Source organism: Oceanobacter sp. 4_MG-2023 (assembly GCF_030689165.1).
Lineage (GTDB): Bacteria > Pseudomonadota > Gammaproteobacteria > Pseudomonadales > Oceanobacteraceae > Oceanobacter.
Genome location: NZ_JAUYVV010000003.1, coordinates 115,344 through 173,014, shown reverse-complemented (window position 1 = coordinate 173,014; position 57,671 = coordinate 115,344). Strand labels below are relative to the sequence as shown.

Annotated in this window: 57 protein-coding genes (2 of these 57 cut by a window edge); 19 read left to right on the top strand and 38 right to left on the bottom strand. The window is 53.4% G+C overall.

The features are described from left to right. Window positions 1-594: the 5' portion of a LytTR family DNA-binding domain-containing protein gene (locus Q8W24_RS03930; RefSeq protein ID WP_305413595.1), read on the bottom strand. It extends 171 nt beyond the left edge of the window; 594 of the gene's 765 nt are visible here — the first part of the coding sequence; its start codon is at window positions 592-594; the stop codon falls past the left edge of the window. Further along, window positions 569-1,654, bottom strand: coding sequence for a sensor histidine kinase (locus tag Q8W24_RS03925; RefSeq protein WP_303431209.1), 1,086 nt, complete (start codon window positions 1,652-1,654; stop codon window positions 569-571). Before Q8W24_RS03925 ends, Q8W24_RS03930 begins: the two co-directional genes overlap by 26 nt. A 190-nt stretch (window positions 1,655-1,844) precedes the next feature. Between Q8W24_RS03925 and argH the strand changes: the two genes are divergently transcribed. Both argH and Q8W24_RS03915 read left to right on the top strand, forming a co-directional pair. After that, window positions 1,845-3,242, top strand: coding sequence for an argininosuccinate lyase (gene argH / locus Q8W24_RS03920; protein ID WP_305413597.1), 1,398 nt, complete (start codon window positions 1,845-1,847; stop codon window positions 3,240-3,242). 30 nt (window positions 3,243-3,272) lie between these two features. Continuing rightward, a complete protein-coding gene (locus Q8W24_RS03915) occupies window positions 3,273-4,106 on the top strand; it encodes a putative nucleotide-diphospho-sugar transferase (RefSeq protein ID WP_305413598.1) in 834 nt (277 codons plus the stop codon). A 99-nt stretch (window positions 4,107-4,205) separates the two neighbouring features. On the opposite strand, the gene Q8W24_RS03910 is transcribed toward Q8W24_RS03915, so the two are convergent. Further along, complete coding sequence (locus tag Q8W24_RS03910; RefSeq protein WP_305413599.1) at window positions 4,206-4,457, bottom strand: hypothetical protein; 252 nt, start codon at window positions 4,455-4,457, stop codon at window positions 4,206-4,208. A 271-nt stretch (window positions 4,458-4,728) separates the two neighbouring features. On the opposite strand from Q8W24_RS03910, the gene Q8W24_RS03905 reads away from it, so the two are divergent. Beyond that, a complete protein-coding gene (locus Q8W24_RS03905; RefSeq protein WP_305474472.1) occupies window positions 4,729-5,637 on the top strand; it encodes a histone deacetylase in 909 nt (302 codons plus the stop codon). Window positions 5,638-5,745: 108 nt separating this feature from the next. Here the strand turns inward: Q8W24_RS03905 and Q8W24_RS03900 are convergent, their stop codons facing one another. The 15 genes from Q8W24_RS03900 to Q8W24_RS03830 all read right to left on the bottom strand — a co-directional run bounded on the left by Q8W24_RS03900 (window position 5,746) and on the right by Q8W24_RS03830 (window position 19,344). After that, complete coding sequence (locus Q8W24_RS03900; protein ID WP_305413603.1) at window positions 5,746-6,330, bottom strand: outer membrane beta-barrel protein; 585 nt, start codon at window positions 6,328-6,330, stop codon at window positions 5,746-5,748. Window positions 6,331-6,480: 150 nt separating this feature from the next. Then, complete coding sequence (locus Q8W24_RS03895) at window positions 6,481-6,909, bottom strand: F0F1 ATP synthase subunit epsilon (RefSeq protein ID WP_303431216.1); 429 nt, start codon at window positions 6,907-6,909, stop codon at window positions 6,481-6,483. A 58-nt stretch (window positions 6,910-6,967) separates the two neighbouring features. Next, the gene (gene atpD / locus Q8W24_RS03890; RefSeq protein WP_303431218.1) at window positions 6,968-8,362 is read right to left on the bottom strand and encodes a F0F1 ATP synthase subunit beta; all 1,395 of its coding nucleotides are present in this window, start codon (window positions 8,360-8,362) and stop codon (window positions 6,968-6,970) included. Window positions 8,363-8,401: 39 nt separating this feature from the next. Then, window positions 8,402-9,262 (bottom strand): F0F1 ATP synthase subunit gamma, encoded by an 861-nt coding sequence (atpG, locus tag Q8W24_RS03885; RefSeq protein ID WP_303431219.1) that lies wholly within the window; start codon window positions 9,260-9,262, stop codon window positions 8,402-8,404. Between the two features lie 66 nt (window positions 9,263-9,328). Continuing rightward, a complete protein-coding gene (gene atpA, locus Q8W24_RS03880) occupies window positions 9,329-10,867 on the bottom strand; it encodes a F0F1 ATP synthase subunit alpha (RefSeq protein WP_303431220.1) in 1,539 nt (512 codons plus the stop codon). Between the two features lie 15 nt (window positions 10,868-10,882). Then, entirely contained in the window at window positions 10,883-11,419 is a 537-nt protein-coding gene (locus Q8W24_RS03875; protein ID WP_303431222.1) for a F0F1 ATP synthase subunit delta, read from the bottom strand. Between the two features lie 11 nt (window positions 11,420-11,430). Beyond that, complete coding sequence (locus Q8W24_RS03870; protein WP_303431223.1) at window positions 11,431-11,901, bottom strand: F0F1 ATP synthase subunit B; 471 nt, start codon at window positions 11,899-11,901, stop codon at window positions 11,431-11,433. A 67-nt stretch (window positions 11,902-11,968) separates the two neighbouring features. Next, window positions 11,969-12,196 (bottom strand): F0F1 ATP synthase subunit C, encoded by a 228-nt coding sequence (gene atpE, locus Q8W24_RS03865; protein ID WP_303431224.1) that lies wholly within the window; start codon window positions 12,194-12,196, stop codon window positions 11,969-11,971. 68 nt (window positions 12,197-12,264) lie between these two features. Further along, window positions 12,265-13,128 carry a F0F1 ATP synthase subunit A gene (gene atpB, locus Q8W24_RS03860; protein WP_303431226.1) on the bottom strand — a complete coding sequence of 288 codons (864 nt, stop codon included), beginning with the start codon at window positions 13,126-13,128 and terminating at the stop codon, window positions 12,265-12,267. A gap of 21 nt (window positions 13,129-13,149) precedes the next feature. Next, window positions 13,150-13,518, bottom strand: a complete 369-nt coding sequence (locus tag Q8W24_RS03855; RefSeq protein ID WP_303431227.1) for a F0F1 ATP synthase subunit I — start codon at window positions 13,516-13,518, stop codon at window positions 13,150-13,152. Between the two features lie 268 nt (window positions 13,519-13,786). Further along, complete coding sequence (locus tag Q8W24_RS03850) at window positions 13,787-14,692, bottom strand: ParB/RepB/Spo0J family partition protein (protein WP_305413604.1); 906 nt, start codon at window positions 14,690-14,692, stop codon at window positions 13,787-13,789. Window positions 14,693-14,730: 38 nt separating this feature from the next. Beyond that, window positions 14,731-15,501, bottom strand: coding sequence for a ParA family protein (locus tag Q8W24_RS03845; RefSeq protein ID WP_303431230.1), 771 nt, complete (start codon window positions 15,499-15,501; stop codon window positions 14,731-14,733). A gap of 21 nt (window positions 15,502-15,522) precedes the next feature. Further along, a complete protein-coding gene (rsmG, locus tag Q8W24_RS03840; protein ID WP_370693299.1) occupies window positions 15,523-16,203 on the bottom strand; it encodes a 16S rRNA (guanine(527)-N(7))-methyltransferase RsmG in 681 nt (226 codons plus the stop codon). Window positions 16,204-16,332: 129 nt separating this feature from the next. Beyond that, the gene (mnmG, locus tag Q8W24_RS03835; protein WP_305474471.1) at window positions 16,333-18,234 is read right to left on the bottom strand and encodes a tRNA uridine-5-carboxymethylaminomethyl(34) synthesis enzyme MnmG; all 1,902 of its coding nucleotides are present in this window, start codon (window positions 18,232-18,234) and stop codon (window positions 16,333-16,335) included. A gap of 507 nt (window positions 18,235-18,741) precedes the next feature. Next, window positions 18,742-19,344, bottom strand: coding sequence for a hypothetical protein (locus Q8W24_RS03830; RefSeq protein ID WP_303431232.1), 603 nt, complete (start codon window positions 19,342-19,344; stop codon window positions 18,742-18,744). 613 nt (window positions 19,345-19,957) lie between these two features. On the opposite strand from Q8W24_RS03830, the gene Q8W24_RS03825 reads away from it, so the two are divergent. Further along, entirely contained in the window at window positions 19,958-20,506 is a 549-nt protein-coding gene (locus Q8W24_RS03825; protein WP_303431233.1) for a TetR/AcrR family transcriptional regulator, read from the top strand. Between the two features lie 292 nt (window positions 20,507-20,798). Here the strand turns inward: Q8W24_RS03825 and Q8W24_RS16875 are convergent, their stop codons facing one another. The 6 genes from Q8W24_RS16875 to rpmH all read right to left on the bottom strand — a co-directional run bounded on the left by Q8W24_RS16875 (window position 20,799) and on the right by rpmH (window position 25,025). Continuing rightward, window positions 20,799-20,969, bottom strand: coding sequence for an AAA family ATPase (locus Q8W24_RS16875; RefSeq protein ID WP_368501347.1), 171 nt, complete (start codon window positions 20,967-20,969; stop codon window positions 20,799-20,801). 100 nt (window positions 20,970-21,069) lie between these two features. Next, the gene (gene mnmE, locus Q8W24_RS03820) at window positions 21,070-22,464 is read right to left on the bottom strand and encodes a tRNA uridine-5-carboxymethylaminomethyl(34) synthesis GTPase MnmE (RefSeq protein WP_303431234.1); all 1,395 of its coding nucleotides are present in this window, start codon (window positions 22,462-22,464) and stop codon (window positions 21,070-21,072) included. 93 nt (window positions 22,465-22,557) lie between these two features. Next, window positions 22,558-24,207 carry a membrane protein insertase YidC gene (yidC, locus tag Q8W24_RS03815; protein ID WP_305474470.1) on the bottom strand — a complete coding sequence of 550 codons (1,650 nt, stop codon included), beginning with the start codon at window positions 24,205-24,207 and terminating at the stop codon, window positions 22,558-22,560. A 2-nt stretch (window positions 24,208-24,209) separates the two neighbouring features. After that, entirely contained in the window at window positions 24,210-24,506 is a 297-nt protein-coding gene (gene yidD, locus Q8W24_RS03810; protein ID WP_303431236.1) for a membrane protein insertion efficiency factor YidD, read from the bottom strand. Then, complete coding sequence (gene rnpA, locus Q8W24_RS03805; RefSeq protein WP_303431237.1) at window positions 24,466-24,858, bottom strand: ribonuclease P protein component; 393 nt, start codon at window positions 24,856-24,858, stop codon at window positions 24,466-24,468. Before rnpA ends, yidD begins: the two co-directional genes overlap by 41 nt. A 32-nt stretch (window positions 24,859-24,890) precedes the next feature. Beyond that, on the bottom strand, window positions 24,891-25,025 hold the full coding sequence (gene rpmH / locus Q8W24_RS03800; RefSeq protein WP_303431238.1) for a 50S ribosomal protein L34: 135 nt from the start codon (window positions 25,023-25,025) through the stop codon (window positions 24,891-24,893). A 522-nt stretch (window positions 25,026-25,547) separates the two neighbouring features. On the opposite strand from rpmH, the gene dnaA reads away from it, so the two are divergent. The 5 genes from dnaA to fabV all read left to right on the top strand — a co-directional run bounded on the left by dnaA (window position 25,548) and on the right by fabV (window position 33,228). After that, window positions 25,548-27,053, top strand: a complete 1,506-nt coding sequence (gene dnaA / locus Q8W24_RS03795; protein ID WP_305413607.1) for a chromosomal replication initiator protein DnaA — start codon at window positions 25,548-25,550, stop codon at window positions 27,051-27,053. Between the two features lie 16 nt (window positions 27,054-27,069). Beyond that, a complete protein-coding gene (gene dnaN, locus Q8W24_RS03790) occupies window positions 27,070-28,170 on the top strand; it encodes a DNA polymerase III subunit beta (protein WP_303431241.1) in 1,101 nt (366 codons plus the stop codon). 6 nt (window positions 28,171-28,176) lie between these two features. Continuing rightward, window positions 28,177-29,268 carry a DNA replication/repair protein RecF gene (gene recF, locus Q8W24_RS03785; protein ID WP_303431242.1) on the top strand — a complete coding sequence of 364 codons (1,092 nt, stop codon included), beginning with the start codon at window positions 28,177-28,179 and terminating at the stop codon, window positions 29,266-29,268. A 55-nt stretch (window positions 29,269-29,323) separates the two neighbouring features. Beyond that, on the top strand, window positions 29,324-31,741 hold the full coding sequence (gene gyrB / locus Q8W24_RS03780) for a DNA topoisomerase (ATP-hydrolyzing) subunit B (RefSeq protein WP_305474469.1): 2,418 nt from the start codon (window positions 29,324-29,326) through the stop codon (window positions 31,739-31,741). A 296-nt stretch (window positions 31,742-32,037) separates the two neighbouring features. Beyond that, window positions 32,038-33,228: an enoyl-ACP reductase FabV gene (gene fabV / locus Q8W24_RS03775; RefSeq protein ID WP_303431245.1), complete on the top strand. Its 1,191-nt coding sequence runs from the start codon at window positions 32,038-32,040 to the stop codon at window positions 33,226-33,228. Between the two features lie 502 nt (window positions 33,229-33,730). Here the strand turns inward: fabV and Q8W24_RS03770 are convergent. The 5 genes from Q8W24_RS03770 to Q8W24_RS03750 form a co-directional block, all read right to left on the bottom strand. Then, the gene (locus Q8W24_RS03770; RefSeq protein WP_305474468.1) at window positions 33,731-34,555 is read right to left on the bottom strand and encodes a 1-acyl-sn-glycerol-3-phosphate acyltransferase; all 825 of its coding nucleotides are present in this window, start codon (window positions 34,553-34,555) and stop codon (window positions 33,731-33,733) included. 207 nt (window positions 34,556-34,762) lie between these two features. Then, the gene (gmhB, locus tag Q8W24_RS03765; RefSeq protein WP_305474466.1) at window positions 34,763-35,338 is read right to left on the bottom strand and encodes a D-glycero-beta-D-manno-heptose 1,7-bisphosphate 7-phosphatase; all 576 of its coding nucleotides are present in this window, start codon (window positions 35,336-35,338) and stop codon (window positions 34,763-34,765) included. 157 nt (window positions 35,339-35,495) lie between these two features. Next, window positions 35,496-37,574, bottom strand: a complete 2,079-nt coding sequence (gene glyS, locus Q8W24_RS03760) for a glycine--tRNA ligase subunit beta (RefSeq protein WP_305474465.1) — start codon at window positions 37,572-37,574, stop codon at window positions 35,496-35,498. After that, window positions 37,574-38,593 (bottom strand): glycine--tRNA ligase subunit alpha, encoded by a 1,020-nt coding sequence (glyQ, locus tag Q8W24_RS03755; protein WP_303431252.1) that lies wholly within the window; start codon window positions 38,591-38,593, stop codon window positions 37,574-37,576. The genes glyS and glyQ overlap by 1 nt, the downstream gene beginning before the upstream one ends. A gap of 208 nt (window positions 38,594-38,801) precedes the next feature. After that, entirely contained in the window at window positions 38,802-39,455 is a 654-nt protein-coding gene (locus Q8W24_RS03750; RefSeq protein WP_305474462.1) for a sensor histidine kinase KdpD, read from the bottom strand. A gap of 430 nt (window positions 39,456-39,885) precedes the next feature. Here Q8W24_RS03750 and Q8W24_RS03745 point away from each other — a divergent pair, with 430 nt between their 5' ends. Continuing rightward, window positions 39,886-40,767 carry a lysophospholipid acyltransferase family protein gene (locus Q8W24_RS03745; RefSeq protein ID WP_305474460.1) on the top strand — a complete coding sequence of 294 codons (882 nt, stop codon included), beginning with the start codon at window positions 39,886-39,888 and terminating at the stop codon, window positions 40,765-40,767. Between the two features lie 26 nt (window positions 40,768-40,793). Here the strand turns inward: Q8W24_RS03745 and Q8W24_RS03740 are convergent, their stop codons facing one another. The 5 genes from Q8W24_RS03740 to def are packed head-to-tail and all read right to left on the bottom strand — an operon-like array spanning window position 40,794 to window position 46,532. After that, window positions 40,794-42,242, bottom strand: a complete 1,449-nt coding sequence (locus tag Q8W24_RS03740; RefSeq protein WP_303431255.1) for a TrkH family potassium uptake protein — start codon at window positions 42,240-42,242, stop codon at window positions 40,794-40,796. Window positions 42,243-42,272: 30 nt separating this feature from the next. Continuing rightward, window positions 42,273-43,646 carry a Trk system potassium transporter TrkA gene (gene trkA, locus Q8W24_RS03735; protein ID WP_303431256.1) on the bottom strand — a complete coding sequence of 458 codons (1,374 nt, stop codon included), beginning with the start codon at window positions 43,644-43,646 and terminating at the stop codon, window positions 42,273-42,275. A gap of 2 nt (window positions 43,647-43,648) precedes the next feature. Next, the gene (gene rsmB, locus Q8W24_RS03730; RefSeq protein ID WP_305474458.1) at window positions 43,649-45,025 is read right to left on the bottom strand and encodes a 16S rRNA (cytosine(967)-C(5))-methyltransferase RsmB; all 1,377 of its coding nucleotides are present in this window, start codon (window positions 45,023-45,025) and stop codon (window positions 43,649-43,651) included. Then, on the bottom strand, window positions 45,022-46,011 hold the full coding sequence (fmt, locus tag Q8W24_RS03725) for a methionyl-tRNA formyltransferase (protein WP_305474457.1): 990 nt from the start codon (window positions 46,009-46,011) through the stop codon (window positions 45,022-45,024). The genes rsmB and fmt overlap by 4 nt, the downstream gene beginning before the upstream one ends. Next, on the bottom strand, window positions 46,011-46,532 hold the full coding sequence (def, locus tag Q8W24_RS03720; protein ID WP_303431259.1) for a peptide deformylase: 522 nt from the start codon (window positions 46,530-46,532) through the stop codon (window positions 46,011-46,013). Before def ends, fmt begins: the two co-directional genes overlap by 1 nt. A gap of 159 nt (window positions 46,533-46,691) precedes the next feature. On the opposite strand from def, the gene Q8W24_RS03715 reads away from it, so the two are divergent. From Q8W24_RS03715 to aroE, 8 genes are all read left to right on the top strand, one after another. Continuing rightward, window positions 46,692-47,750 carry a LysM peptidoglycan-binding domain-containing protein gene (locus Q8W24_RS03715; RefSeq protein ID WP_303431260.1) on the top strand — a complete coding sequence of 353 codons (1,059 nt, stop codon included), beginning with the start codon at window positions 46,692-46,694 and terminating at the stop codon, window positions 47,748-47,750. A 65-nt stretch (window positions 47,751-47,815) separates the two neighbouring features. Then, window positions 47,816-48,925, top strand: a complete 1,110-nt coding sequence (gene dprA, locus Q8W24_RS03710) for a DNA-processing protein DprA (protein ID WP_305474455.1) — start codon at window positions 47,816-47,818, stop codon at window positions 48,923-48,925. Window positions 48,926-48,974: 49 nt separating this feature from the next. Then, window positions 48,975-49,424 carry a hypothetical protein gene (locus tag Q8W24_RS03705; protein WP_305474454.1) on the top strand — a complete coding sequence of 150 codons (450 nt, stop codon included), beginning with the start codon at window positions 48,975-48,977 and terminating at the stop codon, window positions 49,422-49,424. A gap of 105 nt (window positions 49,425-49,529) precedes the next feature. Then, window positions 49,530-49,841 carry a transcriptional regulator gene (locus Q8W24_RS03700; RefSeq protein ID WP_305474453.1) on the top strand — a complete coding sequence of 104 codons (312 nt, stop codon included), beginning with the start codon at window positions 49,530-49,532 and terminating at the stop codon, window positions 49,839-49,841. Beyond that, entirely contained in the window at window positions 49,834-50,121 is a 288-nt protein-coding gene (locus Q8W24_RS03695) for a DNA-binding transcriptional regulator (RefSeq protein ID WP_305474451.1), read from the top strand. The genes Q8W24_RS03700 and Q8W24_RS03695 overlap by 8 nt, the downstream gene beginning before the upstream one ends. A 455-nt stretch (window positions 50,122-50,576) precedes the next feature. Next, window positions 50,577-51,134, top strand: a complete 558-nt coding sequence (locus Q8W24_RS03690) for an L-threonylcarbamoyladenylate synthase (protein WP_303431267.1) — start codon at window positions 50,577-50,579, stop codon at window positions 51,132-51,134. Window positions 51,135-51,163: 29 nt separating this feature from the next. Beyond that, window positions 51,164-52,114: an oxygen-dependent coproporphyrinogen oxidase gene (hemF, locus tag Q8W24_RS03685; RefSeq protein WP_305474450.1), complete on the top strand. Its 951-nt coding sequence runs from the start codon at window positions 51,164-51,166 to the stop codon at window positions 52,112-52,114. Window positions 52,115-52,159: 45 nt separating this feature from the next. Next, window positions 52,160-52,984, top strand: coding sequence for a shikimate dehydrogenase (gene aroE, locus Q8W24_RS03680; RefSeq protein WP_305451442.1), 825 nt, complete (start codon window positions 52,160-52,162; stop codon window positions 52,982-52,984). A 115-nt stretch (window positions 52,985-53,099) separates the two neighbouring features. Here aroE and Q8W24_RS03675 read toward each other — a convergent pair whose 3' ends face one another. The 3 genes from Q8W24_RS03675 to Q8W24_RS03665 all read right to left on the bottom strand — a co-directional run bounded on the left by Q8W24_RS03675 (window position 53,100) and on the right by Q8W24_RS03665 (window position 56,840). Beyond that, window positions 53,100-54,896, bottom strand: a complete 1,797-nt coding sequence (locus Q8W24_RS03675) for a choice-of-anchor I family protein (protein ID WP_305474448.1) — start codon at window positions 54,894-54,896, stop codon at window positions 53,100-53,102. A 311-nt stretch (window positions 54,897-55,207) separates the two neighbouring features. Then, window positions 55,208-55,930 (bottom strand): YebC/PmpR family DNA-binding transcriptional regulator, encoded by a 723-nt coding sequence (locus Q8W24_RS03670; RefSeq protein ID WP_303431273.1) that lies wholly within the window; start codon window positions 55,928-55,930, stop codon window positions 55,208-55,210. Window positions 55,931-56,132: 202 nt separating this feature from the next. Continuing rightward, window positions 56,133-56,840 carry a tRNA-uridine aminocarboxypropyltransferase gene (locus Q8W24_RS03665; protein WP_305474446.1) on the bottom strand — a complete coding sequence of 236 codons (708 nt, stop codon included), beginning with the start codon at window positions 56,838-56,840 and terminating at the stop codon, window positions 56,133-56,135. 401 nt (window positions 56,841-57,241) lie between these two features. Between Q8W24_RS03665 and Q8W24_RS03660 the strand changes: the two genes are divergently transcribed. Then, window positions 57,242-57,520 carry a hypothetical protein gene (locus Q8W24_RS03660; protein ID WP_303431276.1) on the top strand — a complete coding sequence of 93 codons (279 nt, stop codon included), beginning with the start codon at window positions 57,242-57,244 and terminating at the stop codon, window positions 57,518-57,520. 84 nt (window positions 57,521-57,604) lie between these two features. Here Q8W24_RS03660 and Q8W24_RS03655 read toward each other — a convergent pair whose 3' ends face one another. Beyond that, on the bottom strand, window positions 57,605-57,671 hold the end of the coding sequence (locus tag Q8W24_RS03655; protein WP_305474444.1) for a very short patch repair endonuclease. It continues 389 nt past the right edge of the window; 67 of the gene's 456 nt are visible here — the last part of the coding sequence; the start codon falls outside the window, past its right edge; its stop codon occupies window positions 57,605-57,607.

The following is a 57,671-nucleotide window of genomic DNA, read 5'->3' as shown; positions in this document are numbered from 1 at the left end:
GCCAAATTCTTCTTCGAGCTGACGCAGGCTGTCATCGATCAATGTTTCGCCTTGTTCCTGAATGGCATTGACGTATTTCTGATCAGCCAGAAAGTAGCATATGTCTTCCAGCGGGATACGTTGCAAGCCCATATGAGTGCGGGCAGTCAGGTGCGTGCGTATTTTAGCGGTACCTTCGTCGTGCTCCGGTTTTTCTTCTGACAGATCCCGGCTTGCCAGTTCCCGGGCCTCCAGCCGCTCCCTGACCCGCTCCAATGCCCGCTGCAAATCCGCCGGACGTACCGGCTTGAGCAAGTAATCGATGGCGCTGACACCGAAGGCATCCAGAGCATGTTCATCAAATGCCGTACAAAAAACCACCAGCGGAGGCGTGTCATATTGCTGCAATGCCTGGGCGGTTTCCAGCCCGCTGCGGCCAGGCATCTGGATATCCAGCAGCAATACATCGGCACGGTGGTGCTCCAGCCATTGCAAGGTGGCATCCCCGCTCTCCAGTTCGACCACCAGTTCAAAATCCAGGTGCTCTTTTAACAGGCGTGCCAACCGGCCACGAGCCAGCGGCTCATCATCAACCAGCGCCAGGCGATAACTCATGGGTACGCTCTCCAGAATACAGTGGAATCATGATCCGCGCCTGGTACTCATCCGCCAGCTCCAGTGTCTGTAGCCGGGCAGAATCACCAAACAGGGTGTCCAGTCGGGCACGGATATTACGTTGGGCAATGCCATTACCCGGCTTGCTGCTGCCGGGAACCCGGGCATTCGCGACCATCAGCTCCCAGCCTCCCGTCACCGGGGTCAGCGAAATACGAATCCAGCCGCCACCAACCAGGGGCTGAATGCCGTGGTAAACCGCATTTTCAAGCAATGGCTGGAGAATCAGGGTTGGCATAATAATCTCCGGCAAAGGGTCGGGGAGTTGCCACTCGATCGTCAGCCGTGCCCCCAGCCGAGTATGTTCGATATCCAGATAACGCTGGCCAAATTCTATTTCCTGCTCCAACGTCGATGGCGTGTCGTCGGCTTTCAGAACCACCCGGAACAATTGCGCCAGATCCAGCAGCATGTTTTCGGCTTTTTCCGGATCAATCACAATCAGCGCAGCGACGGTATTCAGTGTATTAAAAAAGAAATGCGGCCGAATATTGGCCTGTAACGCTGACAGCCGCGCCTTGAGCTCTGCCTGCGCCTGAATCCGCCACTGGCTCTGCACATAAAAGTAGCGTAATGCCAATGCAGTCACCAGGGCACTGACCAGCGCATTCCGGGCCAGCCAGAGCCAGTCGATGCTTCTCACACTGGTTGGCCACAACCAGTCCGCCATCAACCCCACGCCCAGTGTCACCAGCTGCACCAATAACAGCGCCAGCACCGAAACCAGCATGACGTTCACCTGCACCAGCACAAATCGCAGCTGACACAACACCGCCACCGACAGCAAGGCCACCCACTGCACAAACAGCGAGACCAGGCCAAAACGTTCCCAGGAAAACGCCGCCAGCGACGATTCCATCAAGGTCAGAATCGCTACCAGGCCTTCACTGACCGCCAGCAAAAACAGGATTGCCCGGGTGTTACACAAATCGGGCAGGAAAAACGCATCCAGTAAACTGCGATCATGCTGATGGCTGACAGCGGATACGGTATCTGACATAGCTGATCCTCTGACCGTAAGGTAAAAACAGTACTAGTCTCGCTTTAGTCTCGGACGACAACAAGTATCTGCTCCACATTCCGGTTAAACCGTTGCCACGCCACAGGTATACTCTGCGGCTGGAAATTTTCTGTTGTGGCTGGCCAACGCCAATAGAGCCACAACATTTGCGTTTATTGAGGGGGAGTACATGACTGATCAATCCACCAATGCCTCGTGGGGCGGCCGTTTTTCTGAGCCAACCGATGCATTTGTTGCCCGTTACACTGCGTCAGTGGACTTTGACCAGCGCATGTACCGCCACGACATCCAGGGCTCGGTTGCCCACGCCCGCATGCTGGCCCACGTCGGAGTGCTGAGTAACGACGAGCGCGACGATATCATTCGTGGCCTGGAAGAAGTACGTATCGAGATTGAGCGCGGTGATTTCGACTGGTCGATCGCACTGGAAGACGTGCACATGAACATCGAGGCCGCACTGACTGCCAAGATCGGTATCACCGGCAAAAAACTGCACACCGGCCGCTCCCGTAACGATCAGGTTGCCACCGATATCCGCCTGTACTTGCGTGATGAAATCGATCTGATCAGTGCCGAACTGACCCGCCTGCAACAAGGCCTGATTGAACTGGCCAAGCGGGAAGCCGACACCATCATGCCGGGCTTCACCCACCTGCAAACCGCACAGCCAGTCACCTTTGGTCATCACCTGCTGGCCTGGAATGCGATGCTGGAACGGGACTACGCCCGCCTGCAGGATTGCCGCAAGCGGGTTAACCAGTTGCCTTTGGGTGCTGCGGCGCTGGCCGGTACGACTTACCCGATTGACCGCTTCTATACTGCCGAATTGCTCGGCTTTGACGCTCCCACTGAAAACAGTCTGGATTCTGTCTCCGATCGCGACTTCGCCATCGAATTCACCAGTGCCGCAGCGCTGATCATGATGCATATGTCACGCTTCTCGGAAGAGCTGGTGCTGTGGGCATCGGCGCAATTCCGCTTTATTGATTTGCCAGACCGCTTTTGCACCGGCTCATCCATCATGCCGCAGAAAAAGAACCCCGACGTTCCTGAACTGGTACGGGGCAAAACCGGCCGGGTCTATGGTCATCTGGTCAGCCTGCTGACACTGATGAAGTCCCAGCCACTGGCCTACAACAAGGACAATCAGGAAGACAAGGAACCCCTGTTCGATACTGTCGATACCTTGCGCGACAGCCTGCGAGCCTTTGCAGATATGGCTCCTCACCTGCAAGCACGTCGGGATGATATGCGGGATGCTGCCAAGCGGGGTTTCTCGACCGCCACCGATCTCGCCGATTACGTGGTACGCAAGGGTATTCCCTTCCGTGACGCCCACGAAATTGTTGGTAAAGCGGTGGCTTATGGCCTGGAGCAAGACAAGGACCTCAGTGACATGACGCTGGAAGAACTGCAGCAGTTTTCCGATGAAATTACTGCCGATGTCTTTGATGTACTGACCCTGGAAGGCTCTGTTGCCGCTCGCGATCATATTGGCGGTACTGCACCAGATCAGGTACGGGCAGCTGCGGTGCGGGCGCAGAATATGTTAGCATCCAGACCTTAGGCGTACTGTTAGCAGGGAAGCGATATATTAATGAATGGATTTGTCTATGCAGCAACGGGCGATATTGGCTACACACAGCTAGCCATTCGCTCGGCTCGCAGTCTCAAGGCACAATGCCCCGATTACCCGATCGACTTGTTCACAGATCAACCATGCGATGACGATGTTTTCGATCAGGTTCATGTGTATGAAGACTCCTGGTTTCGCGCCAAAATTGACGCGTTGCAGGATTCCCGCTTTGAAAAAACGGTTTATATCGATGCCGATACTTTTGTAATCGACGATATATCTGATGTGTTCTTTATCCTTGACCGTTTTGATATCGCGGCGGTACACGATCAGGCGCGAACCAGTCACCATGGCCAGAGAATACATAAACTACCATTTCCTGAATCGTTTCCAGCCTTGAATAGTGGCGTTGTCGGAGTACGAAAAACGGAAGAAACAACGGCCTTTCTCAATACCTGGAAGCGGTTAATGCAAGAGACTGGCAGCAATGCTGACCAGCCACTTTTTCGGGAGCTGATTTGGCTCTCTAACCTCCATGTACATATATTACCTACCGAATACAATGTCATGCACTTGCACTGGTTACGTATCACTAACCGGGCGCGAGGATTTCCGAAAATTATTCATAGCCCCAGCCTGCATCACTTTATTGATAAAGATGGCGAGGCCTGTCCGTCCTTGCTGAGCCTGCTGGGTTACAGAACCATGCGCAACCTGATTAAAACCTTTCGGGCCAAAGGTACTCACAATCTCGAAAAAGTCCCACAGGAATTTTTTCTCGGCAATCCATCAGACTACTCTTTGATCAACAAGATAAAGTACTTTGTCTTGTCCGATTATTTTTCAAAAAAATAGCATCGACGGTGACCAAGCAGCATCGCGGCACCTTTGTGTAGTCCCAGTCCCAGCGTAAGTCATGTTTTCTACCGGTACCCGGGTAGGCACCGGCGCATCTCAGACTTGTTGCTGCCGCTTTTTGAACCAGCCTTCCTGCCCGGCAATCGTGACCAGACGGAACACCAGCACGGCATGCATAACGCCGATCAACCCTGCCGGGGCATAGTCGTTGACGCTGAACATCTCCCATACCAGGGCCGGTAACACCAGAATCGGAAACCAGGCGATATAGCGGTAAAAGAATTTCTCAAAGCTGGAGATCGCTTGATTCTCTGTGGCTGTTTTCTTGTTTTTATTATCTTTTTTCACATCAACCTCGGAAAAATAGACGTTGCATCGCTGACTAAACAGTATGCTGGCAGACTGACAAAAGCCTGCTCTGGCGCTGCGTTGCACGTTCAGGAGCAAATCCTGACAGGCTTCTAATGGACCATACAAGCTATCAAATTGCCACTCGCCCTTGGTCGTAGCTCTGTTTAAAGGTCACGCATTGCCGGACAATATGCTAGTTTCTGATGCAGTACGGCGGCATAGTCCCACCGTTGGTTCAGCTACCCTACAGACTCTCTGCCGGTTCATCATGAAATTGCCTATTGTTTATCACACCAACTATTCTTGCCCGTTCCCGGACAACCATCGTTTTGTCATGTCCAAGTTTGTGCGCCTGCACGACCATCTGTTACAGCAGGGTTATATCCACGATAATCTCTATCGGCCTGCCGCGGCTTCCATCGCGGACCTCGCCATTACCCACAGTCCGGTTTACCTGCAGGCTCTGGTTGACGATGCCATTGAGATGAAAGCCTGGCGGCGCCTGGGCTTACCCTGGAGCCAGGGTTTGATAGACCGGACCCTGACCGCACCCAATGGCACCTTGCTGGCCGCCCGGCTGGCACTCCAGCATGGCATGGCCACCCATCTCGCTGGCGGCACCCACCATGCTCATTATGATTTTGGCTCTGGTTTTTGCCTGGTCAACGATCTCGCCTATACCGCCCTGGCTCTGCTGCAACGGCGAGAAGTCCAGCGTTTGCTGATTTTTGATCTGGATGTGCATCAGGGGGATGGCACTGCGGCTCTGCTGGAGCATGAGCCACGGGCATTTACTTGCTCGATTCACTGCGAGAAGAATTTTCCTTTCCGTAAACACCGCAGTGATCTTGATATTGGCCTTGGGCAATACCTCGATGATGCTGCCTATCTTACAGTTGTCAGGGATACCTTCGAACGCCTGATTCATGAACATCAGCCAGAGCTGGTGATTTACGATGCCGGAGTTGATGTCTGGGAAGGAGATGGGCTCGGCCACCTGAATATAACCCTGGAGGGTATTCAGCAACGGGACCGCTGGGTGCTGGCATACTGCCAACAGCGCGGCATACCGGTTGTGACGGTCATTGGAGGTGGCTATGACAAGGATCACCAGCGCCTGGCAGAACGCCATGCCAGTGTGGTGAAAACCGCTTCCATACTGTTTGCTGAACAATAAGCAAACCGGCAGGTGTGTACAGGTGTGATATTGATTGAACGCATAACAGATTAACAGATACAAAAACAGGCGCCATGGCGCCTGTTGCACATCATCTTCTGTCGTCAATCAGAACAGTATATGCGCCGCAAGATCGAAACCGCCCTGGGTAGATTGGGTTTCGTAGATGTGGTGGCCATCCTCCGCATCCTGCCAGCCAATCGACTTGAAGCCGTAACCCAGGTCAACATCCAGATGTTCATGGAACTGCCAGATTACGCCTGCGCCAAAATTGAATGCAACGCCGGACAAGTCCTCACCATCGGCATAGTACTCTCCTGAATCATCGTAGGTGTACAACCCAAAGCCAATCAGCAGATAGGGTCTGACGGCTTCGTAACGCCAAACAAACGAATAATCCACATCAAGGCCAGAGTATGATTCATCATCATAAAAATCGTTGTCATATTCTACATCAATGGTCGCCAAAGAGACTTCCAGGCGGTTGTCGTTATCAAACTGATAACCCAACCCGATCGATTGTTGCGAATACTCATAATCATAGGTAACAGAGTAACGACCTGATGTGTATTCCTCTTCTCCACTGCCGATAAAACCGGCTATTCCCACACCGGCATAAAACTGGCCAGCCATCACAGAGGATGAGGCAGCGACCATCAAGGGCAACAAGGCCCTGGAAAATACTTTGGACATAAGGACGCTCTCCTGAGCTTTGGGAACACGATATCGTATAAAATCGCACGAACAGGAGACAGAAAAATATTAACGGCCATCTGACATCCTGTCGGCAGAAAATAAAAAGCCCCCGAAGATTCGAGGGCTGCCGTCAAAAACAGGCGAAGCTTAGCGCTTGCCCAGTTTTTCACGGATTTGCTGAATGGTGCGCAGCTGGGCTGCGGCTTCAGCAAGCTGGGACAGAGCGCGGGAATAATCAAAGTCGGAACCTTGATTTGCCAGTGCTTGTTCAGCGTGTTTCTTGGCTTCCAGAGCGGCGGCTTCGTCAATATCGTGCGCACGAACTGCCGTATCAGCCAACACAGTCACCCGGTTTGGTTGAACTTCCAGATAACCACCAGAGACGTAAACAACCTCTTCGCTACCGCCTTGTCTGACGATACGAACCGGACCTGGTTTCAACGGGGTCAGCAAGGGCGCGTGGCCTGGTTCAATACCAAGCTCACCCATCAGGCCCGCAGCAATAACGCGCTCGACCAGACCGGAGAAGAGATTCTCTTCGGCACTGACAATATCGCAATGTACAGTGATCGCCATAAGGTATTCCTCAGGTTGAGGAGGTAAAGCCGGATGATTCCGGCCTTACCAGCCCGAATTACATGTTTTTGGCTTTTTCGACAGCTTCGTCGATCGTACCAACCATGTAGAAGGCTTGCTCTGGCAGGTCGTCGTAATCACCATTCAGGATACCCTGGAAACCACGGATGGTTTCTTTCAGTGATACATACTTGCCTGGCGCACCAGTAAACACTTCTGCCACATGGAATGGCTGGGACAGGAAGCGTTCGATTTTACGTGCACGAGCAACCAGCTGCTTGTCTTCGTCGGACAGTTCGTCCATACCCAGAATCGCAATGATGTCCTTCAGCTCTTTGTAGCGCTGCAGTACACCCTGAACACCACGAGCGATGTCGTAGTGTTCGTTACCGATAACCAGTGGATCCAGCTGACGGGAAGTAGAGTCCAGTGGATCGATCGCAGGGTAAATACCCTTGGATGCGATATCACGGCTCAGTACCACGGTGGAGTCCAAGTGGGCAAAGGTGGTTGCTGGCGATGGGTCAGTCAAGTCATCCGCAGGTACGTATACCGCCTGGATAGAAGTAATGGAACCGTTCTTGGTGGAGGTAATACGCTCCTGCAGAACACCCATTTCTTCAGCCAGAGTCGGCTGGTAACCTACTGCGGAAGGCATACGGCCCAGCAGTGCAGATACTTCGGTTCCCGCCAGGGTATAACGATAGATGTTGTCAACAAACAACAGTACGTCTTTACCTTCGTCACGGAATTTCTCTGCCATGGTCAGACCTGTCAGAGCCACACGCAGACGGTTGCCTGGGGGTTCGTTCATCTGGCCATAAACCATTGCTACTTTGGAAGCCGCTTTGTCATCCAGGTTTACAACCCCGGATTCCGCCATTTCGTAGTAGAAATCGTTACCTTCACGAGTCCGCTCACCAACACCTGCGAATACAGACAAACCGGAGTGAGCCTTTGCAATGTTGTTGATCAGTTCCATCATGTTTACGGTTTTACCAACACCGGCACCACCGAACAGTCCAACTTTACCACCCTTGGCGAACGGACAAACAAGGTCAATTACCTTGATGCCGGTTTCCAGCAGGTCAGTGGAGTTGGCTTGTTCGTCGAAGCCAGGTGCAGCACGGTGAATCGAATAACGTTCTTTCTCACCGATCTCGCCGCATTCATCAATAGGACGGCCAAGGACGTCCATGATGCGTCCCAATGTCTCAATACCAACGGGTACAGAGATTGGAGCGCCAGAGTTTGTTACCTGAAGGCCACGCTTGAGACCTTCTGTGGAGCCCATCGCAATAGTACGCACTACGCCATCACCCAGCTGTTGCTGAACTTCCAGAGTAGTTTCAGTACCATCAACGGTCAGGGCGTCGTAGACTTTGGGTACGCTGTCGCGTGGGAATTCCACGTCGATAACGGCACCGATAATCTGTACGATACGTCCGCTCATATTCGGTTCCTCTTAACCTTAAAACCTTCGTTCCCCGGCTTATACAGCCGCGGCGCCGCTAACGATTTCCGAAATTTCCTGGGTGATCGCTGCCTGACGAGCCTTGTTGTACAACAAATTCAGCTCGTTAATCATGTCGCCGGCGTTATCGGTGGCGTTCTTCATTGCCAACATACGCGCGGCCTGTTCACAGGCGTTGTTCTCAACCACACTCTGATACACTTGGGATTCGATGAAACGAACCAGCAAGCTGTCGATGATTTCCTCGGCAGCAGGTTCGTAGATATAATCCCATGAGTGATCCCGAGCGAATTCTTCATCTGCCTTCAGCGGCAATATTTGTTCCGCAACAGGTTGTTGGGTCATGGTGTTTACAAAACGATTGTGGACGATAAACAGACGATCAATCTTGCCTTCGTCAAATGCGTCCAGCATCACTTTTACCGAGCCGATCAGGCTGGCCAGTTCCGGCGCGTCACCCAAATGGGATTTTGCAGCCACAACATTGCCACCAAAACTGGAGAAAAACAGCGATGCCTTGGCACCGATAGAGCAGAAATCAACATCCACTCCTTCTCCTCTCCAGTTTTTTGTTTCCCGAGCAAGCAGCTTGAACAGATTATTGTTCAAACCACCACACAGGCCACGGTCGGAAGACACAACGATATAACCAACCCGTTTGACATCACGATCTTGCAGATAACGATGGCGGTATTCAGAAGTCGCGTTGGCCAGATGGCCAATTACGTTACGGATTTTTTCCGCGTAAGGGCGGCTTTTTTCCATACGCAGCTGAGCGCGACGCATTTTACTAACAGCCACTTTTTCCATGGCTGAAGTAATTTTCTGCGTGCTTTTTACACTCGTAATCTGCTCTTTAATTTCTTTACCGACTGCCATAACCAAGCTGCCTCACGTTGAAGGTTGAATCCTGCTGGCAACCATTACTGGTCGCCAGCGCCGGACTTACCAAGTCTGGGAGTTCTTGAAAGTTTCAATACACTCTTTCAGACTGGCCGCGATTTCGTTATTGAAGTCGCCCTTCACGTTGATCTTCGCCATCAGTTCAGCAAATTCGCTGTTGGCGTAGCTCAGCAGAGCAGCTTCAAAAGACTTGATCTTGGATACTTCAACGTCTTCCAGGAAGCCTTCGGTAGCAGCGTAAATCGACAATCCCATTTCTGCAGTGGACATCGGTGCATACTGACCTTGCTTCATCAGCTCGGTAACGGCTTTACCATGTTCCAGCTGTTTGCGAGTCGCTTCATCCAGGTCAGATGCGAACTGGGCGAATGCCGCCAATTCACGATACTGAGCCAAAGCCAGACGAATACCACCGCCCAGTTTCTTGATGATTTTGGTCTGCGCTGCACCACCAACACGAGAAACCGAAATACCGGCGTTCATCGCTGGACGTACGCCAGAGTTGAACAGGTTGGTTTCCAGGAAGATCTGACCATCGGTGATCGAAATCACGTTGGTTGGTACGAATGCCGAGACGTCACCGCCCTGGGTTTCAATGATTGGCAGAGCCGTCAGAGAACCGGTTTTGCCTTCAACACCGCTTACGCTTTTCACGTAATCAGGGTTAACGCGACAAGCACGTTCCAGCAAACGGGAGTGCAAATAGAAAACGTCACCAGGATATGCTTCACGACCCGGAGGACGCTTCAGCAACAATGAGATCTGACGGTAAGCCCAGGCTTGTTTGGTCAGGTCATCGTATACAATCAGGGCGTCTTCACCACGATCGAGGAAGTATTCTCCCATCGCACAGCCGGAATAGGGCGCCAGGAACTGCATTGCTGCAGGATCGGCAGCACCAGCAGCAACGATGATGGTATGTTCCATCGCGCCGTGCTCTTCCAGTTTACGAACGACGTTCGCAATGGAAGATTGCTTCTGGCCAATTGCAACGTAAACACATTTAACGCCGCTGCCTTTCTGGTTGATGATGGCATCGATCGCCATCGCTGACTTACCAGTCTGACGGTCACCAATGATCAGCTCACGCTGGCCACGGCCAACCGGCACCATGGAGTCAACCGCCTTGTAGCCTGTTGGCAGCGGCTGATCAACACCCTGACGAGCAATTACGCCAGGCGCAACACGTTCAACAGGTGCCGATGTGCTGGTCTCAATAGGACCTTTTCCGTCAATTGGGTGTCCCAGTGTGTTCACAACGCGACCCAGCATGGCTTCGCCGGTTGGAACTTCCAGGATACGGCCGGTACATTTCGCTTTCTGGCCTTCAGCCAGCGATTTGTATTCGCCCAGAATAACCGCGCCTACAGAGTCGCGTTCCAGGTTCATGGCCAGGCCGTATACACCGCCTTCAAATTCAATCATCTCACCGTACATTACGTCGGCAAGACCATGGATACGAACGATACCGTCGGATACGGATACAACGGTGCCCTCGTTCTGGGCTTGTGAAGTCACATCGAGACTTTCGATGCGCTTTTTGATGACTTCACTGATCTCGGATGGATTCAGTTGCTGCATGCATCGTCCCTCAAACTAGGATTTCATCGCTTCGGCCAACTTTGACAGCTTGCCTGTGAGTGAGCCGTCAATAACCAGGTCGCCTGCACGAATAATAGCGCCGCCGATGAGGGTCTCATCAACTTCGCTGGTCATGCGGACATCACGTTGCAGTTTGGCTTTAAGTGCCTGAGCGAGCTTGTTCGACTGTGCTTCGGTCAGTGCGTACGCAGAGGTCACTACGACATCTACTGCGTTTTGCAGCTGGGCCTTCAGCTCTTCATAAAGAGCTGTAATTTCAGTCAACAGCGTCAGGCGCTTGTTTTCTGCCAGAACGTTTACCAGGTTTTTGGCTGCGTCATTAAGCTTTTCGCCACATACGTCAATCAAGGCTTGTGCTTGCTGTGCCGCAGTCAGAGAAGGATGTACCAGCACTTTCGCCATCTCGGCGTCGGATGCATATAAAGACAGCAGGGCCAGATCTTCTGACCATGCGTCCAGGGTTTTCTTCTCTTTTGCTTCAGCAAACACGGCCTTGGCGTATGGCCGAGCGAGAGTGGTTAATTCAGCCATGGCAACCTCGCTTAGAGTTCTTCAGTCAGTTGATTAAGCAGATCAGCATGAGCTGACGCATCGACTGACTTGCTCAGGATCTTGGTAGCGCCGGCAACAGCCAGCTCAGATACCTGTTTGCGCAGAACTTCTTTGGCACGGTTAACCTCTTGCTCAACTTCTGCTTGAGCAGCGGCTACCAGACGGTCACCCTCAGCGCGAGCGGTTTCTTTCGCTTCGTCGATGATTTGGTTGGCACGTTTGTTAGCCTGTTCGATGATTTCAGCCGCTTTTTCTTTGCTTTCACGCAGCTCGGAAATGGCTTTTTCCTGCGCCAGTTCCAGGTCACGTTCTGCACGGTTTGCTGCGTCCAGACCATCGGCAATTTTCTTTACACGTTCCTGCATTGCACTGGTCAAAGGCGGCCAGACAAATTTCATGCAGAACCAGACGAAAATCGCGAAGGCAATCAATTGACCGAGCATGGTCAGATTCATGTTCACGACGATTTACCTCTTACGAATTCGTTGGACAGGTTTCTTTCAAGACGATCAGGGATCGCTTGGATGATTAACCTGCTACAACGAAGATCAGGTACATCGCGATACCAACACCAATCATTGGAACAGCGTCCAGCAAACCAGCCATCAGGAAGGTTTTGGTCTGTAACTGAGGGCCCAGCTCAGGCTGACGGGCAGTACCTTCGATCAATTTACCACCCAGCAGGGCGAAACCGATACCAGTGCCGAGGGCACCCATACCAATCATGATTGAAGCAGCAATGTATACGAGTTCCATTAAAGACTCCTAAAGTTTAGTTACGTAGTTTGTTAAGGGTTAAATTTAAAATTGTCGGTCGATTCGCACTAGTGATCTTCGTGTGCCTGACTCAGGTAAACAATCGTCAGAACCATGAAGATAAATGCCTGTAGCGGAATCACCAGGATATGGAAGATTGCCCATGGCACGTTCAATACCCACTGCATATAGAACGGTAACAAGGCGATCAGAATAAACACAACCTCACCAGCGTACATGTTACCGAACAGTCGCAATGCCAAAGACAGTGGTTTGGTCAGTAAGCCCAGTACTTCCAGGAACAGGTTGAACGGGATCGCAATCGGGTGGTTAAAAGGTTTCAGGGTCAGTTCTCTGGTGAAGCCACCAATGCCCTTGACCTTGATGCTGTAGTAAATAATCAGCAGGAATACACCCAGCGACAGCCCCAGCGTTCCATTCGGGTCTGCGGTCGGTACGATCTTGAAGAATTCCAGCCCCATGGCATGAGCAATGCCGGGCACCAGATCAACTGGCAGCCATTTGAGGGAGTTCATCAGGAAGACCCAGACAAAAATCGTCAATGCCAACGGCGCAATCAATGGGTTTTTCCCATGAAATGTTTCCTTAACGGTGCCATCAACAAACTCAACCACTGCCTCGACAGAGTTCTGGAGCTTGCCAGGTACATCCGATGTAGCGTTTTTCGCCACTTTCCGGAACACCCATGCGAACAGGATACCCATAGCCAGAGACCAGCCGAGGGAATCCACATGGATCGCCATGAAACCCATATCCTGAGCTTCCTGGCCGGTGTGCGCCATGGTCCAGGTATCGTGGGTCAGTACAGTTTCAGAACCATTCTTGTCGTGACGCACATACCCTTCGGGCAGTTTGCCAAATGTCAGATTGGTCAAATGATGAGCAATATACTCTTGGGAGTTTCCAGCCATCGTTCACTCTCAGTCCATAGTTTATAAATTGGCGACATGTGCTGAAGCGAGGTGCCCCAACTGCACTGTCATGAATCCTGCAAACAGTGCCAATGCATTCAGATGCTCAACCCGCTGGAAGATGACGATAAAACACAGCGCTGTCAGCAAAAACTTCCAGGATTCTCCCTGGTAGAGCGATTGTACAATCCTGCTGGCCGATCTGGCCCCGGTATAGCGGAATGCGCGCCAGACAAAGTAAGCGTTAGGCAGGGCACAGGCTAACCCGCCCAATAACGCCGACACGGCGGCTACATCACTATGTAACCAGGCAATCAAGGCAGAAATCAGCGTCAGGATCAGTTGTAAGATGACGATCCGATGCACAGGTGGACGCGGTACAGTAGACAACCTGATCTCACTAGTCGTTGAATTTCTGCTTTGGCCAGTGCGAAAGCGCGGTGATTATATGGGCAAGGTATCCGGCCTTCAACCAATTACCGGATCTATCTGTAATAAATTGGTCGTAGTGCTTTGGATGGTCTATGCACTATTGATACGTATCAATTCGGGCCATATGTCAAGCAAAACCCCTTGCTTGCACGGCTTTGTCTGGTCATTTGATCGCGTTGTTATTGTCCTTTCGCAGCAGAAATCATTTCCTTCAGATGTGACAGGCTTACTGCATATGGCTCAAAATGCCATCCAGCTCATCCAGGCTGGTGTAGTTGATCACCAGTTTTCCTTTCCCTTTGGCATTATGGCGAATGGACACACTGGCACCGAGGCGCTCTCCCAGCAGCCGCTCCAAGCGCTCGACATCGGGATCTGCAGGTGCAGGAACTGCGGCACTGGCTGATTGTTTTTGCTCATGGGCACGCACCAACGCTTCGGTTTGTCGTACCGTCAGACCTTTGGCGACCACCTGGTCTGCTGCCTGGCTCTGCGCCTGATCACTCAGTCCCAGCAAGGCTCTGGCGTGGCCCATTTCCAGGTCGCCGTTTTCCAACAGGATTTTTACATCGGCGTTCAGGTTCATCAGCCGCAGCAAATTGGCCACGGTGGTACGGTTTTTTCCAACGGCCTGGGCAACTTCCTGCTGTGTCAGTTCAAATTCCTGCTGCAACCGGTGTAGTGCAATGGCTTCTTCCATCGGGTTGAGGTCTTCCCGCTGAATGTTTTCGATCAGCGCCATGGCAATGGCTGCGTCATCCGGCACATTCCGCACCAGCGCCGGAATTTGCGCCAGCCCGGCCATACGGCTGGCACGCCAGCGACGTTCTCCGGCGATGATTTCATAACGATCTTCCGAGCCCGTTAACAAACGTACCATGATTGGCTGCATCAGTCCTTGTGCCCGAATCGAGTCGGCCAGTTCTTCCAGGGCCTCTGGCTGAATATCCCGACGCGGCTGATACTGGCCTGGCTGAATCACATCCAGCGGCAAATAACTGAGGTCTTTATCGGCTGTGTCCCGCACCGGGCCGGCTGTTACCGACTCAGGGGTATCGTCATCCTGACCGGCATGCGACGCCGCCAACAGCGCATCAAGGCCACGCCCCAGGCCACGTTTACGTTTTATCATACCTTGATTCCGATCATGTCCGTTTTGAACATCTCTATTCAGGCCGTTACCACCCGGTGACGGCGATTCATTTCTCCGGCCAGGGCCAGGTAGGCCATGGCACCACGGGAATTACGGTCGTACAACAATGCCGGAATGCCGTAGCTGGGTGCTTCCGCCAGACGTACATTACGGGGGATGACGGTATCGTAAACCCGGTCACCGAAGTGGCTGATCAGTTGTGAGGAGACATCTTCGGTCAGGCTGTTGCGTGGGTCGTACATGGTACGCAGCAAGCCTTCGATATACAGTTGTGGATTGTAGGCATCCTTGATCGAGTCGACGGTCTCCATCAGCGCACTCAGCCCTTCAAGGGCATAGTATTCACACTGCATCGGGATCAGTACCGCATCCGACGCAACCATTGCGTTAACGGTCAACATGCTGAGTGAGGGCGGGCAATCGATCAGGATATAATCGTAATTTGCCTGCACACTGGCCAATGCCTTGCGCAGCCGCTGCTCCCGACCGATAACATTGATCAACTCAACTTCCGCTGCGGTCAGGTCGCCATTGGAAGGAATCAGGTCATAGCCAGCCTCACCGGCGGGCACGATGGCTTCTTCTACCGTGCAGCGTTGCACCAGCACTTCGTACAACGAGGTTTCCAGTGCGTATTTGTCAATACCGCTACCGGTGGTGGCATTACCCTGGGGGTCAAGATCAATCAGTAACACCCGGCGTTTGGTTGCCGCCAGTGAGGCAGCCAGGTTCACTGCCGTCGTCGTCTTGCCTACGCCACCTTTCTGATTGGTAATCGCCAGAATCATTGTCTTCGCTCTACAGGGATATTATTGATCAGTCGGTACATGGTCGTCGCCCGGCGCAGCGACCAATCGCAGCAGATGACGCTGACCTTCGACACCTGGCACTTCAATAATGGCAGCAGATGCCAACGTCACATCGGCAGGCAGAGCTTCAAGCTCTTCCTGGGGGTACTGGCCTTTCATGGCCAGATAGCAACCTTGCGGTGCCAGTAAATGACGGCACCAGATCACCATATCAGACAGCGAGGCAAATGCTCGACTGGCAATCATATCGAATGGCACCTCGGGATGATATGCCTCAACCCGGTCATTCACGATAGTGACATTTTCCAGCCCTAGACTGGTACGAGCCTGGAACATAAAGCGCGTCTTTTTGCCGTTGCTATCGAGCAAGGTAAAGTGCCGTTGCGGATTCAGTATCGCCAGCACCATGCCTGGCAGTCCAGGGCCGGTACCCACATCCAGAATATGTGTTGCATCGCCAAGATGTGGCTGCACAGCAAGACTGTCGAGCAAGTGCAGGTCAACCATGGCCGACGGCTCACGAATGGCGGTGAGGTTATACGCCTTGTTCCATTTGTGCAGCAGTTCCAGATAGCTCATCAACAGATCGCTGTGCTGATCACTCAGTTCGACATTCATCTGGGCAGCACCACGCACCAAGCGGGGGCGCAGTCCAGTTGGGAGAGAAGTTGCCATACTCATATATAAATGCCTTGAATCCTGCCAGGGGCGCGGATACTAGCACAAAGTCATCCGCGAATCGGAGCCAGCGACGTCAAAAGACCGAATGCACGGCAAGACTCCGGTACTTGTTGTTATTAAAGGCCAGTGTCAGGCCTCCATGCGGTGCGCCATATTGCGTTTTTTCAGGTGAATCATGATCTGGCTGATCGCCGCTGGTGTCACCCCGGAAAGCCGTGAAGCAGCACCCAGGGTTTCCGGCTTGAGTTCAAACAGTTTCTGTTTCACTTCATTGGACAAGCCACCGATGGCATCGTAATTGAGGTCATCTGGCAGCAGCGTATTTTCATAACGCCGCAGTTGCTCGATATCTTCCAGCTGACGGGCTATATAGCCGTCGTACTTGGCCTGGATTTCCACTTGCTCGGCCACGCGCGGATCTTCACTGGATGGCTCGCCCTTGAGTCGGGCAATCATCGAATAGGTCAGGGCAGGGCGCTTGAGCAATTCGTGCAGATTGTATTCATGCGTAATCGCTGTTTCACCCAGTCCGGCCAAGGTTGCCGCTTCGGTGGAGCCGGGCTGTATCCAGGTGGTTTTCAAACGCTGTGCTTCGCGCTCAATCTGCTCTCGTTTTTCGCAAAAGGCCGCCCAGCGCTGATCACCAACAATACCAAGGTCACGACCAATTTCTGTCAGGCGCAGATCTGCGTTGTCTTCTCGCAGTATCAGGCGATACTCCGCCCGGCTGGTGAACATCCGGTACGGCTCTTTGGTGCCCATGGTGATCAGATCATCCACCAGCACGCCCATATAGGACTGATCACGACGTGGTACCCAGACGTCTTTTTCCAACGCCCGCAGCGCGGCATTCAAGCCTGCCAGCAAGCCCTGGGCACCGGCTTCTTCGTAACCTGTGGTGCCATTGATCTGACCGGCAAAAAACAGATTGTTGATACAGCGGGTCTCAAGGCTGTGTTTCAGTTGCTGCGGATCAAAATAATCGTATTCGATGGCATAACCCGGGCGCGTCACATGGGCCTGCTCAAAACCAGGGATGGAATGAATCAGATCCAGCTGAACATCAAACGGCAAACTGGTGGAAATACCGTTCGGGTACAGCTCATTGCTGTTTAACCCTTCTGGCTCAACAAAGACCTGATGGCTGCTTTTGTCTGCAAAGCGGGTGATCTTGTCTTCAATCGATGGGCAATAACGCGGGCCTATCCCTTCAATCACACCGGCGTACATGGGTGATCGATCAAGGTTGGCACGAATAATATCGTGGGTCCGTTCGTTGGTATGGGTAATGTAACAACTGACCTGCTCCGGATGCTCAGACAGCGACCCCATAAAGGACATCACCGGCAACGGCGTATCCCCCGGTTGTTCCTGCATCACGGAAAAATCCACACTGCGGCGGTCAATACGCGCCGGGGTGCCGGTTTTTAGCCGCCCGACAGCAAAAGGCATTTCCCGCAACCGTCGAGACAAAGCAGTAGAAGGCGGATCACCCGCACGGCCACCGCTGTGGTTTTCCATACCGATATGAATCAGGCCACCGAGGAAGGTACCTGTCGTCAACACCACGGACGTGGCATAAATCTTCATATTGGTGTGTGTCACCACGCCGCAAACGGTGCTGCCAACCCCATCACCATCCAGCATCAAATCATCACAAGAAGCCTGGAAAATATCCAGATTGGGCTGGTTTTCAACAATATGGCGAACAGCTGAACGATACAGAGCCCGATCAGCCTGGGCACGGGTAGCCCGTACCGCTGGCCCTTTGCGGCCGTTCAGGGTGCGAAATTGAATACCGCCGCGATCGGTTGCCCGTGCCATGGCGCCATCCAGTGCATCAATTTCTTTCACCAGATGACTTTTGCCAATACCGCCAATGGCTGGATTGCAGGACATCACTCCGACGGTGTCCGTGCTATGGGTCAGCAGCAGGGTCTTGCTACCGGTACGGGCCGACGCCAACGCAGCCTCTGTACCAGCATGACCACCACCTACCACAATCACGTCATATCGAACGGGGTATTCCACAGCCACCTCACCAAATCACAGGAATTACAAAAACGGGCGCGGATTATAGCAACTCCCTCAGCCCCCAGATAGAGTCTGTACAATATATAACCAGAACAACTATCCACAACCTTAAACACCCCGAATCGGGCTGTTTACAATGTTATCCACAGCCACCTCAAAACATAAATTTATCTTTTAAAATCAATATACTAGGCTGTTTATAAGAATCTTATAAACGCTAAAAAGCTAAAATAAGGCAAAAACCGGATAACAGTTATCCAGGGATAACCACCCCTTACACCATGGCTTTACCACATTTTCTAACAGGATTATCCACAAGCTGAGAACCTCAAACTCTCAAACTGATACTACCCACAGGGTGTCAACCAAACAGGCAGCCGCTCGCCGCCCACGGTCAATGAGATACAACACAAGGCAGGCTGACATTAATCAGCCAGAAAGAAAGGAGTGGCGATCACAACAACCGCCAACAACAAGAAATAACGACCAAGGGAAAAACGGGACCTAGCGGCTGTATTCCAGACGCAGCAATTCACTGTCAGAAGTGAAATAGAATTCCAGCATTCCCTCAGAGGTAATGGCTGCGTAGCCATCTACCGGGGTTGATACGGTAAAGAAATTGCAGCCAGAACGGCTGTAAATATGTGCTTTCAGCAGGGGATAGTCGGTATTCAGCAAAAAGAGTTCGCCATCAAAGCTGCAGCTGTCTGCACCCTGACCAACAAACTTGGCCCTGCCATCCACCTCGGTTATATAGAGGCTGGTCGTACCCGCTTGCCAAACACCCAGGGTATTCCACAAAGAAGAAGAGTTCTTCCAGCTGCCGTCGGCTTTCAGTGTTATGGCACCCGCATTCAGGCCGGTTGCATAAGTGCCCACAATCAGGCCGGTGCCATCGCTCTCATCAATCAGCAAGGCATCCACACCAACATTACTGGCTGTACCACTGGACATCATCTCGCCCTGCGCTTCATCGTTACCGGTGATCCAGCGGGATTCCAGACTCATGGAGACACTGCGCTCGGATGTGTCGTACTCAGCTGTACCGGTAAAACCACGGCTGTCATCAAAACCGTAGATATTGCCTTCGTATATCAAGAGCCGCACAGCGCCGCTTTGATCAAACTGACCGTCCCAAAAACCATTCAGCGCGATGGCACGATTATAAGAAGATTCATAGGCCTGATTATTACTTCCAGAAACACATCCGGAGCAACTCAATGCAGTCGTTATTATTGTTGTTATCGTGAAAACGCGCATGGCGATCCCTGGTAGATAAGCGGTTAGTTATCACAAGGAACAGCAACTTCCATCAGGAAAACTGTCCTGCAGCTAGCCTTTTCATCAAATATTCATAAAAATGTCAACAAAGATAGTGTTTTGCGTCACATTTAATGCCAAAAATGTGAACTTTTGCTAAATATGTCCTTTATCACCGGCTAATCACTGGTCTTCCCAAGAATGCCGGACATCCACCCCCCTATATCTGAAGGGGTCATATAAGCAACCGCCATGACTGCAGCATCTAACCGTTGCCAGGCTACCGGCAAGCTCGGGAACACAACCGGCTCAGAGGGTTGCCCAGGGCACAAAAGAGGCCATCAATACCGTTTTTTAGGCACCATTGCTCAAAAAACCGGCATATTTCTGATCCAGGCCATTCTATTGATTCCTAACACCCGATAGAATTTATCCAAGAGACATACAGGGAGAACGTGCCGTGAGCGATACCAGAGATCATCTCAAATCCATTGCGACTGATCAGATCTGCAAAAACAACCTGGCTGCAGCCAGTTTTCGAGAAATGGGCAAGGTAGCAGGGATCAAATCCAGCTCCGTGCATTATCACTTCAAAAGCCGGGACGCACTGTTACTGGAATTGGCTACCGACTACCAACAGGCTTTTTTTACGGAACTGCAACAGCGTACCGACGGCATCAGTAGCCCGCGGCAGCGACTGCAACATCTGTGCGACTTGTACATGGATCACTTCAGCAGCAATGGCCAGTGCCTTGCCCAGGCTTACAGCGCCGGTATGAACGAACTGACCGAAGACAGTCTGACGGCAATCCAGGCTTTTTATGATGCCTTGTACGAGTGGGTACTTGACTGCCTCAGCTCCGCCCGCTTCTTGCCGGTCTCTCGCGAAGCGCTGGCACGGGTCGTTGTATCTTCCTTGCAAGGTGCAATGGTTGCCGATCGTGTCCGGCCAGACACCCCTCATCTGGAGTCCGTCCGCGAATGGCTCGGGACATTGACCAGCCTTTGATAGACAAGGCTTTAAAAGTAAGCAACTGCTTACTTTTAAAGCTCTGGAATTCGCATAATATGCCCAACAATGAACTATCCAGCTTCTCAAAAATATTCCAAAAAATCTTCATACAAATAAACGCACTGATTCATTGATGATCTCTGTATCAGGCAATCCATCCGCCAGTAAACAACTCTGCTGCCAGGCGCCCTTGTTATCAGAAAGAAAGCACGGTATCGGCAACTGTTGCTGTTTCGCAATCAACAACAGTTTTTTGACAACGATAGTAAGAATGAGTCGCCATAAATATTTACATGCCCTTCGCGGCCAGTAACGCCAAAATATCGATCAGTTGCACAATGGCTGTTGGATGTAGCGCTGACTCGGGTTCATCAACAAAAACGACGGAAAAACGATTGCCTAACAGAGTATCCAGGATGGCTATTTTTTTGATGCCTTCGCTGTGCTGTGAATGGAGTATCTGGAGTTACCCTGCTTATCCCGATTAATCTCTGTACGTATTATATTACCGGAGTCAATGACGTTGGCTCCTGTTTTTGACCAGAACAAGACTCGCACCATCACTTGCCGATACAAAAAGATCCAAAAATCTTGCCCAGCAAGTCATCGGCACTGAATTCACCGGTAATCTCCCCCAGCGCTTTCTGAGCATCGCGCAGGTCTTCGGCGAGGAGTTCCCCTGCTGCAAGCCCGGATAGCTGTTGTTGCCCCTGTTGCAGTGCGATACGGGCGCGTTCAAGGGCATCCAGATGGCGGCGTCGAGCCAAGAACCCGCCTTCGCCACCGGCATCAAACCCCATCACCTGTTTCAGATGCTGGCGCAAAGCGTCGATACCCAATTGCTGACGGGCTGAAATCCGTAACACCGGAAAGGGGCCCTGGTTGTCCAGACCTGCAGTTTCGTTGGCAAGGTCGATCTTGTTGCGAATCACGGTCAGTCGACCGCTGCGAATCAGGGCGTCGGTTTCGGTGGCCAGACCCTGTTCGTCATAGAGTGCGTGCAGCAGTTGTTCCGGGCTGTGCTGGTCGCTTGTGGCGTCCATCATCAGCAGGATACGGTCGGCCTGGCGAATTTCGTCCCAGGCCCGCTGGATGCCGATACGTTCCACTTCGTCAGGGGCATCCCGCAGCCCTGCGGTATCCACTACGTGCAGAGGCATACCATCAATCTGGATATGTTCCTTCAGAACGTCGCGGGTGGTACCGGCAATGTCGGTCACGATCGCTCGCTCATGACCCGCCAGGGCGTTAAGCAGAGAGGACTTGCCAGCATTGGGACGTCCGGCAATCACGACGGTCATGCCTTCGCGCAGAATGGAGCCTCGGGTCGCTTCGGCCAGTACCTGTTCCAGCGCGGCCATAACCGTGACCAGTTTGGCGGCGACCTTGCCGTCGGAGAGAAAGTCGATTTCTTCTTCTGGAAAGTCCATCGCCGCTTCCACGTAGATACGCAGTTCGATCAGCTGATCGAGCAACTGTTGTATGCGGCGGGAAAACTCTCCTTGCAATGAACGCAGGGCACAACGGGCCGCTTGTTCGGAGGCGGAATCAATCAGGTCGGCAATGGCTTCTGCCTGGGCCAGGTCCAGCTTGTCGTTCAGAAAAGCCCGTTCGGAAAACTCCCCCGGACGGGCCAGACGACAGCCCTGTGACACCAGTTCATTCAGCAACAAATCCAGCACCACCGGGCCGCCATGACCTTGGAATTCCACCACATCTTCGCCAGTAAACGAGTGGGGGCCGGGGAAAAAGAGGGTAATCCCTTCATCCAGAACGTCTCCGGAGGCAGCTTTCAGCGCACCATAATGGGCATGCCGGGGCCGGGGCTGATAACCAATCACCCGCTCTGCAATGGTTTGCGCTGCCGCGCCGGAAACTCGCACAATGCCAACGCCTCCACGGCCGGGAGCAGTGGCAATGGCGGCAATAGTGTCCTGATGAATGGTGTTACTCATGACAGCCTCACAGAGAGAAAGGGGATCGTTGCAGGTCGTCTTGCAGATACAAAAACGGGAGCCAATGGCTCCCGTGATCGCTGAAAACCAGCTTCAGCTGTTTTCTATCTGCTTGGTGATCACGTACTGCTGAGCAATCGACAGCAGGTTGTTTACCACCCAGTACAGTACCAGACCAGCCGGGAACCAGAGGAAGAATACGGTCATCATCACTGGCATAAACTGCATCACCCGCGCCTGCATTGGATCTGGAGGGGTCGGGTTAAGACGCATCTGTACAAACATCGAAGCACCCATCAACAGCGGCAGAATGAAGTAAGGGTCCATCACCGACATGTCGGTAATCCAGAGTGCAAACGGTGCCTGACGCAGCTCAACCGATTCCATCAGTACCCAGTACAGAGAGATAAATACCGGCATCTGGATCAGCATTGGCAAGCAGCCACCAAGCGGATTGATCTTCTCTTTTTTGTACAGCGCCATCATTTCCTGGCCCAGTTTTTCACGGTTGTCGCCGTACTGTTCCTTGATCTGCTGCATTTTCGGGCCAACCTTGCGCATGTTGGCCATGGAGCGATAGCTCACTGCAGACGGGTAGAAAAACAGGATTTTCACACACAGGGTCAGCAGGATGATGGCCACACCCCAGTTGCCAACAATACTGTGGAAAAAGGTCAGCAAGAAGAACAACGGTTGGGCAATCCACCACAACCAGCCGTAATCGACGGTCAGTTCCAGGTGCGGTGCAATCTGTTCCAGCGAGTCCTGATCCTTGGGTCCAACATAGAGACTGGCACCGGTTTCACCGACAGTACCCGGTGCGACCACCATGGCCTGATCATAAAAACCGAAGATGTAGTTACCCTTGACGAAGCGACCATTGTAGGTGTGGGTCGCATCTTGTGACGGTACCCAGGCAGAGAGGAAATAATGCTGCAACATCGCAGCCCAGCCGCCTTCTTGCGGGTTTTTGTATACTTCGTCTTCAAGGTCATCGAAGGTGATTTTTTCGTAGCGATTCTCTTTCGTCGTCAAGGCAGCACCCAGATAGGCCTGCATGCCCATACCGCTACCAGCAGAAGGATCCGGAGAGGCATCCCGTTTCAGCTGGGCGTAAAACACCCCTTCCCATGGCTCGGATGAGTTGTTGTGAATCCGGTATTGCATGTCGATCAGGTAATTTCCCCGGTGAAAGGTAAATACTTTTTCGACTATACCCTTGTCTGTCTCGGTTGACAGCACAACCACCAGTTCATCGTCACCTTCGGTCAGCGTGTAGTCATTCTTTTCTGCACTGAAGAGCGCGCCACCATTGGTATCGATACCATCACGACCAATCAGGCCGCTTTGTGCCACGTAGGTACGGCGCTGGTTGTTTTCCAGCAATACAAACGGGATGTCCTTGGTTTCGATAGACGCCGGAAACTCCGGTAGCAACACTTCCGTCACTTCACCGCCGCGAGGGTTGATGGTTACTTGCAACACATCGGTCCTGATGCGGATCAGCTCACCGGATGGTGTCGGGGCACTCCCTGTGGAGCTGATCTGAGGTGCTTCCAGCTGCGGATGTTCCGCATCGGCTGTTACATCAGCAACGCTGGGTACATCCGGGATTGCTGGTGTTTCTGCCTGGATCGGCGCATCGATACGGGTTTTTTGCCCGTAATCGTCGTTCCAGGTAATGAAGATAAAATAGCTCGAAATGGCCAGGCCAAGGTATATAACCGTACGGCGGATATCCATGTTCAGGGTTTCCGTTGACAACAGTTGGAAGAATGTTTGGGTAAATCAGGTACCAGATCAACGCCGTGATCCCCCCAAGGGTGGCATCTGACCAAACGACGGATGGCGAGATAACCGCCACGCAAGGCACCGTATCGTGTTACCGCTTCAGCAGCATAAGACGAGCAGGTAGGGTAAAAACGACAGCGGGAGGGCAATAACGGACTGATGGCGTAGCGATAGCCGGCAATCAGCAACAGCAGTATTCGAGCTGCAAAACTAACGTCGCCGTCTTTTTTGATTGTTGCCGGACTTGCCATGGTTTGGTCGCTTTAATCGGAACCAGAGGGAGTCAATCATCTCACGTATCTGACGGTTGTCCAGTTCGGTAATTCCTGACCTCGCCAATACGACATAATCGTATGAACCCAGTTCGGGCTGGTGATGACGGAATGATTCCCGAATCAACCGTTTGACACGATTTCGATCGACAGCATGTCGAATTTGCTTCTTGGCTAACACAAACCCCAGACGCGGACGCTGTTGTTGGTTGCCAGAAGCAAGGACCAGCAATTGGGGAGTACTCCCGCGCCGTTCAGTATCATCAAAAACTCGTTTGAACTCAGCTGGTTTCAGCAATCGTGCATCACGGCCAAAGGTCAAATCGATCATCAGTAAACTGCGGTCGGGAGCTATCTGCCCGATCAGGCGCTCAGATTCTGACGGCCTTTGGCACGACGGCGAGTCAGGATCTGACGACCGCTTTTGGTAGCCATACGTGCACGGAAGCCGTGGTTGCGCTTGCGCTTCAGGACGCTTGGTTGAAATGTACGTTTCATATTCGGATACCCGGTTAATGTTTAGGGGTCAGTTTTTAAAGGGCGGCAATTGTATGAGAAAGCCGGATAAATGGCAATGACTGTTTCCTGACCAATTTTGATGACCGAATCGGTCAGCATAATTCCCCACAGTTCCAATATTATTATTTTGTATGAATTAGTGTTTGAAAAGAGAGGGAGGACTGATGAAGTTATTATTATTACGCCACGGTTTTTCTGTGGATAACCGGTCTAAGCTTTTGATTCCAATGAATTTATAGAGTTAATAACCAGGTCTTGTTCCAGTGATGAAGGTGGTATTAAGCTGACCGTAACCCGTGTGTGAAAGAGCAAGATATACCGTCGCTGTCTGATCGCCATCATTTGCTGTGGAGTAAATGGGTGATTACGGTCAGGTTTTCCACAGGTTGTTGGTTGGCAGTTTCGATGGTACTGAATTCACCCGCTGCGAGTCAGACTATTCTGTGGATAACTTCTGCCACTTTGGATACACTAGCGGCCTTGACCAAAACGTAAATTGAGGTGGGTGTGGCTGTTTTTTGGGATGAATGTTTACGGCATCTGGAGCATGAATTGCCGACCCAGCAGTACAACACCTGGATTCGACCTCTGATGGCGTCTGAGCAAAATCAGCGGTTGGTATTAAGTGCGCCAAACCGCTTTGTTCGGGATTGGGTCAAAGACAAATACCTGCAACGAATCCAGGAAATTCTTTCCGAGTTGAATGGCGGACGGCTGACTCACGTGGATCTGACCGTGGGTGAATCGCAGCCGATGTTTCGTGCGCCACCGCCTGCGCCGCGCCAGGCTGAACCACAGCCACCGGTGGCGCGTAATCCGGCCTCCAGCTTTGCTGCCACTCGGGCACGAGCAGAAGATGATGAGCCAATGGTGGATGAATTCCAGCCGCCAGCGGTTACTGCCAAACCTCCGGTACAAATGCCTGTCAATACATCCGCGGCTTCCACTTCTCGCCGGGAAGTACAGGTAGAAGGAGGGGTAAAGCACCGTTCCTTCCTGAACCCGACATTTACCTTCCAGACTTTTGTTGAAGGCAAATCGAACCAGCTCGCCCACGCTGCAGCCCAGCAGGTTGCCGAAAACGCTGGCGGGTCGTACAACCCACTCTTTATATATGGTGGTGTTGGCCTGGGTAAAACCCACTTGATGCATGCGGTCGGCAATTATCTACAGTCAAAAAACCAGAACGCCAAGGTACTTTATGTACACTCCGAGCGTTTTGTGCAGGATATGGTCAAGGCCCTGCAGCTGAATGCCATTAACGAATTCAAGCGTTTCTATCGCGGTCTGGATGCCTTGCTGATTGATGACATCCAGTTTTTCGCCGGTAAAGAGCGCTCTCAGGAAGAGTTTTTCCATACCTTCAACGCCTTGTTGGAAGGTGGTCAGCAAATGATTCTGACTTGTGACCGTTACCCAAAAGAAATTCATGGCCTTGAAGAGCGGTTGAAGAGTCGTTTTGGCTGGGGACTGACGGTCGGTGTTGAACCTCCCGAGCTTGAAACCCGGGTCGCCATCTTGATGAAAAAAGCAGAGCAAAGTGGGGTGCACTTACCTGATGATGCTGCTTTTTTTGTTGCCCAGCGCATTCGCTCCAATGTCCGGGAGCTGGAAGGTGCCCTGAAGCGAGTGATTGCCAGTGCGCAATTCACCGGCAGTGAAATCAACCTGCCGTTTATCAAGGAATCGCTGAAAGACCTGCTTGCTCTGCAAGAACGGCAAGTCAGTATTGATAATATCCAGCGGACCGTCGCCGAGTATTACAAAATCAAGATCTCTGATTTATCATCTAAGCGCCGAACACGATCGATCGCCCGCCCACGACAAGTGGCGATGGCGTTAAGCAAAGAGCTCACTAATCATAGTCTTCCCGAGATTGGCGAAGCCTTTGGTGGCAGAGATCATACGACGGTGTTGCACGCTTGTAGAAAAGTGAAAGAACTGCAACAAACCAACGCTGACGTTCTTGAAGATTACAAGAACCTGCTGCGTTCACTGACAACCTAGACCTGAGTGGAGAAACATGAAATTCGTAATCTCTAGGGAAGCTTTGCTACGCCCCCTGCAACTGGTGGCGGGTGTTGTTGAAAAACGACAGACGTTACCGGTGCTCTCCAATGTATTGTTGGAAGTGCGTGGTCAGCAGTTATCCCTGACAGGGACCGATCTCGAGGTCGAACTGGTTGGCCGGGTAACGCTTGACGAAGCCGGTGTTGAAGGTGCTGTTACTGTGCCCGGCAAAAAACTGATGGATATTTGCCGCTCCTTGCAGGACGGTGCCCAGATAGAAATTGCCCTTGATGACCAGCGCGTGAATATCCGCTCTGGTCGTTCACGTTTTACCTTGTCCTCCTTGCCTGCCAGCGAATTTCCTAACGTTGAATCGGTGGGTGAAGAAAAAAGCTTTACCATGAGCCAACAGGTGTTACGCCGGGCGCTGGATCGCACCAGCTTTGCCATGGCGCAACAGGACGTACGGTATTATCTTAACGGCATGCTGTTTGAAGTCAGCACTGACTCACTGCGTACCGTTGCAACCGACGGCCACCGCCTGGCGACCTGCCGTGTTGATATATCCGGGCCGGATGAAGCCAGCCAGATTATCTTGCCACGCAAAGGCGTGCTGGAATTGGCAAAACTGCTGACAGACGCCGAGATGAGCGTGACCTTGTCTTTGAGTGGTAATCACTTACGCACCCAAACCGAGAATTTCACTTTTATCTCCAAGCTGGTTGATGGCAAGTTTCCGGATTACACCCGGGTAATTCCAAAAAACGGTACCAACGTCATGCTGGCCGATCGCCAGGAATTACGCCAGGTATTTGCCCGGACGGCGATTCTTTCCAACGAAAAGTATCGTGGTGTGCGTTTGGTGCTGGCTCCGGATTTATTGCAAGTGTTTGCCAATAACCCTGAACAAGAAGAAGCCGAAGAATCTGTAGCCGTTCATTACAGTGGCGACTCCCTTGAAATGGGCTTTAACGTTGCCTACCTGCTGGACGTTATGTCTGTTATCAGTAATGAAAACGTCAAACTGACGCTGTCCGACGCAAATAGCAGTGCACTTCTGGAAGAACCGGAAGGTGGCGACTCGCTTTACGTTGTGATGCCGATGCGCTTGTAGGTATTTATGCCGATTCGGCGTTTGTCCGTTCGCGGTGTCCGTAATCTGGCACCGCTGACGATTCAGCCTCATTCCCGTGTTAACTTTATTTATGGTGATAACGGCAGCGGTAAAAGCAGCTTGCTGGAATCCATCGCCTTGCTGTCTTCCGGCAAATCTTTCCGTTCCAATCAGATTAAACAGCTGATCCTGCACGATGCGGATCGGCTTGAGCTGGAATGCGAGATGGGCGAGCCTGATGAAGAAAAAACACAGAACCTGTACAGCCTCCGTTTACGTAATGGTGACGTACTGTTTCGCCTCGATGGATCGGTACTGACATCCCAGGCGCAGGTCGCCAGTTGCTTGCCGGTTCAAGTGATTGAGCCCAATACCTTCCGGTTACTGGTTGGATCTCCAGAAGACCGCCGCCAGTTTCTTGATTGGGGAGTGTTCCATGTGGAACCTGGCTTTATCGAAGAATGGCGGATCTTCCGTAAGGTACTAAAACAACGCAACAGCGTGCTGAAACAAAAAGAAACCAGCTGGCTGGATGTTTGGGATGATGGCTTTATGGAAGCCAGCGAAAAGATTCACCAGTATCGCCTGGCTTATCTGAAAGATTTTGTGCCTCGCTTTGAGACTACGCTGGCAGCACTCGATGAAAGCATCAAGGTAGGATTACATTATTATCCCGGCTGGGAAAAGGACAGCCAGCTCAAGGATATTCTGGCCCGACAGCAAGAGCGGGATTTACAGCTGGGCTATACTCAGTCTGGCCCACATCGGGCAGAGCTGCGTATTCGAGTGAATAAATTACCGGCAGCGGATGTACTGTCGCGAGGCCAGCAAAAAACAGTGGTGGCAGCACTGAAGCTTACCCAGGGAATTCTGTATAAGCAAAGCTGTGGTAATGCGCCTATTTACCTGGTCGATGACCTGGCCTCAGAGCTGGATTCCCGGCACCGTTTGGCTTTATGCCAGGTGCTGGAAGATTTAAAATGTCAGGTATTTATTACAAGTATAGAAAAGCAGCAACTGATGGACAGCTGGACCCCCTCCGACTTCAAGGTGTTTCATGTGGAACACGGCAAAATCGAAGAAGAAAGCCTTTCCTGATCACTTGATCCAACAAGCAGTTGTTGATGCTATTTCCGCCCAAGAGGAACACTGAATGAGTGAGCAGAGTTACGATTCGTCCAGTATTAAAGTACTGAAAGGCCTAGATGCCGTTCGCAAGCGCCCAGGCATGTATATCGGTGATACGGACGATGGCACCGGCCTGCATCATATGGTGTTTGAGGTGGTTGATAACTCCATTGATGAAGCCTTGGCGGGTTATTGTGACAGCGTTAATGTCGTTATTCACACGGACAATTCGGTATCGGTGTCGGATAACGGCCGAGGTATCCCCACCGAGATTCACGAAGAAGAAGGTGTCTCTGCTGCGGAAGTGATTCTGACGGTACTGCATGCTGGCGGCAAGTTTGATGACAATAGCTATAAGGTTTCAGGTGGATTACACGGCGTGGGTGTTTCCGTCGTCAATGCGTTATCTGAAAGCCTGAAAATGACCATTCGCCGTGGTGGCAAACTGTTCGAACAGGAATACAGCCACGGTGTGCCAGATTACCCATTGCGGGAAGTGGGTGTCAGTGACACCACCGGCACCATGGTGACTTTTTTACCATCAAAAGAAACCTTCACCAAAACCGAATTCTCCTATGAGTACCTGGCCAAACGCCTGCGGGAATTATCCTTCCTGAACTCCGGTGTTCGCATTTATTTAAAAGATGAGCGAGTCGCCGATAAAGAAGACGTTTTTGAGTTTGAAGGTGGGTTAGCCTCCTTCGTAAAATATCTCAATGACGGCAAAACCGCCCTGAACGACGTTTTCCATTTTAATGCTGAGCGTGAAGACGGTATTGCTGTGGAAGTGGCGATGCAGTGGAACGACTCCTTCCAGGAAAATATCTTCTGCTACACCAACAACATTCCACAACGGGATGGTGGCAGTCACCTGGCCGGTTTCCGTGCGGCCCTGACGCGTACCCTGAATACCTATATTGAAAAAGAAGGTCTGGCGAAAAAAGCCAAAGTGGCCACCACTGGTGACGATGCCCGCGAAGGCCTGACCGCGATTATTTCGGTCAAGGTACCTGATCCAAAATTCAGCTCCCAGACCAAAGACAAGCTGGTATCTTCTGAAGTGAAACCTGCGGTGGAGCAGGAGATGGGACGCCTGTTCAGTGAATATCTGATGGAAAACCCGTCGCAGGCAAAAGACCTGGTTGGCAAAATGATCGATGCCGCCCGTGCTCGTGACGCCGCTCGTCGTGCTCGTGAAATGACCCGACGTAAAGGCGCATTGGATATTGCCGGTCTGCCTGGCAAGCTGGCGGATTGCCAGGAAAAAGATCCAGCCTTGTCAGAAGTCTACCTGGTGGAAGGGGACTCGGCCGGCGGCTCCGCCAAGCAAGGCCGGGATCGTCGTACCCAGGCAATTTTGCCGTTGAAAGGTAAAATCCTCAACGTTGAAAAAGCCCGCTTTGACAAAATGCTGTCGTCAGCAGAAGTCGGCACCCTGATTACTGCATTGGGCTGTGGCATTGGCCGGGAAGAATTTAACCCCGACAAATTGCGTTATCACAGCATTATTATCATGACCGATGCGGACGTGGATGGGGCGCACATCCGGACGCTGTTGCTGACCTTCTTCTTCCGCCAAATGCCAGAAATCATTGAACGTGGTCATGTGTATATTGCCCAGCCGCCGTTGTACAAAATCAAACGTGGCAAGCAAGAACAGTACATCAAGGATGAAGAAGCGATGGAGGAGTACCTGACTCATATCGCTTTGGAAAAAGCCGCACTTCACCCGTCAGCGGATGCGCCAGCCATAACGGACACGGCTTTTGCTGAACTGGTTGCCGACTATCGGGCAGCACAAGAGATCGTACAGCGCTTGTCTGGCCTGATTCCTCAAGCCGTATTGCACCAGCTACTGACGCTGCCTGTTGTGGAAGCCTCTGCTCTGGGTGATGAAGCCTTTGTAAAAAACTGGGCTGTGCAGCTGGACGCAGTACTGCCGGATGCTGGCCGCAGTGGCAACCATTTCCACGTGGAACATATCCAGGATACTGAGCGTAACGAGTTTAATGTACTGGTTAAGGTCATTACTCATGGTGTGCCACGTGATTATATTCTCGATCGTGAATTTTTTACCGGTTCCGGTTATCGCAGATTGTCGATGATCAGCCAACGCCTGAGCGATACATTGGAAAGTGATGCCTATATTCAACGAGGGGAGCGTGTTTATCCTATCGTTGATTTCTGGGATGCAATTCAATGGCTGCTGAATGAAGCCAAAAAAGGCTTCAATATCCAGCGCTATAAAGGTCTGGGAGAGATGAACCCGGATCAATTGTGGGAGACCACCATGGACCCGAATACCCGTCGTATGCTGCGGGTTGGTATCGAGGATGCCATTTCCGCCGACAAGATGTTCACAACCCTGATGGGGGATGAAGTGGAACCGCGTCGCGCCTTTATCGAAGCCAATGCATTAAACGTAGCGAACCTGGATTTCTGATTTCTCCAGTGTTTATCAGGCCCCGGCGGAGGTATCTCGGTCGGGGCTTTTTTATTTCAGGCTTTTGGGTGGCAAGAGTCTGTCACTGAAAAAACGCATCAAAAAATTTCATCCACTGAGTTATCCACAGAAATGTCCGATCAGCAGGGGATGATTGACTCAACAGTGCTTGTCCCAAAGAGAGCTGCTATATAGTGGGTGGCAAGCTACAATAACCCAGCATTGGCCGAAGCCTGCTTGTTGCTGCCAGACGAGTGCTTCGGGTATCCCGTAATCCAGATCGACAGGAATGATTCATGATTATCAAACCGAGAGTGCGCGGTTTTATGTGTGTAACAACCCACCCAAGTGGTTGTGAAGCAAACGTTAAAGAGCAAATTGACTTTATCAAGGCACAGGGCAAGATCGATATGCCCAAGCGTGTCCTGGTGATTGGTGCTTCGACCGGTTATGGCCTGGCTGCACGTATTGCGGCTGCCTTTGGTGCAGGTGCATCCACACTCGGTGTGTTTTTTGAAAAAGAAGGAACAGAGAAAAAACCAGGCAGTGCTGGTTGGTACAACTCGGCGGCGTTCCATCAATTTGCTGAAGCCGATGGCTTGTATGCAAAAAGTATCAACGGTGATGCCTTTACCAATGCGATCAAGCAAAAAACCATCGACGCCATCAAGGCCGATATGGGTCAAGTCGACCTGGTTATTTACAGCCTGGCTGCTCCTCGTCGCCAGCACCCGGTAACCGGAGTTGTCCATAACTCGACCCTGAAACCCATCGGTAAAGACGTTACCCTGCGAGGTATCAATACCGATAAGGAAATCATTCAGGACTTCACCTTGCCAGCCGCTTCTCAAGAAGATATCGACAATACGGTTGCCGTTATGGGTGGTGAAGACTGGCAGATGTGGATTGATGCGCTGGATGCCGCCGGGGTATTGGCGGATGGTGCCAAAACGTCTGCGTTTACCTACCTCGGCGACAAGGTAACCTGGGATCTGTACTGGGGCGGTACCATTGGCCAGGCGAAGCAAGATCTCGACAAACGAGTGATCGCTATCCGTGAAAAACTGGCGGCCAAAGGCGGCGATGCCCGGGTTGCTGTGTTAAAAGCCGTTGTGACACAAGCCAGCTCCGCCATTCCAATTATGCCGCTGTACCTGTCGCTGCTATTCAAAGTGATGAAAGAGCAGGGTACTCACGAAGGCTGTATCGAACAGCTGTATCGCCTGTACAGCGAGTGCCTGTATTCAGATACTCCACGTCTGGATGATGAAGGGCGTGCCCGGGTTGATGAACTGGAGCTGATTCCGGAAGTACAAAAAGCCGTTGAAGATGCCTGGGATACCATCACCACGGACACCATCGCGACCGATACCGACTTTGCCGGTTACAAGGCAGAGTTCTTGCGCCTGTTTGGTTTTGGCCTGGAAGGCGTAGACTACGAAGCCGATGTTAATCCGCTGGTCACCATCAAAGGCATGGTCGAGTAAATCGGACCATGCCTGAATGTTCCGGGCTTTGGTGTTCCGGGCCAGAGTGGGCGATTGAAAGCGGGGCTGAAGCCGGGGTGTAGGGTGTGTGAGTAGATCAGTGCCAGAGAACCAGGCTGGTACTGGCAGACGATAAAGAGAGTGAAACGGCGACGTGTTTCACGTGAAACACACTCTTCAGCCAGCGATGATCAGCCAAGCCATCAAGACAAGAGCCAAGCCACACTGGCGACAGGCACACTCAGAAGAACAGTAAAAAAGCCGATGATTCCCAAAGAATCATCGGCTTTTTTATGGCTTCTTGTTATGCGCTAAGCGATAGCGTGCAATATCCAAGTAAGGTCAGAATTCACGACAGGACGAGGACGACCGACACCATAAGCCCGAATGTTCCACATGGAACAGGATGGCCTCACGATATGCAGAGCAATAAAAACGGCCCTCAGGTTAAACCAGAGAGCCGTTGTTAAAACCAATCTGCGTGGTGTTTGCTGTGTGCTGGCTAGAAGCGCTTGCCGCTGGTCACGGCTTCCACATACTCACCCTGGAATGGCAGATCAGAAATACGATCGACCTGCTCGTTGATCCAGGTTTCAGTCAGTTCATTCAAGTCGGCAGTACTCATACCTGCGGTTTCGATGGGAGTACTGATCACCATACGAATAACCCCCGGCGATTTTACCCAATGAGTGTTGGGCCAATGCTCGGAAGAGTTATGGGCAATGGTGATAACCGGAGCAGCGGTTTTGGTCGCCAGCATGGCCCCTCCCTTGGAAAACAGCTTGCGCTTGCCCGAAGGAATACGGCTGCCTTCTGGAAAGACCAGCACGTGAATACCTGCCTTCAGCCGCACCTCACCTTGCTGAATGACTTGCTTGAGAGCGTTGGTCTTTTTATTACGATTAATAAAAATGGGTTGAATCAACTGCAAACCCCAGCCAAAAAACGGCAGGTAAGACAGCTCTTTCTTGACCACCTGCACGTGTGGGTAGATCAGTGTTGGCAGCATAAAGGTTTCCCAGGTGCTCTGGTGTTTGCTGATCAGCACATAGCCACGGCCATCGCTGGGAATATTTTCCCGGCCTTCGACCTCACAGCGAATACCTGCAATCCAGCGCAAACCAAAAATAACCAGGCGGCAATGAATGCCCATTACCCAATAATTACGTGCCTTGAGCGGTAAAAAAGGGCCAATCAATAAACTGGGGATAAACCAGATAACGGTGACTACCGTCAGCCAAATGTAAAAAAGGATACTGCGTAGTTTATGGCTGAACGGTGAGTTTGGAACGTCGGCAGCGGCCGAATAACTGGAGCTGTTCATCATGCTGAAGAAGCCTTGTTGAAAATCAAACTGTCTGCGTGTTTATACCATTGCCATGAGGTTTTGATTGTTACGTCATTTCCTATGACTGTTTCCCTGTGGGCACGGGCACTGCACCGGACTCCAAGCAGATTGTGGGTTACAGGGCCTGCCAGCCAGACTACCTGACCCGGCTCCGACACACCAAGTATTCGTGAGGCTATTGAGCTATCAGTCAGGCCCGATTATCGGGTTTTGATTTTCCGAATTGAGGAATTGATCTACCCAGGATGACAGATCATCAAACACGGCGGTATGGGCGAGTGTTGGGTGAGTGGCCAGCTTGTTTTCTGAGGCACGGCCCTTGCCGGTGCGCACCAGTATTGGTGTACATCCAGCTGCGGTACCGGCTTCGAGATCCCGGATAGAATCGCCGACCATGACAGCCCCTTGGGCGGAGACTCCCAGCGCCTGTTCAATCTGATGGATCAGGCCAGGTAATGGCTTGCGGCAATCACACTGATCCCCGGGGCCATGGGGACACCAGGCAATATGGGCAAGATGACCGCCCTCGGCTTCAATCAAGGCATTCATTTTGCTGTGCATGGCATCGAGATCATCCTGATGGAAATAACCCCGGGCCAACCCCGACTGATTGGTGGCGACGGCTACCTGATAACCCGCCTGGCACAGGCGGGCGACGGCTTTGGCACTGCCGGGAATAGCGATCCATTCCGCGGCAGATTTGACGTAAGCATCGGAGTCCTGATTAAGGACGCCATCACGATCGAGAATAATCAGTGACATGGGATTGATCTCCGAGGGCATGGCACAGGCCAGTGTATCCATCATTCAGTGTGAGCGAACACACAAAAGCCCGGACCAGCCGGGCTTTTGTAGTCAGAGACAGACGATTGAGCCGCTTATATTGCTTGCCGTCGTCTGTGTGCCAGTTCAGCAGGTTTTAACCTTGCAGCAGGCTGATATCAGCGATGGCAATAAACATCGCCCGTAGCTGCTTCAGCAGCGCCAGACGGTTGTTTTTGATCGCTTCGTCATCCGCCATCACCATGACATTATCAAAGAAGTTATCGACCACATCACGCAAGGTGGACAATACCGTCAAGGCACCTTCGTAATCGCCGCGTTTGATAACCGGGCCAACCAGATCGGCCAGCGCCGTGACTTCTTCAAACAGGGCTTTTTCCTGTACTTCCTGCAGCAGCTCGGCGTTGACTTCGGCAGTGATGGTATCGCCGCCGTTTTTGGCCAGAATATTGGAAACCCGTTTGTTGGCAGCGGCCAATGCGGCGGCTGATTCCAGCTGGCTGAAAGCGTGTACGGCTTTCACCCGACGGTCAATATCGAGCGGCTGGGTAATGCCGAGGGCACGGACCGAGAGGAACACATCCGCCGGAATATGCGCGTCCTGGTACCAGGCACTGAAGCGGTCGAGCAGATACTCTGTCAGGGCAGCCTTGGTGTCGGCTTGTAATTCAATCGGCCAGTCATTGTCGAGTGCCCAGTCGAGCAGATCCGACAGATCGATATTGATCTTCTTTTCCACCAGAATACGTAATACACCGAGAGAGGCACGACGCAGGGCAAACGGGTCTTTGGAGCCGGTGGGCAGTTGGCCAATGCCAAACAGCCCGGCCAGTGAGTCCAGCCGGTCGGCCAACGCAATGGCAGTACCGGTTGCGGTATCGGGCAGTGCATCACCGGCAAAGGCGGGCATGTACTGCTCAATCATGGCGGCGGCGACATCGGCGTGTTCACCATCGTGCTCGGCGTAATATTTACCCGCCAGACCTTGCAGGTCGGTGAACTCGAATACCATGTTGGAGACCAGATCGTTTTTACACAATCGGGCGGCTCGCTCAACCAGAGCGGTATCAGCGTTCATGGCGCTGGCAATTTTCTGCCCCAGCGTCGAAATGCGGCGGGCCTTGTCGGCGATGGAGCCGAGGCTGTTGACCCAGACAACGTTCTCGAGCTTGTCGAAACGGCTCGCCAGCGGCTGCTTGCGGTCGGTATCCCAGAAGAATTTGGCATCGGCCAGACGTGGACGAATCACTCGCTCGTTGCCGGAAATCACCTGGGCCGGATCTTTTGATTCGATATTGGCGACGGTAATAAAGTTGTTCAGCAGCTGGCCATCTTTCATTACGTGGAAGTATTTCTGGTGCTCTTTCATGGAAGAGACCAGTGCTTCCGCCGGAACGGTCAGAAAGCTTTCATCAAATGAACCCGCCAGGGCGACAGGCCACTCATTAAGCGCGGTGACTTCTTCGAGCAAGTCGTCACTGATAACCGCTTCACCACCCAGTTTTTCACCGGCGGCTTTTACCTGTTTGGCAATCAGCTCCGAACGTTCGGCAAAACTGGCCATCACATAGGCAGCACGCAAGGTTTCTTCGTACTCGGCCGGTGAGTTGATACTTACTTCACCAGGTGCATGGAAGCGGTGACCCATGGAGGTGTTACCGGCTTGCAAGCCCAGTATTTCAGCGTCGACAACGGCGTTACCAAACAGCATCACCAACCATTGTACTGGCCGGACAAATTCAACCCGGGAGTCACCCCAGCGCATGCGCTTGGGAATCGGCAGCTTGTCGAGGCTGGTCTGTACGATGGCAGGCAGCAACTCAACCGTTTGTTTACCCTTGATCGTGCGCTGGATCATCAGCTTGCCAGCGTTTTTACCGGCAGATTCGGGAGCGGTTTGTAACTCACTGGCATCGACACCGGCACGGGCGGCAAAACCTGCCGCCGCCTTGGTCAGATTACCGTCGGCATCGTAGGCGATTTTGGCCGGTGGGCCATAGAGGGTTTCCTGCTGATCGGCTTGTTGCTCGGCAAGGCCGGTAATACGCACGGCCATACGTCGTGGTGCAGCAAAAATGGTGACCTTGTCAGTCGTCAGGCTGGCGTCGTTCAGGCCATTGACGATGCCGTCGGCAAAGGCTTCCGACAGGCTTTTTAATGCCATGGGTGGCAGTTCTTCGGTACCCAGCTCTACCAGAAAATCTTGAGTGGCCATTATTTGTTCTCCCCAGCCGCTTGGGCTGCTTCTTTCTCAGCCTTCTTGCGTGCTTTTTCAGCGTCCTTTTCTTTATCGGCTAACCACTTGGCCAGCACTTCCTCACGAATACCGTCTTCGGCCAGCGGGAAGCCACGTTCGGCACGACTGTCGTAATAACAGTGAGCGACGGCACGGGCGAGGGTGCGAACACGCAGAATATAGCCCTGACGCTCGGTGACAGAAATCGCCCCGCGTGCATCCAGCAGGTTAAAGGTGTGCGAGGCTTTCAGGGTTTGTTCGTAGGCTGGCAGTGGCAGGTTGGCAGCGACCAGCTTGGTGCAGTCTTTTTCGTATTGATCGAAGGCCTGGAATAAAAAGTCGACATCGGCGAATTCAAAATTGTAGGTGGATTGCTCCACTTCGTTTTGATGGAAGACGTCGCCGTAGGTGACTGGCTCTCCGTCGGGGCCATAGGTCCAGACGAGGTCGTAGACCGAGTCGACTTCCTGCAGGTACATGGCGATCCGTTCGAGACCGTAGGTGATTTCACCCATGACCGGGAAACATTCCAACCCACCGGCTTGCTGGAAGTAGGTGAACTGGGTGACTTCCATACCGTTGAGCCAGACTTCCCAGCCCAGACCCCAGGCGCCCAGTGTTGGCGATTCCCAGTTGTCTTCTACAAAACGGATGTCGTGGATCAGGGTATCAACCCCAAGCACATTCAGAGAGCCAAGGTACAGCTCCTGGAAGTTGGCTGGGGAAGGCTTCATGACCACCTGGAACTGATAATAGTGCTGCAGGCGATTGGGGTTTTCACCGTAACGGCCATCGGTGGGACGACGGCTGGGCTGAACGTAGGCCGAGTTCCATTTTTCCGGGCCAATGGCGCGTAAAAAAGTGTGTACATGGAAAGTACCGGCCCCGACTTCGAGGTCCAGTGGCTGGTTGATAACACAGCCCTGATCGGACCAGTACTCTTGCAGGGCGGCAATCATGCCCTGAAAGGTTTTGACGTTATGGCGACTCTGACTCACAGCTTCTACCCCTGGGGAGATGTTCCTGAAAAACAAAGGCCGGGATTATAGCAGCGCTGGAGGTTGAAGACAGAGGCAATCCGTCATGAGGGTCTTGCAGGCCCTGGCAGAGGAACAAGGGATAGCCAGCCTGTACGGCGATCAACGGAACAGGCGCAGCGGATGCCGGCCAACCATCATCCTACCGGTCGGTGAAATCGAGCCGCTGTTAATGCTGTATATGAGGCAGAACAATACAGACTTCTGCGCCCCCTTTGGGCAGGTTGCCACAACTGACACGGCCTTGCTGCTCGCCTTGCTTGTGATGGCGGGCAATTTCACCGATCAGGTAAAGGCCGAGGCCACTGCCACCGTTTTTGGTGGTGATACGCTCGCCGTTCAGGATGCTTTGATCAAAACCGTGGCCGTTGTCTTCGACCCGGAAAACCAGCGTGTTGTTGCCGCTCTCGATGGAGGCACTGAGACGGATACGCGTGGCACCGGCCTGGGCGCTGTTGGTGATCAGCGTCACCAGTGCCATATGCACCAGATCTTCGCTGTAAAAACCCTGAATGGCTTCGTCGATGTTGTTTTCAAAACGAATATTGGGAAACTGCAACTGGGTTGAATCGATGGCATCGAGGACGGTGTCGTGGGGCCAGGCATCATCGAGGGGGAAATCACGCTCTTTTTCCATCCGGAACAGCGTCATCATCTGGATGGCGTCGTTTTGCAGGCGGCTGGTGTTCTGCAAAATCGGCTTGAGATAGGCATGGTAGCGTTCAGGAATATGCGTCAGCGCTTCCTGTTCGCACGCCAGCAGCGTTTGCAACTGGTTTTTCAGGTCGTGGATGACCGCACCGATCATGTAATCAAATTTCATGAAGCAAGCTCCTGGAGCAAGCGAGTAAAGTGGTTCATCGAGCGCCGGGAGCGCACAAACGGTTCAGGGACAAGCGTTACACCATCTCGTCCGCGACCACTATGGATATCCGGGACAGATATCTGTGTGGCGTTAGCGATTTTGCCGTTTGCCGCCAAGGGCAGTGCTCAGAGGCACTTTAGCGTTGAGGCGTGTCTCTGTCACCTCGTGCGGCCAGGATTCGTGATGGTGTCCCTCCGTGGATTGGCTGTCCAGCTTCTCAGTATAGACGATGCCGCTGTCTGGACAGGATTGAACCTTTATCGTCAACGTCATGCCAGTGTCATTTTGAGCCAGCTGCTATAACACTTGCCTGAATAAACACAGGTCGTACACTGCGCTTTTCAAGTCAGAACAGTGAGAAGCGGTGAAACAGATTACCGGATATTGGATGATTGGCCTTGTTCGCTTGCTGGGACTGCTGCCCTTGGGGCTGACCCAGCGTATTGGACGTGGCCTGGGCTGGCTGCTGTGGTTACGCCGCACCCGGTCACGGGAAGTGGCACGGGTGAACCTGGCGTTGACGGCGCCGGATATGGACACCGCAGAGCGCGATCAGTTACTGAAAAAAACCTTGCTGCACAACGGCATGACCGGTGCAGAGATGGGTGTTTTCTGGGGCAAGAATACAATTGATGTACTGAGCCTGATACGACGGGTGCATAACGCCAAACTGTTGGATGATGCCTTGGCCGACAGCCGGGGTGTCTTGATTCTGGCCCCTCATATTGGCAACTGGGAGCAGCTGAATACCTACCTCAGTAACCGCTGCCAGATCACCATCATGTTCAAGCCGGCAAAGAATCCGCAGTTTGATAGCTGGATGCGACAGCGTCGCCAGAACACCGGTGCGACACTGGTGCCGACCACGGCCGGAGGCGTACGGGCGCTGTTCAAAACGCTGCAGCAAGGGAGCGTGGCGGGCTTTTTGCCGGATCAGGAACCCGAGCGCCGCAGTGGCGTGATCGTCCCTTTTATGGGCGTTCCAACACTGACGCCGCGCATGCCCCACGAGCTGTTACAGCGGACCGGGGCACTGGCGTTAATGGCGTTTGCCTTGCGTCGCCCTGATGCCGAGGGGTTTGATGTGCACTTTCTGGAACCGGATGCCGATATCTACAGCAAGGATGCCAACGTTGCCTGCACCGCACTGAACCGCAGTGTCGAGCAAGTGGTCGCCATGGCACCGGAGCAATACCAGTGGACGTACAAACGCTTCAAGCGTCAGCCCGATGGCACCCCCAGCCCGTATAAAGCAGCCGGGGTACCCTGAGACAAGCGCCCGTGTTGCGGGCGCACTCAGCCGCGCCAGAACGATGGGCTGATCAGCACCAGCAAGGTAAAGATTTCCAGCCGCCCCAGCAGCATGGTGAGAGCGCAAATCCACTTGGCAGCATCACTGATATCACCGTAGTGAGTGGCCACTTCGCCAAGGCCCGGGCCGAGGTTGTTGAGGCAGGCACCGACGGCGGAAAAGGCCGTTACGTGGTCGAGCCCGGTGGCCAGCAGTAACAGCATCATCACCATGTAGGTGAGAACATACAGGGCAAAAAATCCCCACACGGCTTCCAGTACCCGTTCGGATACCGGCTGACGGCCGATTTTCACAGGAATCACGGCATTGGGGTGCACCAGCCGATTAATCTCACGATTTCCCTGTTTGAAAATCAGCAGCACCCGAATCACCTTCATACCGCCGCCGGTTGAACCGGCACAGCCCCCGATAAAGGCCATCATAAACAGCAATACGGGCAGGAAAATCGGCCAGGCAGAAAAGTCAGCGGTACTGAACCCCGTCGTGGTGGCCACGGTAACGGTTTCAAAAATACCGTAACGTACTGCCTCGGGCAGCTCGTAGGTGTTGGTCAGCCACAAGGCCGGAATGGTCAGGGCGATGCCTCCGGCCATCACGGCAAAGAAGAACTTGAGCTCGGAGTCGCGAATAAAATGCGACAGGGAGTGGTAGCGCCAGGCGTAAAAGTGCAGCGCAAAATTGAGTGATGAGGTCAGCATGAAAAAGACCGCAATCATCTCAATGGTGGCGCTGTCGAAGTAACCCATAGAGGCATCGTGGGTTGAAAATCCGCCAATCGCCACGGTGGAAAAACTGTGGCTGACGGCATCAAACGGCGTCATCCCCGCCAGCCAATAACCCAGCGCACAGGCAATGGTCAGGCTCAGATAAATATACCAGAGCGCCTTGGCGGTCTCGGTAATACGGGGTGTCAGTTTGGAGTCTTTCAGTGGCCCGGGTGTTTCGGCCCGGAACAGCTGCATGCCACCAATGCCCAGCATCGGCAGTACCGCAACGGCAAGCACAATAATCCCCATACCGCCGAGCCATTGAAGCTGCTGGCGATACCAGAGAATACTCTCGGGCAGCTGGTCGAGGCCGGTCATGATGGTCGCCCCGGTAGTGGTCCAGCCAGACAGCGATTCAAAAAAGGCGTCGGTAAAACTCAGCCCCGGGTTGTCCGACAGCATAAAGGGAAACGACCCCGACAACGCCAGCACAATCCAGAACAGCACGGTGATCACAAAACCGTCCCGAGTGCGCAGGTCGTGATGTTCATGGCGCACCGGCAGCCAGCATAAAAAGCCGAGGCCAAAGGTAATCGCCAGCGCACTGACAAACGCAGGCAGGGCATCATCGTTAAACCACAAAGAGACCAGAATAGGGGGCAGCATGGTCAAGCTGAACAACATCAGGAAGATACCCAATACCCGTGCAATCACGGAGATATGCATAATCCGGTTCGCCTTACGTCTGTATTTGTATTAGAAGAAACCAAGCCCAACCTGGAACAGCCGTTCCACATCAGCAATATGGCGTTTATCCATCACAAACAGGATGACGTGATCATCCGATTCCACCACCACTTCCGAGGTCGCCATGATGACCTCTTCACCGCGAACGATGGCACCAATGGTCGTGCCGGGTGGCAGCTGGATTTCACGGATGGCCTTGCCGACCACCTTGGAAGAGTGGCTGTCACCATGGGCGATGGCCTCAATGGCTTCTGCGGCACCACGTCGCAACGAGTGCACATTCACTACGTCGCCGCGGCGTACGTGGGTAAGCAGGCTGCCAATAGTGGCCTGCTGGGGAGAGATGGCAACATCGATGGAGCCACCCTGCACCAGGTCGACATAGGCGGCCTTGTTGATCAGCGTCATGACCTTGCGGGCGCCGGAGCGTTTGGCCAATAACGACGACATGATATTGACCTCGTCATCGTTGGTCAGGGCGCAGAACACATCGGTATTCTCGATATTTTCTTCTTCCAGCAGCGCCTTGTCGGTGGCGGTGCCCAGCAGTACCACGGCGTGATTGAGGTTCTCGCTGAGGAAGCGGGCGCGGTCGCGGTTACGCTCCATGATCTTGATGTGATAGGTGGCTTCCAGCTCTTTGGCGAGGCGATAACCAATATTACCGCCCCCGGCAATGATAATGCGTTTGTAAGAGTCTTCGGTGCGGCGTAACTCGGACATCACCTTTTTGATGTGCGCGTTGGCAGCAACAAAAAACACCTCGTCATCGGCTTCGATAATGGTGTCACCCGTTGGCTCTATCGCCTTGCCGCGACGGAAGACCGCTGCCACCCGGGTGTCGACATCGGGCAAGTGGCTCTTTAATTGCTGGATTGCCTGACCCACCAGCGGGCCGCCGTAATAGGCGGTAACAGCCACCAGCTGCACGCGTTTGTCGGCAAAATCGAGCACTTGCAGCGCACCAGGATACTCCAGCAAGCGGCGTACGTAGTTGGTAACTACTTGCTCAGGGGAGATCAGTACATCGATCGGGAAGGCATCGACCCGGAACAAATCCGGTTGCTTCAGGTAGGCATTGGAGCGAATCCGGCTGATTTTGGTTGGCGTCCGGAATAACGAATAAGCCACCTGACAGGCCACCATATTGGTTTCATCCGAATTGGTGACAGCCACCAGCATATCGGCGTCATCGGCTCCGGCTTCGCGCAAGACATGAGGGTAAGAGCCATGACCGGAGACCGTCTTGATATCGATACGGTCCTGCAACTCTCGCAGCCGTACCTGATCGGTATCCACCACCGTAATGTCATTGTGTTCGACGGCCAGGTTTTCAGCCAGGGTGCCGCCGACTTGGCCAGCGCCGAGAATAATAATTTTCATGGCTACACGGAGTCCCCATGGTCAGTGGCAGATGGAGTGGCAATGTCTTTGCGTAACAAGGCCATATAAAAGCCGTCGGTACTGTCGGCCGCAGGGAACAGCTGACGCCCGGCATTACAGGCGCTTCCCCACGGCTTGTCCAGTGACAAAAGCGTGACGTCAGAGTGACCAGCGGCAGTGGTGCGCTGGACAAAGGTTTCGATTTGCTGGCTGTTTTCCTGCGGCAATACCGAGCAGGTGGCATACAACAAGCGGCCACCGGGCTTGAGCATCGCCCAGCAGGCATCCAGCAAGAGAGCCTGAATTTCGGCCAACCGGGCGATATCTTCACGCCGCCGCAACAGCTTGATATCCGGGTGACGGCGGATAACGCCGGTGGCAGAGCAGGGAGCATCGAGCAAAATGGCATCAAACAACTGGCCATCCCACCATTGATCGGTCTCGGCAACATCAGCGCTGTGCAGCGTGGCTGACAGCTGCAGGCGGGCGAGGTTTTCTTCTACCCGGGCCATTCGGCCGGGTTCGAGGTCGACCGCCGTCAGATCGATATCGGCCAGCTCCAGCAAATGACAGCTTTTGCCACCGGGAGCGGCGCACGCATCAAGAATCCGTTCCCCTGCCCGGGGCGCGAGCAAGTCAGCGGTCAGCTGAGCGGCTTCATCCTGGACACTGACGGCACCTTCCATAAACCCGGGCAGCGTGGTGACATCGCAGCGCTCACTGAGGTAAATACCCTGGGGCGCAAACGGCGCCGGACAGGCTTCGATTCCGACTGCTTGCAGCTGCTGTAAATACGCATCACGCTCACCCTGACGGCGATTGACCCGCAAGCACAACGGCGGCAGCTGATTATTGTTGTGCAGTATATCGGGCCATTGCTCCGGCCAGGCTTTGGTCAGCATCTTGACCAGCCATTTGGGGTGGCTGGTGGCGGTGACCGGGTTGTCCGCCAGTTGGGCCGCCAGAGCGGTTTGCTCGCGCTGATAACGGCGCAAGCAGGCATTGATTACCCCTCGGGCCTGACCATGGCCCAGCTCATCGCAGGCCTCTACCGTCGCGTGTACGGCGGCATGGGCGGCCTTGTGCTGGATTTCGAGCTGGTAGAGACCCACAATCAGCAAACAGTGCAGCACTTCCTGCTCGTCGTTAAACGCATTGCTGAGCAAGATCTTGGCAATGGCATTGAGGCGGAAATAATAACGACAACTGCCCAGCAGCAAGTCGCGCAGGAACCCCCGGTCGACGTCTTCCACCTGGCCCTCCAGCGCCGGCATCAGCGTATTCAGTGACTGGCCGCCCTCGACCAGATACAAACCAATGGCGGCGAGGGCGCGCGGGTCATGGGTGGATGTCGACAATAGCGGATGTGTTCGGCTCAAAGGGAGGATGCCAGTACGTAGTGGGGTTGAAACAGATGTGGTTGACCATTGATCAGATCGGCCACGTTCATGGGTTTTTTACCGGCCAGCTGCACCCGAGTCAGGCGTAACAGGCCGCTGCCGCAGGCGATATCCAGCCCCTGGCTGCCGACGGCAACAATTGTTCCCGGTGTCAGGCTCTCCTGTATGGCACTCGATGCGGCACTCGGTGCGGCACTATCGGATGTCTCCAGTGCCTCTGCCGCCAGTACCCGGACACGATCCTGGTTTAACAGGGTGTAGGCCATCGGAAAGGGATTAAAGGCCCGTATGCGTAACGCCAGCTCAGTGGCAGGCTGCTGCCAGTCGATCAGGGCTTCTTGCTTGGTCAGCTTGTGGGCGTAGTTGGCCAGGGCATCGTCTTGCGCTTCAGGCGTCAGCGTACCGGCTTCCACCTGTTGCAGAGTGGCGAGCAAGGCCGGTGGCCCGAGTTCGGCCAGTCGATCGTGCAGGCTGCCACCGGTGTCATCGGGCAGAATAGCGGTGCTGACGATATTGAGCATGGCGCCGGTATCCAGACCGACGTCCATCTGCATGATGGTAATACCGGTGAGCGTGTCGCCCGCTTCAATACAACGCTGGATCGGTGCCGCGCCGCGCCAGCGAGGCAACAGCGAGGCATGCACATTGAGGCAACCGTAACGGGGAGTGTTCAGCACGACCTCTGGCAGAATCAGGCCATAGGCGACCACAACCATCAGATCGGCATTCAGGCTGGCGAGTTGCTCGACGCTGTCTGGCGTCTTGAAATTCAGCGGCTGGAATACCGGTATCTCGTGTTGCAGCGCCAACTGCTTGACCGGGCTGGGTTGCGGTTTTTTACCCCGTCCCGCTGGCCGGTCCGGTTGGCTATAAACCCCGACGATATCGTGTTCGCTTGCGAGCAACCCCTGCAAGTGGCTGGCGGCAAAGTCTGGTGTACCGGCAAAAACAATACGCAGGGCCATCAGCGTTTCCCCTGACGGGCTTCCGCCTTGTGTTTTTTCTCCAGCTTGTCCTTGATCCGATTACGCTTCAGCAAGGAAAGGTAATCGACCATCAGCTTGCCTTCGAGGTGATCGACTTCATGCTGGATGCAAACCGCCAACAGGCCGGTGCATTCCAGTTCGAACGGCTGGCCGTCCTTGTCGAGGGCTTTCACCAGACAGTGCTCGATGCGGGTCACGTCTTCATAAAAGCCGGGCACCGACAAACAGCCTTCCTGCATGGTTTCCAGCTCACCTTCGAGGACCTGGATCTCAGGATTGATAAACACCAGCGGTTCGGTCTTGTCTTCGCTCACATCAATCGTAATGATGCGTTCATGGACGTTGACCTGTGTCGCCGCCAGACCAATACCCGGGGCGTCATACATGGTGTCAAACATATCGTTGAGGATCGTGCGGATACGATCGTCAACCTGTGTGACCGGCGCGGCAACAGTGCGCAAACGCGGGTCGGGATACTCAAGTATTTCCAGAATGGCCATAGATCAACTGTGCTTATAGAACTTGGGGGTAGTGGCTTGTTAAACTTGCCCGGCTTGCAATTGCCGAGCGCGGGCTGGTGTTAACCTGTCCAGCTTAGCCTGCCACCACCCCGGTGAATACGATTAACGTTAGTATCGGAATGATAAAGGGAATAGAGGATGAGCAAAACCATCAAGCGCCTGCTGTTTGCCGCGCTGATTTGTATAACCGCGAATGTCTCGGCGTTGCAGTTGTTACCAGACGCCCCTCGTGAGTACGTGGTTGTTAAGGGCGATACCCTGTGGGATATCTCTGCCCGCTATACCAATGACCCTTGGATGTGGCCGGAAATCTGGTACCAGAATTCGCAAATCAGCAATCCACACCTGATTTTTCCTGGCGATGTGATTGGCCTGATGACAATCAACGGCGAAACCCGAGTGGGCATTGTCAGTCGTGGTGATGCCAGCCGCACCGTCAAACTCAGCCCGGGAACGGTTAAATTGCAGCCAACGGCGCGGATCGAATCAATTGAGTCGGCGATTCCGGCGATTCCGGTTGGTGCCATCCGGGGTTTCCTGCGTGAACACCGGGTAGTCGACGGTGATACACTGACCAATGCACCACGCATTCTGTCAGGGGTGGATGACCACCTGCTGATGGGAGCCGGCAGCCGGGTGTATGCCCGCGGTGATTTCAAACTCCACAGCGCCGATGCCTTTGGCATCTTCCGTCAGGGTCAGTTGTATACCGACCCGGAAACCGAAGAGATTCTGGGTCTGGAAGCGATTGATATCGGCCTTGCCCGCGTCATTGCCCGTAATGGCGAGATTGGCACAGTAGAACTGGATCGTACCAACCAGCAAGTCGCTGTAGGTGACGTCTTGTTGCCCACCGAAGACCGCGAACTGATCACCCAGTATTTCCCCAAAAGCCCTAACGGCAAGGTCGCTGGTCAGATCCTGGCGGTTTCGGACGGCGTTTCCCAGGTCGGACAGTATGATGTTGTGGTCTTGAACCGGGGCGAACGGGATTACCTGGAACCCGGCGATGTGCTGATATTGAAAAAAGCCGGTGCGGTGGTGTTTGACCGGGCTGCCGACGAAAAAGTCGTGCTGCCAGAAGAGCGCGCAGGCAGCATGATGGTCTTCCGTACCTTCGAAAAACTGTCCTATGCCTTGATCATGCGGGCAACACGGCCATTAAAAGTTGGCGATAAATTCACCAGCCCTGAATAACAGCGCTGCAGGCCAGACCGTCAGACAGGCGTGTTAACGAACAGAAAACAGTAGGAGCCATGCTCATGGATGAGCGGTTAGCAGCCTGGTGGCGTCTGCGCCAGGTACGTGGGGTGGGCGTTACCACTCTCTATCAACTGCGCGAACAGCTGGGCAGCCTCGATGCGCTGCTTGCCTGCACCTCTGATGAGTTGTTGGCACTGGGGCTGCAACCGGCCGCGGTACAGCAATATCAGCAACAACCCCTCACCGATGTATTTTATGCCTTACTGGATTGGCAAGCAGAGCCGGGCCAGGGCGTACTGACCTGTGACGATTCCCGCTACCCAACAGCCCTGGCAAGCCTCAGTGATGCCCCATTGTGGCTTTACTGGCGCGGTAATCCGGCGCTGCTGCAACAACCGCTGGTGGCCATGGTCGGCAGTCGTAATCCCACCCCTTATGCCCGTGACTGGGCCAGACAGTGTGCTGCTGACCTGGCCCGGGCCGGTGTGTGCGTCGTGAGTGGTATGGCACTGGGCATTGACGCGGCGGCGCATCAGGGGGCGCTGGATAGTGGAGGCAGCACGGTAGCGGTGCTGGGTTGTGGTGCCGATGTGGTTTATCCCAAACGTCATCGGCAACTGTACAACCGAATACGCCAGCAAGGCCTGGTCTTGTCGGAACTGCCAGCAGGTACCCAGCCCCAGGCATCCTTCTTTCCTGGCCGTAATCGGATCGTGAGTGGCTTGTGTCAGGCGGTTGTCGTGGTTGAAGCCGCGATCAAAAGCGGTTCGCTGATTACCGCCCGGCTGGCGGCCCAGCAAGGGCGGGAAGTCATGGCCTTGCCCGGTGCAGTCACCAACCCACTGGCCGCCGGTTGTCATCAGCTGATTCGTGATGGCGCACTGCTGGTGCGGGATGCCGAAGACATTCTGCAAGAGCTGGCGTTATTTGACCTGACGGCACCGCCAGCCCCGGTATCTGCATCGTCAACAGCCACAGCGACTCCGACCACAGCCAGCCCGGCGGCCCCCGCATTGGTAACGGAACTGGATTTTGCCTCGACCACCAGCCTTGATGTACTGGCCATTCGTACTGGCGAATCGGTCTCCTCGTTGATGGCGAATCTGCTGGAGCTGGAACTCGAAGGCTGGCTGGTACAGGAGCCGGGCGGCTATCGGCGTTTGCGCTGAGGGCTGGCCTGATTGGAGTCTAAGATACAGAGGGTTACCAAGGATTAATATGAAGAGGTCACATCACGAAATACTAAAGCATATATTTGATAATGATGATGTAGGGATAAAAGAGCTATCCTCAATAATGGTTCGAAAACACAATGATCATCGTGATTTTTATGCATTAGCTGCCTTGATCGATGCTGGTTACATCGGTTTTACAGGTCCGATTTTTAACAAAGAAGATGGAGCTCTGGATACTTATCAGCAGGTAAGATTGTTCCAGGCTTACTCCCAAGGTGACGAAAATCAAACCTATGAAGAAATAATGATTTTAGGTGAAAATGAAGATTCTTATTTATACGTGGCGGCGAAAGCTATTGAGTACTTTCATACAAGAGATGAATTAAGGAAGGGGTGGATTTTGACGGCAGTTTTGGCTTTTATATCTGCGGTTATTTCTGGGGTAATTATTAGTCGATTAACGGTTACAGCTATAGAAGTTATAGCGAAATAAACATAACAAATTTACCACTGTGCGGCAAATTTCCTGCAGCTAAAGGCAGTTACACTGCTTAATCACCCTCTTGAAAAATACGGCAATGCCGTATAGTGTGGTGCTATGATATTTATCGAAACCAGTGTTTTCACGAAACTTCTCTCAGATTACCTTTCAGATGAAGATTATCGTGCATTGCAGACTTACCTCATACAAAAGCCCGATGTTGGTGATATCGTCAAGGGTTCCGGTGGTGTTAGGAAGGTTCGCTGGGCTTCCGCTGGAAAGGGAAAAAGCGGTGGTGTTAGAGTTATCTACTATTGGAAGAGGCCTGATCATGAGATTTGGATGCTTACGATTTATAGTAAATCGGAGCGACCTACGATTCCTGGTCATGTTTTGAAACAAATTGCAGAGGCAATAGATCATGAGTAAGCGAGATATTGGTGCTGAGATTCTGGGTGGCATTAGAGAAATTCAGCAGTACAAGAAAGGTACGCTTCAATTAAAAACCACAGAGCTTTCGGAGCCTTCGCCACCGCAAGTGATCCGCTCAAAGCTCAAAATGTCTCAATCAGCATTTGCGGGGTTGCTGGGCGTTAGCATGCGTACGCTCCAAGATTGGGAACAGGGCCGCCGCGAACCGCAAGGCCCGGCTGTGGCCCTGCTACGTATTGCAGAACAACACCCGGAAGTCTTTACTCAGCTGGACTAAACGTGTAACGAGCGTAGGCTGTCGGATAAATTTTCCGCTGCGTTCCAAATTTACCGCAGAGCACGGCGTTAGTTTGCCGACTGGATATAGTCAGTCGATGGGGAATTGTTGCTTCTGATGTAGAACTCGCATTACGCGAATTGTTGAGCCTTCACCTCGTAGGAAACGATCATTGAAATGTCGGGGGTAATGAGCCGCCGTCCAGTGCGGTGTTGACAAATTTGAAAAGGACTCGTCATTTCGCTGCATTCGTCGCCTTGCCCTGAACAACGGCAATACTCGCGCAGAGCCGTGCAGGATTAAATATATGTCCCCCACACCGACGAAAGCGCAAGGATACCCAACAGCCAAACAATCTGCTCTCAATCAGCCAGCCAGCACGTTGCGCTGGCGGATGCTTGTCGAGCTTCCGGTGATGGGGTAGGGTTCGGCCAATTATCTTGCAGGAAAGCACCTTGTCTTTTTACCTTAATGCCTGGCATTTGCAGCAGGCGTGCCGTGCCGTGAACAGCGGTGGCGTGATTGCCTATCCGACCGAAGCCGTCTGGGGGCTGGGTTGTCACCCGGCGGATGAACGTGCGATCGAGCGGATTCTGGCGTTAAAACAGCGGCCGTGGCAAAAAGGTCTGGTGGTGGTGGCTGCCTCGTTATCACAGCTGGATGACTGGCTCTTGCCGTTGAGCAGCAGTGATGAAGCTCAGGTGCGTGCCAGCTGGCCAGGGCCGGTGTCCTGGGTGTTGCCTTGCAGGGATGACGTCAGTCCGTTGTTACGGGGCGAACATGCATCGCTGGCGGTACGTATTGCCGATCATCCACTGGTGTCGGCCTTGTGCCAACAGGTCGGGCCACTGGTCTCGACCTCTGCCAATCCGGCCGGAGCCGAGCCTGCCCGCACGGCGCTGAAGGTGCGGCAGTATTTTGCCGACGATCTGGATTATTTACTGCCTGGTGTACTGGGCGGCCGTCGTCAACCTTCCGAAATTCGAACTCTGGACGGCACGCGCTTGCGCTGATGCACGTCGACCCTCAGGAGCCTCTTTTAATGACCGATCACAGCCACTGCGACGTCGACGCAGTCAAAGCTTTTTTACTCGATTTACAGGATCGTATCTGCGCTGCACTGGAGCAGCAGGATGGCCAGGCCCGCTTCAGTGAAGACACCTGGGAGCGGGACGAAGCCGAGGGCAGCTTGCAGTTGCTTGGTGGTGGCCGTACCCGCGTGATTGCCAATGGGGCGGTGATTGAAAAAGGTGGGGTGAATTTCTCCCATGTGCGTGGGCAAACCTTGCCCGCATCGGCGACGGCCAACCGGCCGGAGTTGGCTGGACGCAGTTTTCAGGCATTGGGCGTCTCGCTGGTGATACACCCGGAAAACCCCTATGTGCCGACATCACACGCCAATGTACGGCTGTTTGTGGCCGAAAAACCCGGCGAAGCGCCGGTGTGGTGGTTTGGTGGTGGTCTGGATCTGACGCCGTTTTATCCAGACGAAGAGGATGTGGTGCACTGGCACCAGACCGCCAAGGACGCCTGTGCCCCCTTTGGTGATGAAGTCTTCCCGAGATACAAACAGTGGTGTGACGAGTACTTTTTCCTCAAGCACCGCAACGAAACCCGAGGCGTTGGCGGCCTGTTTTTTGATGACCTCAACGAATGGGATGGCGAGCGTAATTTCGACAAAAGCTTTGCCTTTATGCAAGCGGTGGGTAATGCCTATATTGATGCCTATGTCCCGATTGTGGCGCGTCGCAAAGACCAGCCCTGGGGTGAGCGTGAGCGCAAGTTCCAGTGTTATCGCCGTGGCCGCTATGTCGAGTTTAATCTGGTGTTTGATCGTGGAACGATTTTTGGTTTGCAAACCGGTGGCCGTACCGAATCCATCCTGATGTCCTTGCCGCCGGTGGTGCACTGGGATTACGACTGGCAGCCAGAACCGGGATCGGCCGAAGCACGTTTATACACCGACTTTTTGCCTCATAAAGACTGGGTCTGAGCACCGGGTTGGCACACCATCGTCAGGATACGCAGGAGTTTCTGTATGACCGATCGTTACGCCGTTGTGGGCAATCCCATTGGGCACAGCAAGTCACCGCTGATACACACCGAGTTTGCGGCGCAAACCGGCGAAGACATTCTCTACACCGCGCTGTTATTCCCGCGCGATGGTTTTGAGCGCGACGCCCGGCTGTTTTTTGAACATGGTGGCGGTTGTGGCATGAATATCACCGTACCGTTCAAGGAAGAGGCCTATCAGCTCGCCGATGCCTATACCGACCGGGCCCGGCGAGCCGGTGCCGTCAACACCCTGAAAAAACAGCCGGATGGCTCGTTGCTGGGAGATAACACCGACGGTGCCGGACTGGTGCTGGATCTGAAACGACACCAGGTGCCATTGGCCGGGCAACGTATCTTGCTGTTGGGAGCCGGTGGTGCCGTTAAAGGTGTGCTGCAGCCCCTGCTGGAAGAACACCCGGCAGAGCTGGTGATCGCCAACCGCACGGTGAGCAAGGCGGAGCAACTGGCGGCAGATTTCAGTGATCTGGGCAACATCTGCGCCAGCGGTTTTGCTGGGTTGAGTGGGCCATTTGATCTGATTATCAACGGCACCTCTGCCAGCCTGGGAGGCGACTTGCCACCGCTGGCCGATGAGCTGGTGGCACATCACACCATCACCTACGACATGATGTACGGAGATCAGGCCACGGTATTCAACGCCTGGGCCGGTGCCCTCGGGGCAGCACAGACGATCGACGGTTTGGGGATGCTGGTCGGGCAGGCCGCAGAAGCGTTTTACGTCTGGCGTGGCAAGCGCCCGGATGTGGCTCCGGTGTTGTCGATGTTGCGGAACGACCGCCGTCGCTAGCGGCATGGTTCGTTCTTTAGCGTGGATTCTGCTACTCAAGAGAGTACTGGCATAGCTGGTACACAGACATAAAAAAACCGGCTATTCAGCCGGTTTTTATCGAGCGTGGTGCGACTTACTTGAATTCGTACACGGTAGTAGTACCGGACACTTCGTTACCCACAATAACCAGGGCGTTACCGCTTGGGCTGTTGTCGGCAGAGACAAAGGCCAGACCTTCTGGAGCCAGATCGCCAGCTGCGCCAGCGGCCAGGTTGCCATCGTCGATTTCGTCGATATCAACAGAGAAGTCACGGTTCAGTTCGTAGGTTACAAACTGTGGTGCGAACGGGTTGCTGACGTTAAACACCATGATGCCACCCTGACGTTCGAGACCAATAAACGCATAGGTTTCGCCGTTCACTTCACCCAGAGTCAGACCTTCTGGCTCTGGCCCTTTGTTGTCGGAACGGTTGTCGATCTTGTTGTTGTCGTTGGAGGCGTTGAAGTAATAAGGCGTGGTATCGGCAACGGTTTGCTCGAACTGATCGCCAGAATCAAACACCAGGTCGCCTTCTGCATTCCAGATAGAGAACGAGCGCGCGCCGTAGACGTAAATTTCATCGATATCGCCGTCGTTGTCGGTATCGCCATCAACGCCGGATACGGTCAGGCCACCCAGGCCAGCGTCGCCGTCTTGCAGTACGGCAATCTGGTCGGAAGTGAAGGCTGTGGTATCCAGGTCCAGGTCTTCCAGATCGGATTCTTCAGAGAAGCCATCGTAGTCCCGAGCATCACCTTCGTTGGCGGTAACGATATAGGTGTTGCCGTTAAACGAGTAAGAAGCGATGGAGTCTGGCATGTACATGCCAAGCAGTGGTTGCTGTTCGATATTGGCAACCTCGTCTTCCTTGTTGGCATCCAGGCCGTTGCCTTGAACACTGTGGTCCTTGAAGCCCAGCGCTACTACGTCTGTTACCGTAGCGGTGGCGATGTCGACGATTGCCATGGCGTTGTTTTCTTGCAGCGATACAAAGGCCGTGCTGTTGTCGGCAGACACTGCAATATATTCTGGCTCCAGATCCTGGGCGACGGTGGCACCAGGGCCAAAGATACGGACGTCGTCATCAATCGGGGTGGCGCCATCAGTATTGAACGCAGAGAAGCCCGCGGTGTTGGCGGTTGTGGCTGGGACGCCATCGGTGATGCTGATGATCGATACCGAACCTTCTGGATCGACGGTGTAGTCGTCGTTTGGCTCGCCTTCGTTGGCGACCAGTACAGCGCTACCGTCGTGAGTGAAGGTGATCATATCTGGCAGGGCACCGACTTCCACGGAGGAGATAAATGCCAGGGTATCGCTGTTGTAGAAGTAAGCGCGGCCGTTGTCCTGTTTGGTATCTGCTTCGACGGCGAGGGCCAGAATGCCATTGCTGACCGCGACGCTGTTGGCGCCACCGACTTCGAAGTCGGCTACACCGGCGTCTTCGGCAGAAATAGTGCCCAGCAGCGTTGGGGCGGATGGATCATTCAGGTCGAGCACGTCAACCGCGGCATTCCCTGAGTTGATCACAAACAGTTTGTTGGTGGTGCTGTCGAAGGCAACGATTTCAGCACCGCCATCGTCATAAATACCCGACTCATAACGGCCGACCTGAACCAGCTGACCACTGAAGCCATCAACACCATCGGTACCGTCAACACCATCGGTGCCGTCAACGCCATCGGTGCCATCGGTGCCATCAACACCATCGGTGCCGTCAACGCCATCGGTGCCGTCAACGCCATTGGTGCCGTCAACGCCATCGGTGCCGTCAACGCCATTAGTACCGTCAACACCATTGGTGCCGTCATCGCCATCAGAGCCACACGCAGCCAGCAGTGATGCCATTGCTACAGCCAGTGCCGTCTTCTTCATCATCTCAAGAGTCATTGCGATATCCTTTGTAAGCCAATGTTTTTTAAGGTCATATATGGTGCGTTAGCGTATGACTGTTTAATGACAGTGCTTTGACTCGGGTATGACAGTTGGATGACACTCAAATGGCAGAATGCTGACGCCATAAAAAGTTTCAGAGAGGCTAGGGAGCGGGTGTTGGAGCGGGTGTTACTGATCCATTAAAGAATCAATACAAGCGAGAAGTGGATCATAACCGGGCAAGAAAACGGTAGCCGGTGTGGTGCGGCCAACAGCGGAACAACCGCCAGAGCTGGCGGCTGTTCAAGACCTGCAATCGCTGGGAATCAGCTTTCAAATTCACCGTTATGGTAGATTTCCTGCACATCTTCCAGATCGTTCATCAGATTGGCAAAACGCTCAAAGTGCTCGACATCGTCGGCGGCAATCGGGTGCGGCATCTGCGGCAGATAGGTGATTTCTTCCATTTCGAAATCAATATCCGGGCGCCAGCTGGTCAGAGCGGTTTTGGTTTTGAAAAACTCGGTAGGTGGCACCAGCACCGTTACCATGCCGTCTTCGCAGTCGATATCCGAGACATCGATATCCGCTTCCATCAGCATCTCCAGTGCGTCATCTTCGCTGTCATCGGCAAATACAAACATGGCGCGATGATCGAACATGTGTGAGACCGAGCCCTGGCTGCCCAGTTTGGCCTTGCATTTGGAGAATACACCGCGGATTTCACCGAAAGTACGGTTGGGGTTATCGGTCAGGGCGCTGATCAACACCATGGCCCCACCCGGAGCAATGCCTTCGTACAACGCGGGTTGGAAATCTTCGCCCGTGCCACCGTTGGCTTTGTCGATGGCTTTCTCGATCACGTGGGTCGGTACCTGGTCTTTCTTGGCCCGATCGATCAGGGAACGCAACGACAGGTTTGCCGATGGGTCGGTACCGCCCGCCTTGGCGGCTACATAAATTTCACGGCCATACTTGGAGTAGACCTTGGTTTTTGCCGCGGCCGTTTTGGCCATGGATTCTTTCCGGTTTTGATACGCTCTGCCCATGGGAATCAGTCTTTTCTTGGGTGAATAAGTCAAAAAACGCCCGAATTGTACCCATTGCAGCGGAAGCTGTCTTGTCGATCCGGCCGCAGGCCATGGATTTCCACCGCAAAGCCGACGTCTGTCAGTCGTTGCTGAATCATTCTGAGCGCCAGAAAACAGCCTTCTGACCGCTGATTAAATCCGCGGCTGGCCACATTGCCGCTCAGTGACTGGGCTTGCCGGCCAGATAACGTTCACGGAACAGGTTGAAATATACCGCCAGACGAGCGCTGGCAACCGGTGCCTGCAACTGCTGCAGGATCTCGATCGTCACCTCAGCAGTACCCAATTGATAATCGTGCGCCGCTTCCCGTAACTGATAGTTGCCCGGAGCCTGTGGCTGAATACCCAACACCGGTAGATTAGCCAGACCGGGGCTACGGAACATCTTGCGCGCTTCGCGCCAGCTGCCATCCAGCAATACCAGCAGCGGTTTGCGCCGGGACTCCGCGGCCTGTGTACGGTATTGCTGCAACGCCGCGGGAGTATCGAGGCGACGGTGACTGTCGGCGTACTGGAACGGAAACACCAGTACAGGGGCATAAGCCGGATTGGTCAGCAACGCCAGCAGGGCCGGATCCGGCTCGGTGCGATTCCACAGAAAAGCGTGATTATCGCTTAATACATCCGCCACCAGACGGCCGCTGTTACTGGGTTTGTAGACCTCACCCTTATAAAAAATCAGACAAACGGCCGCTTCATCCGACGGCGCTGGCCGTTCTGAACACAAACACAAGGGCACCGACAGCAAACAATGCGGACAACGAACCATCCGCCCGCCACGGGCAATAAATGCCCGCCGGGACTGCGCCAACTCGCGCTGACGCAGACGAGTAACCGCATTTTCGAGCACAGGAGGAACATCAGACATGATCAGTACACGGGGAGAAAAGGGAGCGCATAGTGAGGCAAAGTGACCGCAGCGGCAAATTGTGGTTGCCTTATCGGGTAGAAGCGGGCCAGACCGTCGTCAGAAAACCGGGGCCGAACAACGGTTAAACAGCGGCGTTGGGTGGTTGAACAACGATACCGGGCGATAGGGGATAGGCGATAGATTCGGAGTATGAACCGGTATTGAACAGGCATGGCGCGGTAAAACAATAGCCCCGAGAGACAGAATAACGACAAAAACCACCACTACTCCTGATTTTATGACCAAACCAGGACACTCCAGCAAATACCTGCACCCAAATGGATGACAGCCAAGTACACTCCACCCTGGTACATCCACACCAGATTCAGGCATATCGCAGCAAACCAGCGGAGATCAGCATGCGCACCATCACCACCCAGGAATTTTTTGAAGAATATCGCCCCATACGTAACCCCCATAACGAACAGGCCGGACTGGATGGCTGCCTGATGGGACGTAGCGGACTGGAGTACGCCCGAGTGCTCGAAATCATGCAAGAGTCCCCCGAAAACGTTTGGACCTATGCCGATAGCGGCAGTGAAACACCGGTATTAAGCAGCGGCTTTACCTCCCTTAAAAGCCTGGGCTACGTGATTACCCGCGAGCCAGCGGACGTCTTTATCGAGGTTGTAGGGTAGCGAGGCTGGAATGAATGAGACCAGGCTACTCACCGGATAATGTCGTCTAAAAAGAAATAACGATATTATGTAAATAACCAGTTATTAATTGGCATCAGGTATGCTCGTTGACGGACAATCAGCTGTTAACCAATATGCAATCTGGTCAGTC

Coding starts and splice junctions, on each gene's coding strand:
- dnaN (WP_303431241.1), top strand. CDS start 27,070: ATGAAATTCGTAATCTCTAGGGAAGCTTTGCTACGCCCCCTGCAACTG.
- rpmH (WP_303431238.1), bottom strand. CDS start 25,025: ATGAAACGTACATTTCAACCAAGCGTCCTGAAGCGCAAGCGCAACCAC.
- Q8W24_RS03925 (WP_303431209.1), bottom strand. CDS start 1,654: ATGTCAGATACCGTATCCGCTGTCAGCCATCAGCATGATCGCAGTTTA.
- Q8W24_RS03915 (WP_305413598.1), top strand. CDS start 3,273: ATGAATGGATTTGTCTATGCAGCAACGGGCGATATTGGCTACACACAG.
- mnmE (WP_303431234.1), bottom strand. CDS start 22,464: ATGAGTAACACCATTCATCAGGACACTATTGCCGCCATTGCCACTGCT.
- rsmG (WP_370693299.1), bottom strand. CDS start 16,203: ATGAGTATGGCAACTTCTCTCCCAACTGGACTGCGCCCCCGCTTGGTG.
- Q8W24_RS03850 (WP_305413604.1), bottom strand. CDS start 14,692: ATGATAAAACGTAAACGTGGCCTGGGGCGTGGCCTTGATGCGCTGTTG.
- trkA (WP_303431256.1), bottom strand. CDS start 43,646: ATGAAAATTATTATTCTCGGCGCTGGCCAAGTCGGCGGCACCCTGGCT.
- glyS (WP_305474465.1), bottom strand. CDS start 37,574: ATGGCCACTCAAGATTTTCTGGTAGAGCTGGGTACCGAAGAACTGCCA.
- Q8W24_RS03695 (WP_305474451.1), top strand. CDS start 49,834: ATGAGTAAGCGAGATATTGGTGCTGAGATTCTGGGTGGCATTAGAGAA.
- Q8W24_RS03900 (WP_305413603.1), bottom strand. CDS start 6,330: ATGTCCAAAGTATTTTCCAGGGCCTTGTTGCCCTTGATGGTCGCTGCC.
- Q8W24_RS03700 (WP_305474453.1), top strand. CDS start 49,530: ATGATATTTATCGAAACCAGTGTTTTCACGAAACTTCTCTCAGATTAC.
- fmt (WP_305474457.1), bottom strand. CDS start 46,011: ATGGCCCTGCGTATTGTTTTTGCCGGTACACCAGACTTTGCCGCCAGC.
- Q8W24_RS03705 (WP_305474454.1), top strand. CDS start 48,975: ATGAAGAGGTCACATCACGAAATACTAAAGCATATATTTGATAATGAT.
- gmhB (WP_305474466.1), bottom strand. CDS start 35,338: ATGTCACTGATTATTCTCGATCGTGATGGCGTCCTTAATCAGGACTCC.
- Q8W24_RS03875 (WP_303431222.1), bottom strand. CDS start 11,419: ATGGCTGAATTAACCACTCTCGCTCGGCCATACGCCAAGGCCGTGTTT.
- Q8W24_RS03770 (WP_305474468.1), bottom strand. CDS start 34,555: ATGATGAACAGCTCCAGTTATTCGGCCGCTGCCGACGTTCCAAACTCA.
- yidC (WP_305474470.1), bottom strand. CDS start 24,207: ATGGATATCCGCCGTACGGTTATATACCTTGGCCTGGCCATTTCGAGC.
- Q8W24_RS03660 (WP_303431276.1), top strand. CDS start 57,242: ATGCGCACCATCACCACCCAGGAATTTTTTGAAGAATATCGCCCCATA.
- argH (WP_305413597.1), top strand. CDS start 1,845: ATGACTGATCAATCCACCAATGCCTCGTGGGGCGGCCGTTTTTCTGAG.
- def (WP_303431259.1), bottom strand. CDS start 46,532: ATGGCCATTCTGGAAATACTTGAGTATCCCGACCCGCGTTTGCGCACT.
- recF (WP_303431242.1), top strand. CDS start 28,177: ATGCCGATTCGGCGTTTGTCCGTTCGCGGTGTCCGTAATCTGGCACCG.
- atpA (WP_303431220.1), bottom strand. CDS start 10,867: ATGCAGCAACTGAATCCATCCGAGATCAGTGAAGTCATCAAAAAGCGC.
- hemF (WP_305474450.1), top strand. CDS start 51,164: ATGACCGATCACAGCCACTGCGACGTCGACGCAGTCAAAGCTTTTTTA.
- aroE (WP_305451442.1), top strand. CDS start 52,160: ATGACCGATCGTTACGCCGTTGTGGGCAATCCCATTGGGCACAGCAAG.
- Q8W24_RS03750 (WP_305474462.1), bottom strand. CDS start 39,455: ATGAAATTTGATTACATGATCGGTGCGGTCATCCACGACCTGAAAAAC.
- atpD (WP_303431218.1), bottom strand. CDS start 8,362: ATGAGCGGACGTATCGTACAGATTATCGGTGCCGTTATCGACGTGGAA.
- atpE (WP_303431224.1), bottom strand. CDS start 12,196: ATGGAACTCGTATACATTGCTGCTTCAATCATGATTGGTATGGGTGCC.
- Q8W24_RS03740 (WP_303431255.1), bottom strand. CDS start 42,242: ATGCATATCTCCGTGATTGCACGGGTATTGGGTATCTTCCTGATGTTG.
- Q8W24_RS03715 (WP_303431260.1), top strand. CDS start 46,692: ATGAGCAAAACCATCAAGCGCCTGCTGTTTGCCGCGCTGATTTGTATA.
- fabV (WP_303431245.1), top strand. CDS start 32,038: ATGATTATCAAACCGAGAGTGCGCGGTTTTATGTGTGTAACAACCCAC.
- Q8W24_RS03905 (WP_305474472.1), top strand. CDS start 4,729: ATGAAATTGCCTATTGTTTATCACACCAACTATTCTTGCCCGTTCCCG.
- Q8W24_RS03675 (WP_305474448.1), bottom strand. CDS start 54,896: ATGACTCTTGAGATGATGAAGAAGACGGCACTGGCTGTAGCAATGGCA.
- Q8W24_RS03845 (WP_303431230.1), bottom strand. CDS start 15,501: ATGATTCTGGCGATTACCAATCAGAAAGGTGGCGTAGGCAAGACGACG.
- rnpA (WP_303431237.1), bottom strand. CDS start 24,858: ATGATCGATTTGACCTTTGGCCGTGATGCACGATTGCTGAAACCAGCT.
- dprA (WP_305474455.1), top strand. CDS start 47,816: ATGGATGAGCGGTTAGCAGCCTGGTGGCGTCTGCGCCAGGTACGTGGG.
- yidD (WP_303431236.1), bottom strand. CDS start 24,506: ATGGCAAGTCCGGCAACAATCAAAAAAGACGGCGACGTTAGTTTTGCA.
- Q8W24_RS03895 (WP_303431216.1), bottom strand. CDS start 6,909: ATGGCGATCACTGTACATTGCGATATTGTCAGTGCCGAAGAGAATCTC.
- Q8W24_RS03670 (WP_303431273.1), bottom strand. CDS start 55,930: ATGGGCAGAGCGTATCAAAACCGGAAAGAATCCATGGCCAAAACGGCC.
- gyrB (WP_305474469.1), top strand. CDS start 29,324: ATGAGTGAGCAGAGTTACGATTCGTCCAGTATTAAAGTACTGAAAGGC.
- Q8W24_RS03665 (WP_305474446.1), bottom strand. CDS start 56,840: ATGTCTGATGTTCCTCCTGTGCTCGAAAATGCGGTTACTCGTCTGCGT.
- atpG (WP_303431219.1), bottom strand. CDS start 9,262: ATGGCAGTCGGTAAAGAAATTAAAGAGCAGATTACGAGTGTAAAAAGC.
- Q8W24_RS03745 (WP_305474460.1), top strand. CDS start 39,886: ATGATTGGCCTTGTTCGCTTGCTGGGACTGCTGCCCTTGGGGCTGACC.
- atpB (WP_303431226.1), bottom strand. CDS start 13,128: ATGGCTGGAAACTCCCAAGAGTATATTGCTCATCATTTGACCAATCTG.